Annotated in this window: 55 protein-coding genes (1 of these 55 running past the window's edge); 36 read left to right on the plus strand and 19 right to left on the minus strand. The window is 50.7% G+C overall.

All coding sequences use genetic code 11. The features are described from left to right. Positions 1-341 precede the first annotated feature (341 nt). Positions 342-1,256 carry a LysR family transcriptional regulator gene (locus AC4IE8_RS03875; protein WP_490790375.1) on the minus strand — a complete coding sequence of 305 codons (915 nt, stop codon included), beginning with the start codon at positions 1,254-1,256 and terminating at the stop codon, positions 342-344. A gap of 128 nt (positions 1,257-1,384) precedes the next feature. Between AC4IE8_RS03875 and AC4IE8_RS03880 the strand changes: the two genes are divergently transcribed. Continuing rightward, entirely contained in the window at positions 1,385-2,608 is a 1,224-nt protein-coding gene (locus AC4IE8_RS03880) for a ketose-bisphosphate aldolase (protein ID WP_490790376.1), read from the plus strand. A gap of 186 nt (positions 2,609-2,794) precedes the next feature. Continuing rightward, positions 2,795-3,667, plus strand: a complete 873-nt coding sequence (gene htpX, locus AC4IE8_RS03885) for a protease HtpX (RefSeq protein WP_068993545.1) — start codon at positions 2,795-2,797, stop codon at positions 3,665-3,667. Positions 3,668-3,718: 51 nt separating this feature from the next. Here htpX and AC4IE8_RS03890 read toward each other — a convergent pair whose 3' ends face one another. Next, positions 3,719-4,582 carry a hypothetical protein gene (locus AC4IE8_RS03890; RefSeq protein ID WP_490790377.1) on the minus strand — a complete coding sequence of 288 codons (864 nt, stop codon included), beginning with the start codon at positions 4,580-4,582 and terminating at the stop codon, positions 3,719-3,721. A 279-nt stretch (positions 4,583-4,861) separates the two neighbouring features. Further along, positions 4,862-5,143, minus strand: coding sequence for an RNA-binding regulator (gene rbp, locus AC4IE8_RS03895; RefSeq protein ID WP_068993539.1), 282 nt, complete (start codon positions 5,141-5,143; stop codon positions 4,862-4,864). A 525-nt stretch (positions 5,144-5,668) separates the two neighbouring features. On the opposite strand from rbp, the gene AC4IE8_RS03900 reads away from it, so the two are divergent. From AC4IE8_RS03900 to AC4IE8_RS03910, 3 genes are all read left to right on the plus strand, one after another. Beyond that, entirely contained in the window at positions 5,669-6,283 is a 615-nt protein-coding gene (locus tag AC4IE8_RS03900) for a tetratricopeptide repeat protein (RefSeq protein WP_490790378.1), read from the plus strand. A gap of 106 nt (positions 6,284-6,389) precedes the next feature. Continuing rightward, positions 6,390-7,061: a response regulator gene (locus tag AC4IE8_RS03905; protein ID WP_490790379.1), complete on the plus strand. Its 672-nt coding sequence runs from the start codon at positions 6,390-6,392 to the stop codon at positions 7,059-7,061. Positions 7,062-7,074: 13 nt separating this feature from the next. After that, positions 7,075-8,553, plus strand: coding sequence for an ATP-binding protein (locus AC4IE8_RS03910; protein ID WP_490790380.1), 1,479 nt, complete (start codon positions 7,075-7,077; stop codon positions 8,551-8,553). 17 nt (positions 8,554-8,570) lie between these two features. Here AC4IE8_RS03910 and AC4IE8_RS03915 read toward each other — a convergent pair whose 3' ends face one another. The 3 genes from AC4IE8_RS03915 to AC4IE8_RS03925 all read right to left on the minus strand — a co-directional run bounded on the left by AC4IE8_RS03915 (position 8,571) and on the right by AC4IE8_RS03925 (position 11,143). Then, on the minus strand, positions 8,571-9,275 hold the full coding sequence (locus AC4IE8_RS03915) for a hypothetical protein (protein WP_490790381.1): 705 nt from the start codon (positions 9,273-9,275) through the stop codon (positions 8,571-8,573). Positions 9,276-9,444: 169 nt separating this feature from the next. Then, positions 9,445-10,455, minus strand: coding sequence for a hydrolase (locus AC4IE8_RS03920; protein WP_490790382.1), 1,011 nt, complete (start codon positions 10,453-10,455; stop codon positions 9,445-9,447). 34 nt (positions 10,456-10,489) lie between these two features. Then, positions 10,490-11,143, minus strand: coding sequence for an LON peptidase substrate-binding domain-containing protein (locus tag AC4IE8_RS03925; protein ID WP_068993520.1), 654 nt, complete (start codon positions 11,141-11,143; stop codon positions 10,490-10,492). 356 nt (positions 11,144-11,499) lie between these two features. On the opposite strand from AC4IE8_RS03925, the gene AC4IE8_RS03930 reads away from it, so the two are divergent. From AC4IE8_RS03930 to AC4IE8_RS03945, 4 genes are all read left to right on the plus strand, one after another. Further along, positions 11,500-11,853, plus strand: coding sequence for a hypothetical protein (locus AC4IE8_RS03930; protein ID WP_490790383.1), 354 nt, complete (start codon positions 11,500-11,502; stop codon positions 11,851-11,853). A gap of 201 nt (positions 11,854-12,054) precedes the next feature. Further along, complete coding sequence (locus tag AC4IE8_RS03935) at positions 12,055-12,648, plus strand: DUF4332 domain-containing protein (RefSeq protein WP_490790384.1); 594 nt, start codon at positions 12,055-12,057, stop codon at positions 12,646-12,648. A gap of 335 nt (positions 12,649-12,983) precedes the next feature. Further along, the gene (locus AC4IE8_RS03940) at positions 12,984-13,667 is read left to right on the plus strand and encodes a zinc metallopeptidase (protein WP_068993515.1); all 684 of its coding nucleotides are present in this window, start codon (positions 12,984-12,986) and stop codon (positions 13,665-13,667) included. 71 nt (positions 13,668-13,738) lie between these two features. Then, on the plus strand, positions 13,739-14,269 hold the full coding sequence (locus AC4IE8_RS03945) for a DUF2914 domain-containing protein (RefSeq protein ID WP_490790385.1): 531 nt from the start codon (positions 13,739-13,741) through the stop codon (positions 14,267-14,269). 138 nt (positions 14,270-14,407) lie between these two features. On the opposite strand, the gene AC4IE8_RS03950 is transcribed toward AC4IE8_RS03945, so the two are convergent. Further along, positions 14,408-16,858, minus strand: a complete 2,451-nt coding sequence (locus AC4IE8_RS03950) for a GGDEF domain-containing response regulator (protein WP_490790386.1) — start codon at positions 16,856-16,858, stop codon at positions 14,408-14,410. Between the two features lie 785 nt (positions 16,859-17,643). On the opposite strand from AC4IE8_RS03950, the gene AC4IE8_RS03955 reads away from it, so the two are divergent. Continuing rightward, a complete protein-coding gene (locus AC4IE8_RS03955; RefSeq protein WP_083226145.1) occupies positions 17,644-18,555 on the plus strand; it encodes an HDOD domain-containing protein in 912 nt (303 codons plus the stop codon). Positions 18,556-18,658: 103 nt separating this feature from the next. Here the strand turns inward: AC4IE8_RS03955 and AC4IE8_RS03960 are convergent, their stop codons facing one another. Then, complete coding sequence (locus AC4IE8_RS03960) at positions 18,659-19,264, minus strand: Maf family protein (RefSeq protein ID WP_068993506.1); 606 nt, start codon at positions 19,262-19,264, stop codon at positions 18,659-18,661. 266 nt (positions 19,265-19,530) lie between these two features. Here AC4IE8_RS03960 and AC4IE8_RS03965 point away from each other — a divergent pair, with 266 nt between their 5' ends. The 20 genes from AC4IE8_RS03965 to AC4IE8_RS04060 all read left to right on the plus strand — a co-directional run bounded on the left by AC4IE8_RS03965 (position 19,531) and on the right by AC4IE8_RS04060 (position 38,742). Beyond that, the gene (locus tag AC4IE8_RS03965; RefSeq protein WP_068993503.1) at positions 19,531-19,791 is read left to right on the plus strand and encodes an OadG family protein; all 261 of its coding nucleotides are present in this window, start codon (positions 19,531-19,533) and stop codon (positions 19,789-19,791) included. Between the two features lie 65 nt (positions 19,792-19,856). Next, positions 19,857-21,656: a sodium-extruding oxaloacetate decarboxylase subunit alpha gene (gene oadA, locus AC4IE8_RS03970; protein ID WP_068993500.1), complete on the plus strand. Its 1,800-nt coding sequence runs from the start codon at positions 19,857-19,859 to the stop codon at positions 21,654-21,656. A gap of 1 nt (position 21,657) precedes the next feature. Next, positions 21,658-22,797, plus strand: coding sequence for a sodium ion-translocating decarboxylase subunit beta (locus tag AC4IE8_RS03975; RefSeq protein WP_068993497.1), 1,140 nt, complete (start codon positions 21,658-21,660; stop codon positions 22,795-22,797). Between the two features lie 75 nt (positions 22,798-22,872). Then, entirely contained in the window at positions 22,873-23,400 is a 528-nt protein-coding gene (locus AC4IE8_RS03980) for a YceD family protein (RefSeq protein ID WP_490790387.1), read from the plus strand. A 35-nt stretch (positions 23,401-23,435) separates the two neighbouring features. Then, positions 23,436-23,615 (plus strand): 50S ribosomal protein L32, encoded by a 180-nt coding sequence (gene rpmF / locus AC4IE8_RS03985; RefSeq protein WP_068993490.1) that lies wholly within the window; start codon positions 23,436-23,438, stop codon positions 23,613-23,615. Positions 23,616-23,706: 91 nt separating this feature from the next. Next, positions 23,707-24,729, plus strand: a complete 1,023-nt coding sequence (gene plsX / locus AC4IE8_RS03990) for a phosphate acyltransferase PlsX (protein WP_490790388.1) — start codon at positions 23,707-23,709, stop codon at positions 24,727-24,729. Next, positions 24,726-25,694 (plus strand): beta-ketoacyl-ACP synthase III, encoded by a 969-nt coding sequence (locus AC4IE8_RS03995; RefSeq protein ID WP_068993483.1) that lies wholly within the window; start codon positions 24,726-24,728, stop codon positions 25,692-25,694. Before plsX ends, AC4IE8_RS03995 begins: the two co-directional genes overlap by 4 nt. An 18-nt stretch (positions 25,695-25,712) precedes the next feature. Beyond that, the gene (gene fabD, locus AC4IE8_RS04000; RefSeq protein WP_068993480.1) at positions 25,713-26,654 is read left to right on the plus strand and encodes an ACP S-malonyltransferase; all 942 of its coding nucleotides are present in this window, start codon (positions 25,713-25,715) and stop codon (positions 26,652-26,654) included. Then, a complete protein-coding gene (gene fabG, locus AC4IE8_RS04005) occupies positions 26,651-27,397 on the plus strand; it encodes a 3-oxoacyl-ACP reductase FabG (RefSeq protein WP_490790389.1) in 747 nt (248 codons plus the stop codon). Before fabD ends, fabG begins: the two co-directional genes overlap by 4 nt. 194 nt (positions 27,398-27,591) lie before the next feature. Continuing rightward, positions 27,592-27,825: an acyl carrier protein gene (acpP, locus tag AC4IE8_RS04010; RefSeq protein WP_068993473.1), complete on the plus strand. Its 234-nt coding sequence runs from the start codon at positions 27,592-27,594 to the stop codon at positions 27,823-27,825. Positions 27,826-27,929: 104 nt separating this feature from the next. Beyond that, the gene (fabF, locus tag AC4IE8_RS04015) at positions 27,930-29,168 is read left to right on the plus strand and encodes a beta-ketoacyl-ACP synthase II (protein ID WP_068993470.1); all 1,239 of its coding nucleotides are present in this window, start codon (positions 27,930-27,932) and stop codon (positions 29,166-29,168) included. An 18-nt stretch (positions 29,169-29,186) separates the two neighbouring features. Further along, entirely contained in the window at positions 29,187-30,005 is an 819-nt protein-coding gene (pabC, locus tag AC4IE8_RS04020) for an aminodeoxychorismate lyase (protein ID WP_490790390.1), read from the plus strand. Between the two features lie 31 nt (positions 30,006-30,036). After that, positions 30,037-31,032 (plus strand): endolytic transglycosylase MltG, encoded by a 996-nt coding sequence (gene mltG, locus AC4IE8_RS04025; protein WP_068993465.1) that lies wholly within the window; start codon positions 30,037-30,039, stop codon positions 31,030-31,032. After that, positions 31,029-31,673, plus strand: coding sequence for a dTMP kinase (gene tmk / locus AC4IE8_RS04030; RefSeq protein WP_068993463.1), 645 nt, complete (start codon positions 31,029-31,031; stop codon positions 31,671-31,673). Before mltG ends, tmk begins: the two co-directional genes overlap by 4 nt. Continuing rightward, positions 31,666-32,670, plus strand: a complete 1,005-nt coding sequence (locus AC4IE8_RS04035; RefSeq protein WP_490790391.1) for a DNA polymerase III subunit delta' — start codon at positions 31,666-31,668, stop codon at positions 32,668-32,670. The genes tmk and AC4IE8_RS04035 overlap by 8 nt, the downstream gene beginning before the upstream one ends. A 17-nt stretch (positions 32,671-32,687) precedes the next feature. Next, a complete protein-coding gene (locus AC4IE8_RS04040) occupies positions 32,688-33,035 on the plus strand; it encodes a PilZ domain-containing protein (RefSeq protein WP_068993460.1) in 348 nt (115 codons plus the stop codon). Between the two features lie 102 nt (positions 33,036-33,137). Beyond that, positions 33,138-33,917, plus strand: coding sequence for a TatD family hydrolase (locus AC4IE8_RS04045; RefSeq protein ID WP_068993457.1), 780 nt, complete (start codon positions 33,138-33,140; stop codon positions 33,915-33,917). A 226-nt stretch (positions 33,918-34,143) separates the two neighbouring features. Then, positions 34,144-35,289 (plus strand): OprO/OprP family phosphate-selective porin, encoded by a 1,146-nt coding sequence (locus AC4IE8_RS04050; RefSeq protein WP_490790392.1) that lies wholly within the window; start codon positions 34,144-34,146, stop codon positions 35,287-35,289. A gap of 52 nt (positions 35,290-35,341) precedes the next feature. Further along, positions 35,342-36,253 carry a phosphate/phosphite/phosphonate ABC transporter substrate-binding protein gene (locus AC4IE8_RS04055; RefSeq protein WP_068993451.1) on the plus strand — a complete coding sequence of 304 codons (912 nt, stop codon included), beginning with the start codon at positions 35,342-35,344 and terminating at the stop codon, positions 36,251-36,253. Further along, the gene (locus tag AC4IE8_RS04060) at positions 36,247-38,742 is read left to right on the plus strand and encodes an EAL domain-containing protein (RefSeq protein WP_490790393.1); all 2,496 of its coding nucleotides are present in this window, start codon (positions 36,247-36,249) and stop codon (positions 38,740-38,742) included. Before AC4IE8_RS04055 ends, AC4IE8_RS04060 begins: the two co-directional genes overlap by 7 nt. On the opposite strand, the gene AC4IE8_RS04065 is transcribed toward AC4IE8_RS04060, so the two are convergent. From AC4IE8_RS04065 to AC4IE8_RS04115, 11 genes are all read right to left on the minus strand, one after another. Then, positions 38,735-39,100, minus strand: coding sequence for an EthD domain-containing protein (locus AC4IE8_RS04065; protein ID WP_068993446.1), 366 nt, complete (start codon positions 39,098-39,100; stop codon positions 38,735-38,737). The two genes, AC4IE8_RS04060 and AC4IE8_RS04065, sit on opposite strands and share 8 nt — an antisense overlap. 84 nt (positions 39,101-39,184) lie before the next feature. Beyond that, positions 39,185-41,041 carry an AMP-dependent synthetase/ligase gene (locus tag AC4IE8_RS04070; RefSeq protein ID WP_490790394.1) on the minus strand — a complete coding sequence of 619 codons (1,857 nt, stop codon included), beginning with the start codon at positions 41,039-41,041 and terminating at the stop codon, positions 39,185-39,187. Further along, on the minus strand, positions 41,041-43,068 hold the full coding sequence (locus AC4IE8_RS04075) for a 3-hydroxyacyl-CoA dehydrogenase NAD-binding domain-containing protein (protein WP_068993443.1): 2,028 nt from the start codon (positions 43,066-43,068) through the stop codon (positions 41,041-41,043). Before AC4IE8_RS04075 ends, AC4IE8_RS04070 begins: the two co-directional genes overlap by 1 nt. Further along, positions 43,065-44,360 carry an acetyl-CoA C-acetyltransferase gene (locus tag AC4IE8_RS04080; RefSeq protein ID WP_068994262.1) on the minus strand — a complete coding sequence of 432 codons (1,296 nt, stop codon included), beginning with the start codon at positions 44,358-44,360 and terminating at the stop codon, positions 43,065-43,067. Before AC4IE8_RS04080 ends, AC4IE8_RS04075 begins: the two co-directional genes overlap by 4 nt. Before the next feature lie 60 nt (positions 44,361-44,420). Continuing rightward, entirely contained in the window at positions 44,421-46,904 is a 2,484-nt protein-coding gene (locus AC4IE8_RS04085; protein ID WP_490790395.1) for an acyl-CoA dehydrogenase, read from the minus strand. Positions 46,905-46,907: 3 nt separating this feature from the next. Then, positions 46,908-47,858 (minus strand): YiiX/YebB-like N1pC/P60 family cysteine hydrolase, encoded by a 951-nt coding sequence (locus AC4IE8_RS04090; RefSeq protein WP_083226143.1) that lies wholly within the window; start codon positions 47,856-47,858, stop codon positions 46,908-46,910. Positions 47,859-48,082: 224 nt separating this feature from the next. Next, positions 48,083-50,104, minus strand: coding sequence for a TonB-dependent receptor plug domain-containing protein (locus tag AC4IE8_RS04095; RefSeq protein WP_490790396.1), 2,022 nt, complete (start codon positions 50,102-50,104; stop codon positions 48,083-48,085). Between the two features lie 309 nt (positions 50,105-50,413). Beyond that, entirely contained in the window at positions 50,414-51,505 is a 1,092-nt protein-coding gene (gene hypD / locus AC4IE8_RS04100; RefSeq protein ID WP_068993434.1) for a hydrogenase formation protein HypD, read from the minus strand. Positions 51,506-51,526: 21 nt separating this feature from the next. After that, positions 51,527-52,306 (minus strand): hydrogenase nickel incorporation protein HypB, encoded by a 780-nt coding sequence (gene hypB / locus AC4IE8_RS04105; RefSeq protein ID WP_068993432.1) that lies wholly within the window; start codon positions 52,304-52,306, stop codon positions 51,527-51,529. An 18-nt stretch (positions 52,307-52,324) separates the two neighbouring features. Beyond that, on the minus strand, positions 52,325-52,645 hold the full coding sequence (locus AC4IE8_RS04110; RefSeq protein WP_490790397.1) for a hydrogenase maturation nickel metallochaperone HypA/HybF: 321 nt from the start codon (positions 52,643-52,645) through the stop codon (positions 52,325-52,327). A gap of 19 nt (positions 52,646-52,664) precedes the next feature. Next, positions 52,665-52,907, minus strand: a complete 243-nt coding sequence (locus AC4IE8_RS04115; RefSeq protein ID WP_068993425.1) for a HypC/HybG/HupF family hydrogenase formation chaperone — start codon at positions 52,905-52,907, stop codon at positions 52,665-52,667. A gap of 251 nt (positions 52,908-53,158) precedes the next feature. Between AC4IE8_RS04115 and AC4IE8_RS04120 the strand changes: the two genes are divergently transcribed. The 6 genes from AC4IE8_RS04120 to AC4IE8_RS04145 all read left to right on the plus strand — a co-directional run. Further along, the gene (locus AC4IE8_RS04120) at positions 53,159-53,638 is read left to right on the plus strand and encodes a HyaD/HybD family hydrogenase maturation endopeptidase (RefSeq protein ID WP_068994259.1); all 480 of its coding nucleotides are present in this window, start codon (positions 53,159-53,161) and stop codon (positions 53,636-53,638) included. A 135-nt stretch (positions 53,639-53,773) separates the two neighbouring features. After that, positions 53,774-54,190: a hydrogenase expression/formation protein gene (locus tag AC4IE8_RS04125; protein ID WP_068993423.1), complete on the plus strand. Its 417-nt coding sequence runs from the start codon at positions 53,774-53,776 to the stop codon at positions 54,188-54,190. Between the two features lie 33 nt (positions 54,191-54,223). Further along, positions 54,224-55,330: a hydrogenase small subunit gene (locus tag AC4IE8_RS04130; protein ID WP_068993419.1), complete on the plus strand. Its 1,107-nt coding sequence runs from the start codon at positions 54,224-54,226 to the stop codon at positions 55,328-55,330. Continuing rightward, on the plus strand, positions 55,327-55,989 hold the full coding sequence (locus AC4IE8_RS04135) for a hypothetical protein (protein ID WP_490790398.1): 663 nt from the start codon (positions 55,327-55,329) through the stop codon (positions 55,987-55,989). The genes AC4IE8_RS04130 and AC4IE8_RS04135 overlap by 4 nt, the downstream gene beginning before the upstream one ends. Continuing rightward, positions 55,986-57,254, plus strand: coding sequence for a (Fe-S)-binding protein (locus AC4IE8_RS04140; RefSeq protein ID WP_068993414.1), 1,269 nt, complete (start codon positions 55,986-55,988; stop codon positions 57,252-57,254). The genes AC4IE8_RS04135 and AC4IE8_RS04140 overlap by 4 nt, the downstream gene beginning before the upstream one ends. A gap of 45 nt (positions 57,255-57,299) precedes the next feature. Continuing rightward, positions 57,300-57,671 carry the 5' end (the start) of a nickel-dependent hydrogenase large subunit gene (locus AC4IE8_RS04145; RefSeq protein WP_490790399.1) on the plus strand. It continues 1,350 nt past the right edge of the window, so 372 of the gene's 1,722 nt are visible here — the first part of the coding sequence; the start codon lies at positions 57,300-57,302; its stop codon lies beyond the right edge, outside the window.

The raw sequence follows: 57,671 nt of genomic DNA on the forward strand, positions 1-57,671 counted from the left end.
GTGGATCGACACCACTGAGTCAGCGTTGTGGCGGCATCTGGGGAAATAGAAAATGATTTGGCTAAGCGCATAACGAATTATACACTCAATCATCATTAGTTACATTACTTTCCGCATGACCCACTAGGTAGGGTATTTGAGCAGCGATAATGGAATGCACAAAAAACCGTGGTCAAAAGGGCTTGACCACTACATTCTTGACACTGGTTGGGCTGAGTTCGTGAATTGCCAAGTTTCTGTCCTCAGGTTTTGGTTCGAACCCTTCGTTTGAAAGGAACGCAGTGACGCCGACGCTGCAGCGACACCATCCCTGCTCATCAGAGGTTGATGACACTATGGCGTCAGGGAAGTGAACGAGTACTCTTCTCACCCTCAGAAATCAGATACTGAAGAAAGGCACTGGTAACTGCTGATATCCGCTTGCCCCGTGGATAGACCGCATACCACTGTCTGATCAATGGAAATCCCTTCACATCCAGAACCGCAAAGGCACCCGAGGCTCGATCAAGGGTTAATGTGTGTTGGGATAGCACCGCCAGCCCCAGGCCACCGGCAACGGCCTGCTTGACAGCTTCATTGCTGCCAAGGGTCATGCGGGTCTTCAGTTCTATCTTGTGAGATTCAAAGAAACTTTCGGCTGCAAGACGGGTACCGGAACCCTGTTCGCGCATCACAAAGGACTCATCAGCCAGCAGCTTGGGGGAGATGTTTTTTCGGTCGGCCAGGGGGTAGCCGCTCGGTGCGATCACCAGCAGCGGGTTTTCCATGAAGGGAACGGCTTCAACAGCGAGCGCTTCGGGGTATTTTCCCATGATATAGAGGTCGTCGAGATTTCGCTCCAGACGGTTCAGACACTGATCGCGATTCGCCACATCCAGGGAGACCTCGATAGCGGGATGCAGTTGGCAAAACGAACCCAGTAACTTGGGTACAAAGTATTTGGCGGTGGTGATAATGGAGAGTCTGAGCCTGCCTTGTTCCAAACCCTGCAGCTCCGCAATCTCCGAGCCCAGTGCCTCTAACCGATTCAGAATGTCACGGGCGGCCACTTCGACCCGTCTGCCCGCATCGGTCAGATAGAGCTTCCGGCCAATCTGCTCATGCAACGGCATGCCGATCGCATCGGACATCTGTTTGATCTGAATGGATAGGGCCGGGGTGCTCATATGCAGCGCTTTGGCAGTCCGGGTCATATTTCCGTGCTGGGCGAGCGCCGCGAATATTGTCAGTTGATGGAGTGTTAAGCGCCTGATCAAAGGTTTTACCTGAATATAACGAAATATTAGTATAATTTAAATTAACCTAACAGTTAAGCAGGCGTAAAGTTGCCGGGGAAAAGCCGTCATCCGCCATAACACCTCTATTGGGAATAAGGAGAAATTCTGTGCCGCTGGTAAATATGAAACAGATGCTCAATCACGCCCATGCCAATGGGTATGCTGTGGGTGCTTTCGATGTGGTCAGCCTGGATTTTGTGACCGGTGTGATGGCTGCTGCCGAACAGACCGCCTCGCCGGTAATCCTCTCCCTGGCCGAGTCCCATTTCCAGCACTACGATTTCGAGTTGTTGATGTCCTCCGTCGAGACAGCTGCGAAACGCGCTGCGGTTCCAGTGGCGATTCACCTGGACCACGGGAAGAGTGTTGAGTCTGCCATCGACTCGATTCGGCTGGGTTGTAATGGGGTCATGGTCGATGCCTCCCACACATCGTTCAAGGAGAATGTGGAGACTACTGCCCAGGTCGTCTCCATGGCACATGCTTGTGGCATTCCTGTGGAAGGGGAGCTTGGCTATGTACCCGGGGTGGAGGGCGAGGATGCGGAGCAGCATCCTGGTGAAATGAGCACTACCTCGGTCAATGAGGCCAGGCAGTTTGTTGAGCTGACCGGGGTGGATTTTCTGGCTGTCTCAATCGGCACGGTCCACGGCCGCATGAAAGGGGAGCCAAATCTTGATTTCGAGCGTCTGCAGCAGATCAATGAGTCCCTGGCTGTACCGCTGGTCCTGCATGGCGGTACCGGACTCTCTGCAGAGCAGTATAAAAGGCTGATCGAAAACGGTATCGCAAAGATCAACTACTATACCGCCTTGGCCGATGCGGCTGGCGCATGCGTGGCTAAGAATGCGGGCCAGCATCTGTTGGGTTATACCGGTCTGATGCAAGGGGTGAGCGATGCAATCCGCGAGGAGGCGGCACGCTGCATGTCACTCTGGGGGTCTGCTGGACGCGCCTCGGAGGTATTGGCCGAATCTGATCCCTGGCTGCCGGTTGAGCATCTGATTATCTACAATACCAGTATCGACGATGAGAAGCAGATCAATCATATGATGGAGGAGGGGAGGCGGGTCCTCGGCGCCATTCCCGGTGTGCGCCGGGTATTTACCGGTGATGCAGTACAAGAGAGTGCTGGATATCGCTACACCTGGCTGGTGAAATTCTGTCACCCTGCCGTGATAGACAGTTATCGCGAGCATGTGGATCATGTGGCATTCGCGGACGGTTTTTTTCGACCTATCGCCGGGGATCGCATCAGTATCGATTACCAGGCTGTCGAGGATGAGGAGAGTTCTGTTGCAACGGATAGCAAGGCCAAGATGTCAGCCTGAGACCACCCAGGTTGTGATGCAGAGAACCAATTCGAAATTGTGTCAACCGTCAGTAGGTGGCGTTTTTTGGCTTGGATAGGCGCCCATGCTGCGTCATTGGGAACTTCGCTTGAAAATCACTATCAATGATCCCATATTCAGATAGATTCTTTTTAGAGTTTAAAACGATCAGGACGTGAAACGGATATGATGAGGATTGCACTCTTTCTCGGCACCAACCTGGCGATTCTGGCCTTGATCAGTATCACCTTCAGACTCCTCGGAATTGAAGGGCTGCTGATGCAGAATGGGGTCGACCTGGATATCAATGCACTGTTGGTCTATTCAGCGGTCATCGGTTTTTCCGGATCTCTGATCTCTCTCTTTATCTCCAAATGGATGGCCAAGCGGAGCATGGGGGTTCAGCTCATCCAGACCCCCGGCAATGAGGTGGAGCGCTGGTTGGTCGCCACCGTTGAATCCCAGGCCCAGCGGGCAGGCATAGGTATGCCGGAGGTGGGAATATTCAATCACGCCTCCCCGAATGCTTTTGCCACCGGGTGGAACAAGAATGATGCCCTGGTTGCGGTCAGCACCGGCCTGATGCAGCAGATGAACCGGGACGAAGTCGAGGCGGTGCTGGCCCATGAAGTCAGCCATGTGGCCAATGGGGACATGGTAACCCTCTCTTTGATCCAGGGCGTGGTCAATACTTTTGTGGTCTTTCTCTCAAGAATCATTGGACATACTGTGGATCGGGTGGTGTTCAAGACGGAGCGGGGTTATGGGCCGGCCTTCTATATTGTCTCGATAATTGCGGAATTCGTGCTGGGTATCCTGGCGATGACGATCGTCATGTGGTTCTCCCGCTGGCGTGAATTCAGGGCAGACAAGGGTGGTGCGGATCTGGCCGGTAGAGGCAAAATGATTGCCGCCCTGAGGCGATTACAACAGGCCCATGAGCCGGAACCGATGCCGGAAGAGATGGCGGCATTCGCCATCAGTGCGGGAAAAGTCCAGAAGCTGTTCGCCAGTCACCCGCCGCTGGAGGATCGTATCGCAGCGCTGGAATCCGTGTAACCGGGCCTATCTACGGTTTTTAAGCTTCAGTACCGCAGGAGGTCGGGGGTATCAGGCGCTTCTCGGTTGTTTCGATTGCCTGATCCGCTCGATCTCTTCAACAACCTTGTGCAGATTCTCCATAGCTTCATGGATTGGTACCTCCATCACCTTCCTCGAATCAGAAAATCGGCTGTCAATCAGTTCGATTGCTTCGAAGCTGTTGAGCGGCGTCGTGAAGCTGTCCGCTTTAATGATATTCAGCCACTCTGCCTCAATGAATGAGAGATGTTCGTCTGATAGTCCCCGGTTGGCATGCAGATGAAAATGGAGTCGTTTCCCGGCATTTTTCAGCGTCTCAAGGAAATCCAGCCACTCTGAGAGAGGCTGGTTGGACCAGACTTTTGCGTGGCCGAAATCGAAACAGCCGTGCAGGTAGTCGAACCGGTTTTCGATGATCGAGTTGAAGACCTGCCTGTAGAAGTTCAGATCATGATAGGTGTTCTCAAGGTAGATCGGGAAACGATGTTTCCGGCAGATACTGTTTAGTAAGTGCAGTTGCCGAGTCAGTTTATCCATCAAGGCAGGCTGATAGCTTTCCCTTCGGCTGAGGGAGAATGCGGATATATGATTGATCCCGTAGTCGGCACCCCAATTCTGCGAGAGTTCGATCTGTCGCTGAAGAAGAGGCACGTTTTCATGTTCATCGAGGCTGAAAACGCTCAGCTTTCGATGATCGAGATGGGTATTCAGCATCAACTGATGTTCAGCCAGCCACATCTCTATGAACTCATGACAGGATGGATCGTTGAAGTAGAGACCAATCTCAATGGGTCTGTTCTGTTGCCGACAACTGGCGAGCAGTGGCTCGATCTCTTCACGTCTGCGATCAACAACTTTGTGTCCAATGGAGCTGATGGTTTTTTCACTCTTCATGAAGCGCAGTTTAAAGCTTATCTGTTACACAGGAGTGAAAGCGGGCTGAAATGGAGATCAGAAACACAGACACTCTTTCGGATGAAAAGGTGTTCCGGTTGGCATATTTTATGAAGCAGAGAGCCTTTGACCCGCCTACTTCAGTGACAGGGGGCTATGAGATTGAGCGCAATCAGTGAGTTGGGCTGATTGGTCAGGAGTCAATCGAAAACGGCAGGCGTATCAGCCTACCGTTCTCAAAAATCTTCGTTGTAAAGCGACAAATTCGGAATTTGGTGCTTACCAGCGACCGCCGCCGCCACCACCAGAGTTGCGACGAGGCTTTTCCTGGGCTTCATTAATTCTCAAACTACGGCCTTGAAAATCTTTTCCATTCAGCTCGGTAATGGCGCGCTCGGCATCAGCCTGGCCCATTTCAACAAAAGCAAAACCACGGGAACGACGGGTTTCCCGGTCAAGGATCAGATTAGCAGATTGCACCTCACCGATATCGGAAAACAGTTCCCGGATATCATCTTCTGTGGCAGACCAGGCCAGGTTGCCAACATACAATTTAGTCATCGATTTACATTCCTAAACAGATAAATTGATCTTGTTCAGGGTCTGACGGTCCCATGTGTAAACCTGCCAGACAGACCTTGAACGCTAAAGCACTGGCGTTTCGCCTCGCTTGTTAGCTTGGAAACGAAGGATGCCGATTCTCGACCTGAAGATAAATCAAATGAGGAGCGGATATGGGTCTGTTTCTTTGCCTATACGGAATGATACCCATGTAAATAATAATATGCCAATGCTTTCACTTAGAATATTGCCTGTAGACATCACAGCTTACAAAAGTTTGAGGTTGTTGATTTAACTTTACCGTCAAGAAAATGTAATAAAGTGTAAAAAAGTAAATTAAAACAGTATGTTATCAGTATTCTCGGGATATTCGCCAGTTTTACAATAAATGGAAATTAGAGTAAGAAATTTGTGGTTTTCCTATGCTGCAGCGCGTAAAGATTGAGTAAGATAATAGTCATGAAAAAAATATCCTTCTCTATTCTCATGCTTATGTTTTACCAAAGCGGTGTTTGGACGGCAGAAATGTCTACTGTACTGCTGGAGCTGAGTGAACGTTGGGCGATTCTGAAGTTTGATACGACACAGGATCAGCGTCGCGAACCGCTGCTGGCGCTTGCAGCAGAGATGGAGAAAGTAGTCAACGAGCAACCGGAAAATCCGGCAGCACTGATCTGGCATGCTGTGGTTCTGTCAACCCTGGCCAAAGACAGCAGCAACATGTCCGGTCTTGGACTCGCGAAACAGGCAAAAAGTCTGCTTGAACAGGCGGAATCAATAGATCCGACGGTTCTTGATGGTACTTTATATACTGTGCTGGGGAGCCTCTACCACCAGGTACCAGGATATCCCTTGGGGTTCGGTGACGCTGAGAAAGCCGAGCAGCATCTGCTCAAGGCTCTGGATGTGAATCCGGACAATATCGATGCGAACTTCTATTACGCTGAGTTCCTGCTTCATGAAAAGCGTTTTCAGCCTGCAATCACAGCATTTGAAAAGGTTTTGACTTTGCCCATCCGAGCGAATAATCGGGTCGCCGATGCCGGACTTAAAAGAGCGGCTGAAGCAGCGCTTTCAACAGCCAAAAAACAGCTACAGTTAAAGTATGACAATCAACCGGGGTTTCCACACTCGTTTTGAATCTTTTCGCTAGGGTCTGTTAACAGGCCCTAGCATTGCAGGCAGAGAACTCGAAAAATCAAGTGCGTACTTGATAAGTTAGAAAGATTGAATCAGGACTTGTTTGATGCGAATCGTATTGGCAGAAGATGATCGTCATCTGGGGGAGGGGCTGAGTATGGGGCTGAGAGAATTGGGCCACACAGTCGATTGGTTGGTTGATGGCTCAGCGACAGAACAAGCCTTGTTGAATGAGAATATCGATGCTCTGATTCTGGATCTTGGACTGCCTACTCAGGATGGCCTGGATATATTAAAAAATTTACGCAGCAGAGGCAGTAATGTACCGGTATTGGTACTAACCGCTCGTGACACGCTTGATGACCGGATCCAGGGATTGGACCTGGGGGCCGATGATTACGTTGTGAAACCGTTCGATTTGCTTGAGGTCGATGCCAGGTTACGCGCCATCTGCCGCCGGCGGGAAGGGCGTGCTGCACCAGTAATCAAGTATGCCGGAATTACCATGGATCCCGCATCCCGCAGTTTGCATAAGGATGGAGTAGAGGTCATATTGGGCGCGAATGAGTTCTCCATTTTGGAAACCCTGATATCCCATCCGGGACGAATCATGTCCAAACAGGCTCTGGAAGAATCGCTCTATGGGTGGGATGAGGGTGTGGAGAGTAATGCCATTGAAGTGTATATCCACCATCTTCGCAAAAAGCTGGGAAAGACGTTGATCAAGACCGTGCGCGGCGTTGGCTACATGATCCCTAAGCAGAGTCAATCCGATTAGGACATGTCAATTCATGACTATTCAATCAATTCGCCGACGCCTTTTAGCCAGTCTGATAACCACAATCATCTTCCTATGGCTGATCACCGCGCTGTTCGTCTACCAGGTCGCCTCTCATGAAGTCGAGGAGATCTACGACGCTACCCTGGCTCAGGAATCAAGAATCCTCGCCACTTTGATGATCCATGAGATTGAAGAGGATGAGGAGGTCAAGGAGACTCTGCAGAAACTGGTTGCTGAAGCTGGTGAAGATGTCGCGACTCGGTCTTCGAAGTTCATGGAGATCTTGCGCGAATTTCAATCACATGAGAGTGAAAGCGAAAAGGATTATTTGACTTTGGTGCCCAGAGATCTGGTGGAGGGGCACCGATATGAATCGAAAATCGCGTTTTTGATAAAAGGGGTTAATGGAAAAACCTATTTACGTTCAAATCTACCTGCATCATTCAACGATTTTAAGATTGGTTACAACAATTTTGTTGTTGAGGATAAAGCGTGGAGGATGTTTGGACTAAAGGAGTCGAGCGGCCAGTTCAATGTTCTCGTGGGCGAGTTACTCTCTGTCAGAGAGGAGATCGAATCGGAAATAGTCTTTAACAGCTTATGGCCAATTATTATTGCACTACCACTACTTGGCTTCATTATCTGGATGATGGTTGGCAACGGCCTGAAACCACTGAGTACGATTGCAGACAAAGTCGAGAACAGGGATCCTAATTCACTCGACCCGATATCCACTGAGGATGTACCGAGTGAAGTGGTACCCATGGTGGAGTCGTTGAATCATCTGTTTCTCAAAGTTCACTCTGCGTTGGAAAATGAGCGAAGATTTACCGCCGATGCGGCCCATGAACTGAGAACGCCCTTGGCCGCCTTGAAGACATTGGCTCAAGCCAAATCTCTCTCAACAGAACAGGCACACAAAGGGTTTCTTGATCAGGTGATTCGTGGGGTGGATCGGGCCACGCACCTGCTCGAACAGTTGTTGACTCTGGCCAGAATGGATAGTCAATCTTTCGATGAGTCCCATACTCATCAGGTGGATCTTCAGCAGGAGGCGATCAATGTCATCGCTGCCATAGCTGGTTTGGCATTGGAGAAGGATATTGAGATCTCTTACGATGGCCCGAATGATATGGTGGTCGTACCCGGGTTTTCACCCGCCATACAGATTTTACTGAGAAATATTATCGACAATGCGATCCGCTATACGCCCAATAACGGCGAAGTCACCGTTAAACTGGTAGAGCAGGACTCCGGTGCAAGGCTGGAAGTACATGATACAGGGCCTGGGATCCCCGAATCTCAACAACAGGGTCTGTATCAGCGTTTTCGGCGAGGTGAGGATACCAAAATCCAGGGTAGTGGTTTGGGGTTGGCAATTGTTAAAAGAATTATCGATCTTCATCATGCAACCATTGAGATGGAAAACAGAGAAAACCATGGTGGATTGACTGTCTCTGTGAATTTCCCTGGCGCCCTAACCCACTGAGCTGGATCCAGAAGCAACTACTTGTGACCGCAGGAAGCCTTGACCTGTTCCAGCAGCCTTTCAAGATAGTTCATTCTTTTGATTGAGAGATTAACCTTATCCGCCAGTTCGGTATCCTCCTCAGCGCCATCGAGCAAGTGGAAGGTGTCTTCAAAAAAGAACACAAAAAAACTGTCCAGAAAATGGATATCACGGTTGGTATCCATGACCAGATTGTCGATGCCGAACAGATCGATGACTTTAGGATTATCCGACTTGCGCCAGGCTTGCGCCGCTTTGACGAAACGGGAGAGTTGAATCCGCGATTTCGGATTGGCGCACAACAACTTAATTGCCTCTTCTTCATTCTGCTGATTGGCGATGTTAAACCAAACATTGATTGCCTGGGCCAGCACCAATACACTTGCGCGACCATTGATCTTTGTTACGACGAACAAGGCATCCGGGATAATCTCATCAAGGGTGTCTTTGAGTTGACGATAGTGTCGGGCCAGTAGTTTCGTCTCACTTTCCGAGTAGTCTGTATATGGCCATTTGATAACAAATTCGGTATAGGTTGTCTCGATTTCACCATCGATGAGTTTTTCGTGGCGTTTACTACTACGCCAAACTTCACAATGGCTGCCAATGGTTGAAATGAGGGTTGCCCGGAATCGACTGTGATCGAGACAAGCGATATCCACCACCATCTGATCTGTTTCTTTACCACTGGGATCAGGCATTCAAATAGACCTTGAAATACATAAAAAAACAGAGTTGTCCGCTGCAATCGCTTGAAATGTTGTGAGATTGGATTCGTAATTACAGGCGTTAGGTATCGTGCAGGCAGAGCTGGTGTTGATGTCTGACCTGATTATCCAAACAGGCATGCAAGCTAAGGTGTAGATTGTGTCAGTTGAATGATAATTGCAAGTCGTTGTTATCGTTGGGTTGATTTTTTGACTTGAGTAGAGCTTTCAGGTACCGGCTGATGCGTTTATCCAACCAATACTCTGCTTTGAATGGCAGATTCCCCTGGATAAATCCAACATGCCCACCATTCATGCAGAGTTCCAGGTCAACGCCCGGGCCCAACTGATCAATTGTCGGGACACTGGCTGGAAACATGAATGGATCATCCAGGGCATGGATGATCAGGGTTGGGGTGCTGATGTTTTTCAGTTTTGTGCCTGAACTGCACTTGCTGTAGTAGTCATCCGCATCGTTAAACCCATTCGCCTGAGAGGTAATGTTGTCATCGAACTGATAGATGGTTTGAATGGCGGATAGGTCGACGATGTTGTCGAAACCACGTATCTGGTACTTTTTAACATAGCTTTTTTTTAATTTATCAAGAAGATAGCGCCCATATATCCTGGAGAGCCCCAGCTCCAGGCGAGTCGCAGCCTGGCCAAGATTGAAGGGTACGGAGACAGCGACAGCTGCACCAATTGCACTCTCGTTTCCTGTTTCAGACAGATACTTCAAAAGCAGATTTCCTCCCAGGGAGAATCCGACCACGGCATCCGGAATCTGATTCCTGGAGCGGAGCAGTTCCAGGATCTCTTTGAGATCTTCAGATGCCCCGGAGTGATAACTTCGCCGCAGTCGGTTCGGTTCGTCACTGCAGCCCCGCAGGTGCATGAACAACGTGCTGAATCCAGCTTGATGTAATGCCTGAAGGGTTGGTGTGACATAGTGGGAACTGATGGAGCCTTCCAATCCATGGATCAGCATCACCAGAGGCCCACTGGAGCCTTGATGCCAGGAGAGGTCTATAAAATCTCCATCTCTGAGATCGATTCGTTCGACATGAAAATCGAGCTTCACCCTTGACCTGAAGAGACTTGGCCAAATGGTTTGAAGATGGGGTGACTTGAGCCACCAGGCAGGTTTGAAAGAGCTGTGGGTCACACTGGCCATGAAGCTAAACGCAATCTTTACAGGCAGTGGGGACTCAGTGCTTCAAATCACTGTTTAGCGGATAACTGCTCAAGTCCAGTTTTGTGACCAGCATATGAAGTCGCTCAGCGATGTCGACAGTTTCGACCATTGACTGCTTGTCCTCATGGGGCAAGGGGAGGGCTGTGGTCAGGACATTCACCAGCAGGTCAGTAGGAAGCTGTTTCAGCTGTTCGGTATCTGTCTGCAGGTCATTGGCCAGTAGATAGCGTTCGAGGGTGAGTTCGATCTGTTTTCGCTCTTTGAGCAATGCCGTGGAAGTGGGGTCGTAATCCGATTCAAACCTTGACCAGATAGGGGTTATGAGCCGATAACCACGGGTAGTCTTGAGTTCATCACCGATATCGAAACGACATACGCCGGTAAGAATGATCTCGATTCTGCCATCGGGTGTCTCATTGTAGTAGCTTATTCTGCCGGAGCAGCCGGTGTTGAATACCTTATTTTTACTATATTCCGGTTCTTCCTGAGGTTGTACCATGCCAATCAGGTGATGACTTGCCATCGCATCTTCTATCATGTTGATATATCGGGGCTCGAAGATATTTAGCGGCAGCTGCGCTCCAGGCATCACGATAGCGCCAGCAAGTGGAAAAATCGGGATGGTATCGGGTAACTGCTCGAATTGAGTGATAAATGGATTTGGCATTTCGCTTCCTACTGGCCGTTCAGTATTTATGAGTACAGCTAACTGGCAATTGTTCCTTGGCAATATTACCCCGAATAGACCAGAAACATGACTCATCGCTCTGAATAGACATTATAGTTTGAAGATGACCAATACAGTACTAAGCCGACACTTTGAAAAACCATGTTCAGGGGATTCTTTATGTCCCTAACCGGTTGAATTTCCAAGGCAGACTTGCTTTGACTGAGGATGGTTTTTCAAGGTGCCAAGTTAATAGTCTGCTATATTGATTTGCTAAAGACCATGATTTGAGAGGAATAATGTGGGTTTTTATTAATGGGATATCGGAAGAGTGTTCTGCACGTGAATTGACCAAAATGGTTAAACGTCTGGTAATGCCAGGTTGGTCTTTTTTTACTGAGAAAGCCAACGCGGTGGACATCACCAGGTCGAAGGTACTGAAGTTGAAGTTCAATAAGGCCCAAGAGTGGGAAATTCATGGGCTTGTCTTTGTTGATCCATCTGAATCTGCCCACGAAATGATCGGCAGACTTAATGCGGCCTCAAAGCTGGGCAGGAGGCTGCATGCTCATCCATACATCCACCGGGAATCCTCACGGGACCGGCGAAGGTTGGTGCTCGATTTGGCTAACCGATATCCCGGTGATCGAAGAAGGCAGGACCGGCGGCGGATCAGCCTCGCCAGTCAAGTCGTCGACGCGATCAATTAGTGTTAACAGGCCCTAGGGTAAGCAGACACTGGAATACCTTGATAAAACATTTAACACTTGTTTAGAATTCAGAGCTAAATCAAGATTTATCAAACTCTTATAGTGTGTATTATGGACATCTCACAGGGATGATAAAGGGGGCGATGGAAAAGCCAGCTTGATTTTTCTGCTGCATAATCGTTGTCAGAGGGTTCAGGGGAGATGCCACTGAATCAACAGGTCACCTGTATTGCCGCCCATTGTGGAAACCAGGCGGCCTATGCCGGTAGAGTGATTGTGCAGGATGATAAGCCTTTCAGAGGGTGCATAGGGATGGCAGATGTTGAGTATCGGAACACTCACTATGGAAGAAGAATAACCACCTATCCGACCAGAGAGAGACTTAAAATCATGACTAAGCTAGTCGAAATCGAGGGTATCGGTGCAACCTACGCATCAAAACTGGAAGCGGCTGATATCAAAAGCCTGGAAGCCTTGCTGGAGCAGGGGAGTACCAAGAAAGGGCGTAAGGCACTTGAAGATTCAACCGGAATCAGTGGCAAATTGATTCTCAGATGGGTCAATATGGCCGACCTTTTCAGGGTCAAGGGTATTGGTGAACAGTACTCCGATCTGTTGGAAGCTGCAGGTGTGGATACGGTGCCTGAACTGGCGCAAAGAAAGCCTGAGAATCTGCATTCTAAAATGGTTGAGGTCAATGAAGCAAAGAATCTGGTACGTGCTACTCCCAGTCTCTCCTCAGTTGAGAAATGGGTGGCTGAAGCTAAACAGCTTCCAAGAGTAGTGACCTACTAGTTGATATCAACGCCATAACCATCCATCTGGCATGGTTATGGTGTTGTTGCAGAGAGGACTAACAGGTTGAACGCTGCTGGTTGTCAACAAGCACCCTGTCCATACAGCAAGGCCCTACCTCCGCCTCCCTTCCAATACTAAGAATAATCAAGAGGGTTTCTCAAACTTTTCCTGCCACTGATCATCATAGTATAAACACGACATACTTAGTCGCAGGGTTAATAGTAGGCGAGCCGCCGGTTACGTTATAACCCTCAACGTGACGTATTGAATTACCAGGTTATAAACTGATCAATTCCAAACCATAATAGTTCTGCTCTCGGTTGAGACAAGGCATGCACTACGTATTGATTTTGACACTGCTGCTTCTGCTTCTGCTTGGGCCACAATGGTGGGTCAATCGGACAATGAAAAAGCACAGTCTACAGGATGAAGATAACTTTCCCGGCAATGCTGGTGAATTGGCTAGGCACCTGTTGGATCGGTTTTCCCTGAAGGATGTGCGTGTTGAAAGTACTGATTTGGGAGACCACTACGATCCAGGTGATAAAGCTGTCAGGCTATCTAAGGAGAGAATGAGCGGGAGATCACTGACTGCAATTACAACCGCAGCTCATGAAGTGGGCCATGCGCTGCAGGACGCGGCGAATGAACCGATGTTTCGCTGGCGGACCCGACTGGCTCGGTTCGCACAATTTGCTCAACGCCTGGGTTCATTTCTGCTGTTTCTGGCTCCTGTTGCCTCAGTGATCTCCAGGGCGCCGGCAATCGGGATGATCAGTGCCCTGGCGGCATTTCTGATCATGGGGACCAATGTACTGTTACAGTTACTCACCCTGCCGGTTGAATTGGACGCAAGTTTTAAAAAAGCCATGCCCCTGTTAAAAGATGGCTATCTAACAACGGAACAATACCCAGCGGCAGAAAAAATATTACGGGCGGCAGCCTTTACCTATCTGTCCGCCTCACTCGCTGGTTTATTGAATTTCTGGCAATGGATTCGTGTTCTGCGAAGATAGTCGAGGCAAAAACTGGCGCCTGTCAGGGATTTCTGTTTCAATTTTTCAATAACAGCATGTCGGAGGTGTTAATGATAAAAAAACTTCAAGGATATAAGCCTATAAAGCAGGCTTGGCTGGCTATCTTGCTGATCTCCATACAGTCCTCACTATGGTCACAGGAAGCGATTGATTCGCCACAAGGGAGTGTGATCTCGGAGGAGGTTGAAACGGAAGCACAAATGCTACTGGAATCACAAGGTATCGAAGAGTCTCCTGTGCCCGATGCCTATGTCGCCCGGGCAGTTTTTACCACCGCTGTGATCAACAGAGAGCCTGTGGATCAGGTAGTCAGCCTGGATGAGAGCGCCACGGAAGTCTCTTTTTTTACGGATCTTAGAAATCTCCAGGGTCGTACAATCATTCACAGATGGGAATTTGAAGGGGAAGTGATCAGTGAGGTCAATATTCATGTCGGCGGCCCCCGCTGGCGGGCCTATTCAATCAAGAGTCTCAACCCTGGGGAAGAGGGAAAATGGACAGTTTTCGTAATTGATGAGTCTGGTTGGCCTCTGCATGCCAGTATCTTTCAGCAGCAAGCCACTGACCAGACTGAGAATTAAATCCTGTTATGTTTTGCGGGATACTCAGTTATCAAGGCAACAGAAGATGAGCGATGCAAGATGGTAATTGCTGCGGTGAGTGAGAAAAGAGAGGTATTATCAGATGGATCTGGACAATCCGGGATGGATGCCTATGCCTTAATTGTGGCCATCAGCAGCCGCATCGAGATCCACTGTTTCGGCTTCTGCTTCAAATGCAGGTGATAGGGGAAGCACTTCGTTGGCTGGCTCCGGCTGAACTTCAAATTCTGTAGAAAATGTTTCTGTCGGATCAGAATACTCTGGTTCGGCCGTCGTAGTGCTGACCAGACTACGAGTGAACTCTTCCTCAGCCATCTGACGTAATGTCAGCTCTTTTTCAAGCCTCAGCTCCTCAGAAATGCTCAGCACTCTGGCAACGGGAGCCACTTCCTGAAATCCAGCGCTGTTGATTGATGGGGCTGCCGTACTACTGCTGCTATCTGCGGTTTGCTCTACTACGACCTCCTTGCTCGCCGGGGCTGCAGCGCCATCATTGGGAGAAGTGCTCTGCAGCGCTACCTGACTTGTGTCAGAAGCAAGATCATTCGGGGGTGGAGCAATCATTACTGTGTAAAGGTAGATGCCGCCGATTACGACTACGGCCAACATGATCAAGCTGGCAATAGTGAATGAGGAGGGATTGAAGCCATTTTTGAAGAACATCGGTTCAGCTTCTACCCGAAACGGTGGAATCCTGCTCTCTTTCACCTGCTTCTGTTTCAGGTCGACCTGCTCTTTATCCGGAAACAGGTGCACAGAATCGGTTTTATTCTCTTTGACCGGTTTGTTTTGCTGCGGCGGCTCCGGAGTGGCTGACAGAGCCAATTCAGGCTTGTACAGCTCTTCCAGTAGATCAGTGTCTGTTTTTAATTCCGAATTTGATTCAGTGCTTGGGGTGCTGTTCTGTTTCTCGTCAGTTGTTGGTTGCTGATACTGTTTTTCCCGCAGTTCGTTGACTTCCTGTTGTAGCTGATCAACCTGCATCTTCAGCAGATTGCTGTTATCCCTCAGACTGGTTACCAGCTGATTCGATTTCAGGCTTTCAAGCTCTGCTTTCTCTGCTCGGCTTTTTAAATCGCTGATCTGACTCTCAAGACGCTTATTTTCACCTTCAATCAGTTGGTGAGACTGTCTCAAAGAAGCTGTTCTCTCTTCCTCTTCATCAATCAGTCGCCGATTCTCTCTTTCGGTGGTGTCGGTGCGGTGTGCCAGATCATCATTGGCCTTTTGCACTTCGCTAAACTTGACTTTCAGCTGTTGGAACTGGCTTTCAACCTCAAACAGTTGCCGGCGCAGATGTTCAGCTTCGGCGGACTCATTTTTCCAATGCTTGACATCTTCGATCAGTGATCTGTTTTCAGCGGTCAAATCCTCCAGAGCTCTCTTGTATTCAGAAATCTGTCCTGCCTGAGCTTCGAAATCCTTCGCTTGATTCGTGTACTTGGCTTTGATTTCCGCAACCTGTTCAGCCGCCAACCGGTTGATCTCGGAGGAGCTTTTACTCACTACATGGGGAGAGCTGGGCTGTGTGTTGGATATGACGTTGGATATCTCCATGCTGTCCTGCATGGAGACCGGAGTCAGATTTTCATTACCTTTATCGACAACTTTGTCGCCACCATTCTCAAACGCGGCTTTGAGGCGTCCTTCTGCAAGTTTTACCAGATCCTGTAGGCGAATTCCCGGTTTTATATCCGGTGCTGATATACCAATACTCGCCGTGACGCTTTCATCCGCTTCCCCAAGATAAAACTGTTTTGAGGTGAGATCTTCGAGAATTCTGCGACTCAGGTATTTTGTGCCTATGGCATTCGAGGCGGGACGTAGAATCGAAAAGCACCCCTCTCCGAAATAGCCTAGGGTGTCGTCAGGATGGATATGTTTCTCAATGATCTCTCTCAGCGCCAGCAGGATATGTTCGATTGCCGCTTCGCTATAGTGGTCCAGAATGCTGCTGAATTGATCAACTTTGATCAACGCCAAAGCAAGCTCATTCTTGTTGCGGATCGCAAATGAGAGTTCCCGACTGGCAATCTCCAGAAATTGTGTTTTGTTGGTGGTGTTGTCGAGAAAATCACTCTGTTCTTTGACGTTTTGTTCTTCTATGGAGAGCTCTTGATTAGTCTCTTCGGCTAACTCTTCAACGAATTGCCGGATCAATGTTGGATCAAACGGCTTACTTACCATTCCTGATGCGCCAAGCTTCTCAAGCTCTTCTGCGATACCGTCAGTCGCCTCATTACCGGTAACAACGATGAACGGTAGGTTGGATATTCGTCCAGTTGTAGAATTTCTGATATTGGTTAATAGGTTGCGACCATCTATTTTTGGCATGGAGAGGTCGCTGAAAACCAAATCGATCGATGGCGTTTGGCAGATGACCTGCCACGCCTGCTCCCCATCCTCAACTTCAATGAGTTGACAGGTGTCGTTAAGAATATTCCTCAGCGATACTCGGACAACCCGAGAATCATCTGCAATAAGGACTACCGGCTTATCACCAGTATGTTGAGTAAAGTGGTTGAGTGCCTGTTCTGCCATACCGTCAAAGTCTTGATCGTTAGACATGTTTATTGTTTAGCCTACCCATAAAGTCGTCTCATCGTGCTAAAACTTGAATGAGCAATTGTTAAATATAATTCTGATTAGCACAGTTAACTCCATGAAATAACAGCATTAATACTTTAGTTATGGGTCAGATGGGAAGCGAAAAATGAGAGACAAATCACTAATATTCAAATTAAGTGCGTTTCCAGGTCGGCTAGGATTAGCGCTGCTGCAGCGAAATTGAGTGATTTCGGGTTGGTTGTGGGCCGCAACTCATCAGTGCGTACTATTATCGGCAACAACAACTTTAATTTTTGTGAAAGATTTAAAAAAAATGGCCCGTTTAATTATGCGGTATTCAGACTTGAGAGCCCCATCATGTATCCAGCATGCGGGCTCACTGCGGCTGAAAGTGAACGAATTGGTCGTCGGGTTGATAAATTGTTGATTGTGTGATGCTTGACGCATAGCAACCACTCAACTAGCTTGAAATGATTCGGAAACTGGAGAAATCGGGTTGTCTTGCCGCTATCTTCTGCAGGTGTTTTATAGTTTGGTTTTAGGCTAATCCTAATGGATAGCAGATACACTACTTCGTCTTAAATTTTAATGACTGATCCTGCAATTAAAGTCAACTTTATAATAGTGTTATTAGTATTTGATTTATATAATGATTAGCGATCTGGGTTTTCGCCTGGATATGTGTGCCATGTTGACCTGAGAGAATGGCATAGGGGCTGTAAACACAGGTTTGGTCACTGAATGAGTAGATCTCCAACTAGACAAAATAGGCTGGCAGCAATCGGATGACAAAATCGGTTTTTACACTTGCAGATGGTGAGCGGGTAGATACTGAGACAGAACAGGAGCGTGAGCAGAAGCGGTTTGAATCTGCGACAACCAAGGGTTTTGTCGACTCGGTAAAAGAGGATCTGCTTGCCAACAATATCTATCTGCCAACCTTGCCGGCTTTGGCGCTGGAAGCGCTTATTATTATTAATGATGTGGATAGCTCTGCATCTGATCTGCAAAAAGTCATTTCGCGGGATGCTTCTCTGACCGCCCGGCTGATCCGCTATGCCAACAGTCCTCTCTACCGGGGCATGAACAAGATCGCCACCATCAAGCCTGCAATTACCCGGATCGGTTTTCAGCGTGTGAAAAATGCGGTCTATGCCGTCTCCATGAAAGAGGTATTCCGAACCTCGGTCAAAGAGATTGAGCGACGAATGGATAAGCTCTGGAATCACTCTGTAAAAGTGGGGGCGCATGCCGCGATGTTAGCCAAAGCCCAACCAGGACTGGACCCGGATGTTGCGCTGGTGGCAGGGTTAGTACATGATATCGGGCATATACCTCTATTAATAAAAGCATGTAAATATAAAGAGTTAATAGACAAACCTGAGTTTCTTGATAAGGTCCTGCGTAAGCTGCACCCCCATATAGGTGGGAGTATCTTAAAGTTATGGAAATTCGATGAGAGCATCATCGAGGTGGCAGCCCATCATGAGGATTTTAGCCGGGATCCGGGTGATGATGCGCCAGTCGATTATGTGGATATTGTTCAGGTAGCAAATATTCTGGCCCATGAGGGTACGGATCACTATCTGGCATCGGTGGATCGATCCACCATCAAAGCATTTGCCAGGCTGGAGCACGGTGAAAACAGTGATAACCTGGACGTCGACACCAAAAAAGTCGAGGATGCGATCTTTTAGGGCTTGTTCACACGAATCCAACCCTTGAATCGGTTCACTCCGCTGGTGACTAAGAGCAGGTGATCGCAGCTGGTTAGTCCGCTTCCGTGGATGAATCCTCAGACTATGCCAGGATGTTCACACCTTCCTGACGCAGCATGGTGATGAGACGTATCAGCGGCAGGCCTATCAAGGCATTCGGATCCGTACCTTCCATAGACTCAAACAGGGTGATCCCAAGGCCCTCTGATTTAAAGGAACCGGCACAGTTGTAAGGCTGTTCTTTGAGCAGATAATTTTCGATTTCGGATGGAGTCAATGTTCTGAAATGAACATGAAAGGGCTCACAACAGGTATGCTCCTGCCCGGTTTTACTGTTGTAAAGAGTGAGGCCGGTGTAAAAAGTAACCCGCTTGCCGGAGGCGTTGAGTAACTGTTCAATCGCCTTTTCATGCTTACCGGGTTTACCCAAAATCGCTTCATCCACCGTAGCGACCTGATCCGAGCCGATTATCAGAGCCTCAGGGTGGCTCTCTGCAACCGCCATGGCTTTCAGTTTGGACAGCCTCAGCACGAGCGCTTCTGCTGATTCATTGTTCAGCCTGGTCTCATCCACGTTGGGTGAAGAGGTACTGAATTCCAAACCAAGTCGGCTGAGCAGTTCTCTTCTGAATGGGGAACTGGAGGCTAATACAAGTGGCAAAGGATCAGACTGGGTTACCTGGGTCATACTGGTCCATGGTTTTCGGCAACAAAATTCTACCTATTTTACCAGACAGGGTGGCAATAGAATGAAAAATTCTCGCCATGCAGTCTCGTGAAAGTATAGAATTGATTGATGGGCTTAATACTGAATATATATATTCTAAATAAATGGAGTATTATCTACTTAAAAACAAAGGGTTAGTAGGTATTGTCAGTACACATGTTGCTTGACAACATGTCTTCACCCAACGTAGAAAGACAAAAATAATCACCAAAGAGTAAAAATATCCAATGCCAATTGAAGACTTGTTGCTATCAGGCGTCAACCTGATGCTGCTTGGAATGGGGATAGTTTTCACTTTCCTTCTTGTTCTGGTTTTTACCATGAAGGGGATGTCAAAACTTGCTATGGCCGTGATGGAAAGACAAAGGATCGTTGATACACATGCCAATGCGCCAGTATTGGCCGGCCAGGAACAGGCTGCTATGCGTGGCGACCTGGTTGCCGTAATATCGGCGGCAATTAACCAATATCGTTCGATTCGTCATTGAGTCAGAATTTTTCATATTTTTAACACCTGATACCAGGCTGTTTTATTAACAACGGCGGCTAGCTTATGAGCGAAAAGAAACCACTAGGAATAACAGAAGTTGTGTTGAGAGATGCGCATCAGTCTCTGTTTGCGACCAGAATGCGTATTGACGATATGCTTCCGATTGCAGAAAAGCTGGATAAAGTTGGCTTCTGGTCATTGGAAACCTGGGGCGGGGCAACTTTTGACGCCTGTATCAGGTTCCTTGGTGAAGATCCCTGGGAGCGTATCCGTATCCTGAAATCGGCCATGCCGAATACACCGATGCAGATGCTGTTTCGCGGACAGAACATCCTGGGCTATCGGCATTATGCGGATGATGTTGTTGATAAATTTGTCGAAAGGGCGGCGACTAACGGCGTTGATGTGTTCCGAATTTTCGACGCGATGAATGATCTGCGTAATCTGGAGACAGCGGTTAAAGCGACCTTGAAAGTCGATAAGCATGCACAGGGCACCATGTCCTATACCGTAAGCCCGGTTCACAATATGGATTACTGGCTCGATATGTGTAAAAGCATGGAAGATATGGGCTGCCACTCAATCTGCATCAAGGACATGGCAGGGCTGTTGAATCCCTACACCGGTTATGAGCTGGTCACCCGCCTGAAAGAGAACATTTCGATACCGATTGCAATGCATAGCCATGCAACCACCGGGATGAGTATGGCGACCGCTCTTAAATGCGCCGAAGCGGGTGTTGATATGATGGATGCCTCAATCTCCTCTATGAGTATGACCTATGGCCACTCTGCTACAGAGTCCGTGGTGGCGATTCTTCAGGAGAGCGATCGGGATACCGGATTGGATCTCAACCTGCTGGAGGAGATTGCAGCCTATTTCCGTGAAGTGCGTAAAAAATATGCAAAATTCGAAGGTTCCCTGAAAGGTGTGGACTCGCGGATTCTAGTCGCTCAGGTACCAGGTGGTATGTTGACCAACATGGAGAATCAGCTCAGAGAGCAGGGCGCTACCGACAAGCTTGATGAAGTACTGGAGGAGATTCCCAAAGTACGCAAGGATCTGGGTTATATTCCACTGGTCACCCCAACTTCCCAGATTGTCGGTACCCAAGCGGTTATCAACGTGCTGATGGGTGAACGCTACAAGAGCATTGCCAAAGAGACGGAAGGTGTATTGAAAGGTGAGTATGGTGCAACACCGGCCCCGGTCAATGCAGAGCTGCAGTCCCGGGTCCTGAAAGATGGCGAAGAGGCCATTACCTGCCGTCCAGCCGATCTGATCGATGCCGAGATGGACAAGTTGACCGCGGAATTCCGTGGTCTGGTCGATGAACACGGCATCAAAGTGGCGAAAGATGAAGTCGATGATGTACTCATCTATGCGCTTTTTCCCCAGGTTGGCCTGAAATTTCTCAAAAACAGAGACAATCCGGATGCCTTTGAGCCGGCGCCGGGAACGGAACCACCGGCTGCGAGCGCAGCGCCTGCCGCCGCACCTGCCGCGGCATCGGCTGGCGTGCCCGAAGCCTATCAGGTTGAGGTCAATGGGGTGACCTACAACGTCAAGGTATCCCCCGCGGGTGCGGTTACCGATGTGGCCCCGGCCGCACCGGCGCCTGCCGCAGCCCCAGCGCCAGCGCCAGCTGGTGGTACGGAGATTGCCGCACCATTATCTGGAAATATCCACGCCATCAAGGTGTCCGCTGGCCAGCAGGTAGCTGCTGGTGACGTTGTCATGGTGTTGGAAGCGATGAAGATGGAGACGGAAGTACGTGCCAATTCAGCCGGTACGGTGTCTCAGGTCCTGGTTAAAGAGGGTGATGCCGTACAGGTTGGAACCCCACTGTTGAGTCTTTCCTGATATGGTTGAAATAGGCTTAGAACCGCTATGGCAGTCGACTGGTCTGGCGAATCTGGAGTGGGGCCAGGTCCTGATGATGGGCGTTGGCTGTGCATTGATCTACCTGGCAGTGGTGAAAAAGTTCGAACCGCTACTGCTGTTGCCGATCGGATTCGGTGCCATTCTGAGTAATATCCCGCTGGCTGGAATCGGCGGTAGTGATGGCCTGCTGGGCCTTATCTACAGTGTGGGCATAGAGACCGGCGTGTTTCCGCTGCTGATCTTCATGGGGGTCGGGGCGCTTACCGATTTCGGGGCGTTGATTGCCATGCCATGGACCCTGTTACTGGGAGCCGCCGCTCAGTTCGGTATTTTCGTCACTCTGCTGGGTGCATTGGCGCTGAATTTTGTTCCCGGTTTCGATTTTACCCTGGCGGAAGCTTCAGCGATCGCGATCATCGGTGGTGCGGATGGGCCGACAGCGATTTTTCTCGCGTCCAGGTTGGCACCTGACCTGTTGGGAGCGATCGCGGTGGCGGCCTACTCCTATATGGCACTGGTGCCGATTATCCAGCCGCCAATCATGCGCTTGCTGACAACCGAGGCGGAGCGCAATGTCGAAATGCAGCAGCTGAGGCATGTGAACAAGCTGGAGAAGGTGCTGTTTCCCTTTGCGGTGCTGCTGTTATGTATTATTTTTCTACCCTCCGCAGCCCCACTGATCGGTATGCTGACCTTCGGCAATCTGCTTCGAGAAAGTGGTGTGGTGGAGCGGCTCAGTCATGCGGCGCAGAACGAGATCATCAATATCGTGACGATCTTCCTGGGGCTGGCGGTTGGCTCCAAGCTCTCTGCAGACAAGTTCCTGACCATTGATACCCTGGGTATCCTCACGCTGGGCGCTTTTGCTTTCTGTATCGGTACGGCGGCTGGTGTGATCATGGGTAAAATCATGCATCGGGTGACAGGGGGCAAGGTCAATCCGCTGATCGGTGCAGCCGGGGTTTCCGCCGTGCCCATGGCGGCCCGTGTGGTCAACAAGGTGGGTCTGGAGACCAATCACCACAATTTTCTGCTGATGCACGCGATGGGGCCGAATGTGGCGGGCGTGATCGGTTCGGCGGTCGCTGCCGGTATTCTGCTGGCGATGGTAGGTGGCTAATCCTGTGGTGGGCAGATCCCCACCTCTCACGTCATTTTGACATGAGAGGTGCTCTCATAATATTATCTCGCGCTTATGTCGAAGTGCTTTCCCGATCGATTGGATCCCTGGCGCTTCGCTGATCTCGGAAAAGAGGTCAGCGGAGAGTTGCCTGTTGAGGCTTTTGTGAGGCTCCGAGATTGCCTGATGCAGGCAGATGGCGAGGTCTTGTTCAATTTGAGCTTCAGTCGTGACGAGCGGCGGCATGCAAGGCTTGACGGGAGTGTCCGGACCGAGTTGACACTTGAGTGCCAACGCTGTCTTGGGGCATTGAGATTTCCTGTAGAGAGAAGGTTCTCGGTGGTCTTTGTTCAAGGACTGAATGAAGCTGAGAGGCTGCCTGAAGATCTGGACCCATGTCTGGTAGAAGAGGGTGTGGTGGATTTCAGGGAGCTGATCGAAGATGAGCTTCTTTTGGCACTGCCTCAAGTGCCGATGCACGACACAGATGTTTGTCAGGTGCCTCATGAGTTCGTCTCAGATGAGGAGCTGCAGGTGTCAGAACCTGAGCAACAGGAAAATCCGTTTGCCGTGCTGTCCGCGCTACAAAAGGACAGGCATTAGTTTTAGTTTGTATAAATTTTTTCAGGAGATCAGCCATGGCTGTTCAACAAAACAAAAAGACCCCATCAAAGCGCGGTATGCGCCGTGCACATGATGGTCTGAAGAGTGAGACTCTCTCTATTGATTCAACTTCCGGTGAAACCCACCTGCGTCATCATGTGACTGCGGATGGTTTCTATAAAGGCCGTAAAGTAGTCGATACCAAAGGCGAGTGATTCTCAACTCGTCGGTTCAATGACCTGTTTGGAACCCGTATGGGGCGATGGCCTCTGACGGGTTCTTCTTATTTGGGTGAATCTATCTTCTATGAATAGACCAGTCACAATCTCTCTGGATGCAATGGGCGGAGACATCGGTGCAGATGTCGTGGTGCCAGCTGCTTTAGGATATCTGAGCAAGGATAAGGAGACTGCGCTGATTCTGGTCGGTGACGGAGATACGCTTCAGGAAATGCTTGGAAATCATGGGTTTGGTGACAGACTGCGTATCAAGCACGCATCTGAACTGGTTGCTATGGATGAGCTGCCGTCCAAAGCACTGCGAAACAAAAAAGATTCATCCATGAGAGTGGCTATAGATCTGGTCAAATCCGGGGATGCGGACGCCTGCGTCAGTGCTGGTAATACCGGTGCCTTGATGGCTACCTCCCGATTTGTGCTGAAGATGCTACCGAATATCGATCGTCCTGCAATCATTACGGCATTACCATCCATGACGGGGCAGACATTCATGCTCGATCTGGGTGCGAATGTGGATTGCAGTGCCGGACACCTGTTTCAGTTTGCGGTTATGGGCAGTGAAACTGTCTCTGCGGTAACCGATATCAGCAACCCGAAAATCGGTTTGCTGAATATCGGCCAGGAAGAGATCAAGGGTAATGAGCAGGTGAAAGAGGCTCATGAGCTGTTACACGCCAGTTCACTCAACTATGTAGGCTATGTTGAGGGGGACGATATTTTTCAGGGTGGCACGGATGTCGTCGTTTCCGATGGTTTTGTTGGGAATATCGCCCTGAAGAGCAGTGAAGGGGTTGCCAAGATGATCCAGCATTTCTTGCGGTTGGAATTCAAAAAGAATCTCCTGACCCAATTGGCTGGATTGATCGCATTGCCGGTATTGCGCAGTTTGGCGAAACGCATTGATCATAGACACTACAATGGCGCCAGTCTGTTGGGGCTGCGTGGGATTGTAATCAAAAGCCATGGCGGGGCAGATGAACTTGCTTTTATGAATGCAATCAGCATTGCCCGCAAAGAGGTTTCAAGCGATGTGCCCAGCCGCATTGCGGAACAAGTCAAGGCTCATCTGGATAAAAGGGAAACCGCGTGATCTATTCGCGTATAACCGGTACAGGTGGTTATCTGCCTGAGAAAGTCGTGACCAATCACGACCTTGAAAAGATTGTTGATACGACTGATCAGTGGATCGTAGAGCGTACCGGCATCCGTAAACGTCATATTGCGGAAGAGGGTGAATTTACCTGCGATCTGGCTGAAAAGGCGGCGCGGAATGCCCTCGATATGGCTGGCCTGAAGCCAGAGGAGATCGATCTGATCGTGGTGGCGACAACCACAGCGGATCAAGTCTTTCCAAGCACCGCCTGTCTGCTGCAGGCGCGCCTGGGGATCCGGGGACCTGCGGCGTTTGATGTTCAGGCCGTATGTACCGGCTTTGTCTATGCTCTCGGTGTCGCTGACAAATTCATTCAAACCGGATCGGCTAAAAAAGCGCTGGTTGTCGGTGCTGAGACCATATCGCGGATTCTCGATTGGAACGACCGCAATACCTGTGTGCTGTTTGGTGACGGCGCAGGCGCTGTGGTGATCGAGGCCAGTAATGAGCCGGGCATCATCTCGACCCACCTGCATGCGGATGGCGCCTATGAAAGCCTGCTGCGTGTGCCATCGGGTATCTCACGTGGCTATGACAAGCTTCGCGAGAGTGAGGCTTATATGCAGATGCGAGGCAACGAGGTGTTTAAGGTGGCGGTAACCACACTCGGTCGCATCGTGGATGAGACGTTGGCTGCGAACGGGATGCAAAAATCGGATATCGATTGGTTGATACCACATCAAGCCAATATCCGTATCATTAACGCCACGGCAAGGAAGCTACAGACCCCGATGGAACGGGTAGTGGTTACTGTGGAAGATCACGGTAATACTTCGGCGGCTTCAGTGCCGCTGGCACTGGATGTGGCAGTCAGGGATGGAAGAATAAAACGAGGTGAGACCATTCTCATGGAAGCCTTTGGCGGCGGCTTCACATGGGGTTCGGTACTGGCAAAATTCTAATTCCTGCGAAAGTCGATTATGAGTGATACACAATTCAGCATGGTATTTCCCGGTCAGGGTTCCCAATCTGTTGGTATGTTGAAACAACTGGCGGAAGATTTTGCCGTTGTAACTGAGACCTTCAAAGAAGCATCCGAGGTTCTGGGTTTTGATCTTTGGGATTTGACTCAGAACGGCCCGGCTGAATCGCTGAATCAGACAGAGAATACCCAACCCGCGATGTTGACTGCCGGTGTTGCGGTTTGGCGTGTTTGGCAGCAGCAAGGTGGGCCATCCCCGGATTTGATGGCAGGCCACAGCCTGGGAGAGTATACCGCTCTGATTTGTGGCGGTGCGCTCGGCTTTGAGGACGGGGTGAAACTGGTTGCCCAGCGTGGCAAATTCATGCAGAACGCCGTGCCTGAAGGAAGTGGCAGTATGGCCGCCATTCTTGGTCTCGACGATGAGGTTGTGCGCCAGGTGTGTCAATCCGCAGCGTCGGGCGATGTGGTTGAGGCGGTCAACTTCAATTCCCCTGGTCAGGTGGTTATCGCCGGTAGTAAAAGTGCCGTTGAACGGGCTTGTGAGTTGGCTAAGGAGGCCGGTGCCAAGCGGGCATTGCCCCTGCCAGTGAGTGTGCCGTCCCATTGTGCGCTGATGAAACCTGCAGCAGAGCAGTTGAGTGAACAATTGGCTACAATAAGCCTTTCTGCAGCCGAAATTCCCGTACTTCACAATGTCAATGTGGCAACTGCAGCAGATGGTGACGAGATCCGATCGCTGCTCGCGGCACAGTTGTACAGTCCGGTACGCTGGGTTGAGGCGGTGCAAAAGATGGCTGCTGCCGACAGCTCCAGAATCATCGAAGCCGGGCCAGGCAAAGTGCTGGCAGGGCTGACAAAAAGAATAGACCGGAAACTAACCGGTATGGCGGTATATGACACAAATAGCCTGAATCAGGCTCTGGAGGCTTTGAAATGAGTCTGGAGAATGAAATTGCCCTGGTCACTGGCGCCAGTCGCGGCATCGGTGCAGCGATCGCTGACTGCCTGGCCGCTGCCGGTGCCACGGTGGTGGGTACCGCAACCTCTGAGGGCGGCGCCGAGGCGATCACTGCGCGTCTGAATGAGGCTTCTGCTGTTACGGGATGCGGCATGGTGCTGGATGTGGCAGACCAGGCCTCCATTGATGCACTGATGAGTGGCATTGCTGAAAAATACAGTGCACCGACCATTCTGGTGAACAATGCAGGAATCACCAACGATAATCTGCTGATGCGAATGAAGGATGATGAGTGGGAGCGGGTGATCAACACCAATCTCTCCTCGGTCTACCGTCTCAGCAAGGGTGTGTTGAGAGGTATGATGAAGGCGCGCAAAGGGCGGATCATCAATATCTCCTCAGTCGTTGGCTCGATGGGGAATGCAGGCCAGTCCAATTATGCGGCTGCCAAGGCCGGCATCGATGGGTTTACCCGCTCACTGGCTCGTGAGGTGGGTTCCCGAGGAATTACCGTAAATTCTGTAGCGCCGGGCTTCATCGAAACCGACATGACCAATGAATTGCCAGAGGCTCAAAGGAAGAGTCTGATTGAGAATATTCCGTTGCAGCAGCTGGGATTACCAGATGATATTGCGAACGCCGTTCTGTTTCTTGCCGGTGCATCTGGACGCTATATCACAGGTGAGACCCTGCATGTAAACGGCGGAATGTACATGTCCTAAAGACATTTTCAGATTAAAAACATTATAAGTTAAATAAAGTTTAGCTTATAATTATTTGTTTAGAAAAAGATAATCAATAAATTAGTGACATTAAGCTGAACTAATGATTACGCTTTTCTCAGAACTTTTTTGTTACTACAATACCGCATCGGCCCTATTGGAGGTCGTCGGTTAATTCAGAGGAAATTAATAAAATGAGCGATGTCGTAGAACGAGTTCGAAAAATCGTGGTAGAACAACTGGGCGTTAAAGATGAAGAGGTGACACTTGAAGCTTCTTTTGTCGATGATCTTGGCGCTGACTCTCTCGACACAGTAGAGCTGGTAATGGCCCTTGAAGAGGAATTTGAAACCGAGATTCCAGATGAAGAGGCTGAAAAGATTACAACTGTGCAATTGGCTGTTGATTACATCAACGCACATAGTTGAGCTGTACAGCAGATCTAATTTTTGCAGGCCGTCATGCTCCATCCATTACGGGGCGCGGCCTTTTGTTTTTCAGCAATACCGATGAGATTTGGGGGTAGTCATATATGACTGCAAGAAGGGTTGTCGTAACTGGGCTGGGCATGATAGCTCCAGTTGGACTGGATGTGGCTTCCTCATGGGAGAACATACAGGCTGGTAAGAGTGGGATCCAACCGATCACCCACTTTGATGTCGAATCGTTTTCGACTCAGTTTGGTGGTCCCATCTACGGCTTTGAAGTGACAGACTACATCCCGAAGAAAGAAGCCAAGAAAATGGATAAGTTTATCCATTATGGTGTTGCTGCCGGTATTCAGGCCATTAAAGATTCCGGACTGGAAGTAACCGAAGAGAATGCTGACCGTATCGGTGTGCTGATCGGTTCCGGCATTGGCGGTATCACCGGAATTGAGAATAGCTATCAGTCCTACCTCGATGGTGGACCGCGCAAGATCTCTCCATTCTTCGTACCTTCCAGTATCATCAACATGGTATCGGGCAACCTCTCCATCATGTATGGCTTGAAGGGGCCTAACTACTCGATCGTTTCTGCCTGCAGCAGTGGTGCTCACAGTATTGCCGAGGCTGCCATGATGATTCGCTTCGGTCGTACCGATGTGATGATTGCCGGTGGTGCGGAAATGGCCACTTCTCCGGTTGGTCTGGGTGGATTTGCTGCCGCGCGCGCCCTATCACGGAGAAACGATGATCCTCAGGCGGCGAGCCGCCCCTGGGACAAGGATCGCGATGGTTTTGTACTCAGTGACGGTGCCGGTGTGGTGGTGCTGGAAGAGTACGAGCAGGCCAAGGCCCGTGGTGCAAAAATCTACGCCGAGCTGGTGGGTGTGGGAATGAACTCTGACGCCTTTCATATGACCGCACCTTCGAAAGATGGCTCAGGCGCGGCCCAGTGTATGGAGATGGCGCTCAAGGATGCGGGCATCAACCTGCAAGAGGTTGACTATATCAATGCCCATGGCACCTCCACTCCAGCCGGTGACGTGGCTGAAACCCTGGCGGTCAAACGGGCCTTTGGTGATCATGCCCACAAACTCTGTGTCAGCTCGACCAAGTCGATGACCGGTCACATGCTGGGTGCCGCTGGTGGCGCAGAAGCCGTATTCACCATTCTGGCGCTGCACAACCAGGTGGTGCCTCCGACCATCAACCTGGAGAATCAGGATCCGGAATGTGATCTGGACTACGTACCCAATACAGCCCGGGAGATGAAGCTGGATGTGGTGATCTCCAACTCCTTCGGATTTGGTGGCACCAACGGCACATTGGCCTTCCGCCGAGTCTGATAGCTTCGAAGATCTCTGTTGCTGATTGACGGATTACCAGCAGACCGGATACCCATCACGGATCGTGGTCTGCAATACGGGGATGGTCTGTTTGAGACCATCGCTGTAAAGGATGGTCTTCCCTGTCTCTGGCAACGCCACATGGCGCGGCTGGAAACAGGTGAACAGGCACTGGGCTTCACTCCCACAGATAAGCAGCAGCTCTGGCAGGAAGCTCTCCAGGTCGCTGCCGGACAGGCCTCCGCAGTTCTGAAGATAGTCGTGACCCGGGGCAGTGGTGGTCGAGGCTATCGTCCACCTTCTCCCTCTCATCCGCGGCGTATTCTCTCAATCCACCCCTGGCCCGACTATCCGCCAGAGTGGTATGAAAAGGGAATCGAAATTCGGATCTGCGAGACTCGTTTGTCAAACCAATCCAAACTGGCCGGCATCAAGCATCTCAATCGTCTGGAACAAGTGTTGGCCAGAGCCGAGTGGGATAAGTCTGAGATCGCTGAAGGTCTGATGCTGGATCAGCAGGATCGGGTGATTTGCGGAACCCAGTCCAATCTGTTTTTGCTCAAAGGGGATCAGCTACTGACTCCAAATCTTGCAACGGCTGGTGTTGCCGGTGTTGTGCGAGAACTGGTACTCGAATCGGCGCAACAATTCTCTCTGAAGCCCAGCCTTACTGAGCTCTCCATAGACGATCTGAAACAGGGTGATGCTCTGTTCATGACCAATGCCATCATGGGGCTTTGTCCTGTGGTACGCTTTGAGCAGACGGTCTATGAATTGAAAAAAATCCCGACAGAACTGATGAGGTTCATCGAACGTAGCTCTCTTGCTGCAGGATGAAAAGTTTAACCGGCCCTGAAATGAGTGGAGCATGAACAGACTGCTAGGCATCACAATCTTTGTTTTGAGTCTCCTCATGGCTTGGGGGTGGTTAGAATACGATGATTTTGTCCACAAACCTCTGAATCTGCCACCTTCAGGTATTAACTATCATCTGCAAGCCGGTACCAGCCTGAGAGCGCTGGCTGATGATCTGCAACAAAAAGAGATCATCCAAAAACCGATACTGCTCGAGATATTGGCCCGCTGGAGTGGTCAGGCCGGTCAGCTCAAAGCAGGGGAGTACTATCTGCCTGCCGACACCACACCAACAAAACTGCTGCAAATATTCAGTTCGGCGAGAGTGATCCAGCATTCACTGACCATCATCGAAGGGTGGACGTTCCGGCAATTGATGAGTGCCGTTCGGGCAAATCCGGTTCTGGTCAAAACCCTGGACGAAATGGATGATCAACAGATCATGGCGCGTCTGGGCTATGAAAATGAACACCCAGAAGGGCGTTTCTATCCCGATACCTACCATTTTCCGAGGGGCGCCACGGATGTGGCGTTCCTGCAACGGGCTTACCGGCGAATGCAGAAGACATTGCAGGAGGCCTGGGCAAAGCGGGCCCCAGATCTACCATTGAAAACGTCCTATGAAGCACTGATTCTCGCGTCAATTATCGAGCGGGAGACCGGTTTACCGAATGAGCGGGAGGAGATTGCCGGGGTGTTTGTCAGGCGACTCAAGCGTGGAATGCTGTTACAGACCGATCCGACTGTGATCTACGGCATGGGGGAACGCTACGATGGCAACATTCGCAAGCGGGATTTGACCACCGACACACCTTATAACACCTATACCCGTAAGGGCTTGACGCCCACCCCCATCGCCATGCCAAGCGGTGCAGCAATCGAGGCGGCACTCAATCCAAAGGCGGGTAAGTCACTCTATTTTGTGGCGACTGGTGAGGGTGGCCACTATTTTTCAGAAACGCTGAAAGAGCACAACAATGCAGTCCGAAAGTATCAGTTAAAGCGATGAGCAACAGGTTGAAAGGAAGATTCATTACCGTTGAAGGCGGTGAGGGTGCTGGCAAGAGCAGTAATCTGGATTATATCCGTAATCTGCTCAACTCTGCGGGCAAACAGGTCGTGTTTACCCGTGAACCCGGTGGAACCCCGTTGGGTGAAGCGATCAGGGATCTGCTGCTGGGCCATCAGCATACCGGGATGGCAGACGATACGGAGTTGTTGCTGATGTTCGCGGCGAGGGCTGAGCACCTGCAGCAAAAGATCATACCCGCGCTGCAACAGGGGCAGTGGGTCTTATGCGACCGGTTTACCGATGCCAGCTATGCCTATCAGGGTGCCGGGCGTGGACTTGCCAGTGATCGTATCGCATCTCTTGAGCAATTTGTGCAGGGCGAGCTTCGACCCGATTTAACGCTGTTGTTGGATCTGCCTGTGGAACAGGGGCTGGCCCGGGCCGGAAAAAGATCCGAACCGGATCGTTTCGAGAAACAGGCGATGAGTTTTTTCGAGAAGGTCAGGGCTGGCTATCTGGAGATTGCTGCCAGGGAGCCGCATCGGGTCAAAATTGTTGATGCTTCCAAATCGCTGGAAACCGTACAGCAGCAGATCAATGGTGTCGTGACAGCTTTTCTGGAGCAGAGCGGTGGCTGAGTTGGGCTGCAGCCCCATGCCCTGGCATCAACCACAGTGGCAGCAATTACAACAGTCTCTCAAGCAGGGGCGGTTGTCCCATGCATTACTGCTCTGTGGACCCCCAGGACTCGGTAAACAGCAGTTTGCCCTAAGCTTTGCCCAATCCCTGCTCTGCACGAATCCCAGTGAATCCGGTCAAGCCTGTGGGACCTGTCAGCACTGCCACTTGATCCGGGCCGGAAACCACCCGGATCTACAGTGGATCGGACCGGAGGAGGGGAGTAAGAGTGGCGAGATAAAAATCGATTCAATCCGGGCCCTTACCAGTTCCGCTGCGCTGACTTCCCACTCTGCAAAATATAAGGTCATTGGCATTCAACCGGCCCATCGGATGACAAATGGGGCGGCAAACAGTCTGCTGAAAACCCTGGAAGAGCCCACATCCGGGACGGTCATTCTGTTGTTGACAGATCAACCCGCCAGATTATTACCGACCATTCGAAGTCGTTGTCAATCGGTGCTGTTTCATCCGCCGCAGCGGACTCAGGCCCTGGAGTGGCTCTCCGGTAAAGTAGAGCACGGTGATCCCGCTCTGTTACTGGGGTTGGCAAACGGTGCGCCACTCAAGGCGCTGGCGTTGAGTGACAAATCCCTGCTTGAGAGCCGCAGTGAGATGCTGAATCAGTTTTTGGCCTTGAGCGATCAGCGCCTCGATCCGGTCAAACTGGCCGGTATCTGGCAAAAATTTGACTATAAGCTATTGATTGAGTGGCTTATTGGTTGGGTTATCGACATCCAGAGGCTCAAAGTGTCATCCACTGGGGCAGCGTTGTCTAATCCGGATCGGACTCAAGCTTTGCAGAAGACAGCCGACAAGTTAAACTCAAGGGCGATACAAAGCTATCTGAAGAAACTCTATGCAGTTAGGGCTCTGACTGATAGCAATATCAATCTGCAATTGACATTGGAAAAACTACTTATCGAATGGCAGGCCTGTTCAAGACAGGGTGCCTGAATCAGGTCAGGAAACATATGGCTGGTGGACCAAAACAAGGAATACTCTCGCTAACCATCAAGGATAAAAACGCCTTGTATGCAGCCTATATGCAGTTTGTGGAATTTGGCGGCCTTTTTATACCCACCACCAAACAGTACCGTCTCGGTGATGAAGTCTTTATGCTGCTGACCCTGATGGATGAGGCCGAGCGCCTTCCAGTGGCTGGAAAAATCATCTGGATTACACCGGTCGGCGCCGAGGGTAACCGGGCAGCCGGGATCGGCGTCCAGTTTAGTGACCAGGACGGTGGCGCGGCGCGTAACAAGATTGAGACCTATCTGGCCGGTGCGCTCAAGTCAGATCGGCCTACCCATACCCTCTGAATCCGGCTGATTGCCGCCTCTTTATCGGATCCCCGCAGTAATGACCTTTCATGGATGATGGAGTAGCTATAGAATAGCTGCCCCACAGCCAGAGACTCTACTATGCTTGTTGACTCACATTGCCATCTTGACCGGGTTGCGCTCGATCACTATGCGAATGACTTCAGTCAGTTCGTCACATCAACCCTGGATGGTGGAATCAGCCATATGCTCTGTGTCTCCATCGATTTGGAGTCCTGGCCCTCGATGGTCTCATTGGTCGAATCCTATCCCCAGATCTCCGTGTCGGTTGGTGTCCATCCCAATGACCGTGAGCGGCACGACCCAACTCCGGATGAACTGGTTGAGTTAGCCCAACACCCCAAAGTGGTTGCGATTGGTGAAACCGGTCTCGACTACTTCCATGGCAAAGGCGACTTGGATTGGCAGCGTAATCGTTTTCGACAACATATCGAGGCGGCCAAACAGGCCGAACTGCCACTAATCATTCATACCCGGGATGCCAGAGAGGATACGCTTAGCATCATGCAGTCACAGGGCGCTGATCGGGCTGGTGGCGTTATGCACTGTTTCACTGAAAACTGGTCAATGGCTGAGCAGGCGTTAGAGATGGGTTTCTTTATCTCCTTTTCAGGCATCATCACCTTTAAGAATGCCGCAGATTTGCGTGAAGTGGTGAAGCAGGTGCCCATGCAGCAGCTGCTGATTGAAACAGACTCACCTTATCTTGCGCCTGTACCCTATCGCGGCAAACCAAATCAGCCGATCTATGTTCATCAAGTGGCAGAATGCGTGGCTGAGATCAAAGGTGTGAGCGTAGAGCATGTAGCCGCGCAGACATCAGAAAACTACCACCGTTGCTTTCCTCTGGCAGGTCATTGATCAACATCTCAATTATAATAAATAGGATCATGGAGGATCACAATTTCAGGTACAAATACCCCAAGTCGAGTGTGCCATGTCCAAGCTAAACTTGTTTTTACTTCTGTTTCTGTTGCCATTCAGTCTCTTGGCTGCTCAATCATCAGATGGAGACCCGACCAAAAGGCAGCATAGGCTTGAAAGTCAAACTGATCATCACAGTTTACTATTAGCCCAATCGAAACCGGTGAGCAACAGATCAGTTGAGCGTGACTACGATACTTTCACCTCAACCCGGGGTGGAGTAGAGATTGTATCTTCAGATGGTGAGTTCTCCGCGACCATGGGGGGTAGATTGCTTTTGGATGCCGCTTACTACGATGAAGACAAAAACAGTCTTGGTAATGGTACAGAAATCAGAAGCGCCAGGCTTGATATGGAAGGAAGGATATTTGCTGACATCATCTATGAGTTGAGTGTTGATTTTGCCGATGGGGATGCTGATATGAAAGATGCCTGGTTGGCCTATGATGCCTACCATCCCTGGCGGTTTATCCTGGGGCACTTCAAGGAACCATTCAGCCTGGAAGAGCTAACCAGCCGGAAACACCTCACCTTTATGGAGCGTGCATTACCAAATGCGTTAGTACCAGGCCGGAATATGGGGCTTGGTCTGCAATGGCATGGTGAACAGGTCAGTGTGGCAGCCGGGCTTTTCGGTGATGATTTCAATGACGATTCGGATGACGAGGGTGACGAAGGTTGGGGTGTTTCAACAAGAGCGACCTATGCACCAATCGCCTCTGAACGCTCTGTATTACATTTTGGAGCCTCTGCCGCATATCGAAAACTCGATGATGAAGAGGAGTATCGCGTTGACATTCGGCCTGAATCCCATTTAACCGATGTTCGCTATCTGGATACCGGTAAAATCAAACAGAGCAGAACCTTGACTTTAGTCGGGCTGGAGACCGCCTGGATTTATGGTGAAACTTCATTACAGGCTGAATGGTTGGCATCGAACCTTGAAAGGGATGATGATACGGATATCGAATTCAGTGGTTGGTATGTCCAGGCAAGCTGGTTCCCGACTGGAGAGAGCAGACACTATAAACATCAGCAAGCTCGTTTTGGTCGTGTTAAGCCACTCAGTGAACTGGGTGCACTGGAGCTGGCCTTGAGGTACAGCACACTTGATCTGACTGATCAGGATGTGGAAGGGGGGAGCAGTGATCAGATAACTGTTGGTGTGAACTGGTATTACAAACCTCAGATGCGGTTCATGATGAACTACAGCTTGGTAAAGAATGATCGATATGCGGATGCTGACGGTGATTTGGAAAATGAGGATGAACCTAAAATACTACAACTTCGCGCTCAGGTTGATTTTTAAATCATTTTAACATTCAGCTAATGAGTTTGATATTAGAGTAAGTAGATAACTTATGAAGATCTCACTGTTCTGCCTGTTAATTCTGTTCGTGGTTGCACCAAGCCATGCAGCCACAGATCAAAAGGATACTCTGGTTTTAGGAAAAATCAGCCACAATCCGAAAAAGCACTATCAATATCTCAAACCAATGGCCAAATATGTGATAGATAGAATGGCTGATCTTGGTATTGACAAAATCAAGATTCGTTTGGCAAAAAGTAAGGAGCATCTGGCTGATCTGCTAAAACAAGGGGAGGTGGACTGGGTTACCGAAACACCGATTGCTGCAGCCTATCTGCATGAAGTCGCGGGTGCTGAAATACTCTTGAGAAAGTGGAAAAAGGGTGTGGCGGAATACCATACGGTATTTTTTAGCCTGTCCGGAAATGGAATTGATCACCTGCAGGACTTAAAGGGGAAAGTGATTGCTTTGGAAGATCCGGCATCGACCTCAGCTTTTTATGCACCTGCCAGTGAATTGATTACACAGGGGATGAAACTGGTCAGGCTCAACAGTGCCAGGGATAAACCACCAGCAGACAGTGTGGGATTTGTGTTTTCAAGAGAGGAGATCAATATAGCCACATTGGTGCACAAAGGTGTTGTCGACGCAGGTGCTTTCAGTAGTGATGACTGGATCAAGGAGGATCATCTACCAGTAAAATACCGGAAGGATTTTAAGATATTTCATCGTACACCCGATTTGGTTAGGGCGTTGGAGATCGTCCGGCAGGACCTGGAACCTGAGATCCGCCAACGCTTGACAGAGATACTTCTTGATAGCAACGATAATCCTGCAGCCGCGCATGTTCTGCGGGCCTATCAGAGAACCATGAAATTTGACCGGCTCTCAGAAGATCAAAAAAAGAGTGTGTACAATTTGCGCATCATGATCAAGAGAGTTGATCAAGCGGTCGCATGGTAAAAAAACTTCTACATCGCTACACGATTGCTTTTGGTATGGTGATCATTATTGTGGTGATCGTGCTGGCATTTGTCTTTTTTCTTCAATCGAGCTCTGTATTCTCGCGAATCAACACTTCCAGTGCTGCGACTATGGGTAGTGCACTTCACGCGGAAGCCAACAAGCGGATTCATATGTTGGGTATGATATTGAGTGAGGATCTGGCAAATCCACTTTACGAATACGATATGCTTGGGATGTTTCAGCTTCTGCAAAGCGTATCCAAACTCGATGATATTGAGTATGTCATAGTACTCGATGCCAAAGGTACCATCGTCCATGATGGTACAGAATTGCTGAGTCGCTATGGGGAAACGATAGAGGACACTACCATTCTGCAATGGGTTGAGCGTGAAAACCAAGCCTTGCTTCAACAAAAGATGAAAACTCTGGAATTGGTTTCACCGATTCAGATCGCAGATGAAGTGACGGGCTGGGTTCTCATTGGGCTCTCTCTATCCTCCCAGCTTGACACGATCAAGACCATGTCTAATGACCTTAGCCGGGTTATTGTTCAGTTCGAAAGAGATACTGGCAAGATCGTAATTGTTGTTGCATTGTTTCTGTTACTCATCGGTCTGCTCCTCGCGTTACTGATTGCCAAACGTTTCGTTCAACCCATAAGACAGTTGGCAGATTCAGTCTACCAAGTGGGGCAAGGTGATCATGGTCTACAGATGGCTCATCAAAGAGAGGATGAGTTGGGTCATTTGATCGATGCGTTCAATCGAATGAGTCTGGACCTCTCCAAAACCACTGTCTCACGTCAGTATCTTGAAGACATACTCAACAATATGCATGATGCTTTGACAGTTATATCCCTGCAAGGAAAAGTACTGCTGGTCAATAAGTCTGCAGTTGATATGCTGCAAGATGTGGATGAGGAACTGATAGGCAAGCCTTATTTGGAGCTCATTGCCAGAAAAGAGATTGATCGAGTGGAATCCTGGCTTCATCAGGTAGTCGCGCAGGGATCAGAGCCAATTGATACCGCCTATCGTCTACCAAATGGAGAGCAACTGCCAGTGACACTCTCGGCAGCTTTTTTGCAAAAGAAGGATGGTGATAATCAGATTATCTGTGCTGCGCAGGATATCAGTGAGCGTAAGCGAAGTGAGGCGCGTATTCGTTATCTTGCTCAGTATGACAGTCTGACCAATCTGCCAAATCGACAGTTGTTGAGGGACCGCTTGAAACATGCGATGGAGCAGGCGATCCGCAGTGATTATTTAATCGCGGTGATGTTTATCGATCTGGATAGATTCAAGAAAATCAATGACAGTATCGGGCATCAGGTGGGTGACCGTCTGCTTAAAGAAGCGGCAACCCGATTAAAAAAGCTTCTGAGACTTGGTGATACGGTTGCGCGGGTCGGTGGCGACGAGTTTGTTGTGGTTACTGAGCAGATCAACACGGTGGTCAGTGCATATCATGTGGCAGAATTGATCATTGAAACGCTCAAATCGCCTTTTGAAATTGAGGGAAGAAAACTCTACATCGGTTGCAGTATTGGCATTACATACTATCCTTTCGCCGACGATACTTTGGAAAACCTCATTCAACAATCCGATATGGCCATGTATCATGCGAAGCAGAGTGGCCGGGGACATTACGAGATCTATCATCATAAATTAGGTCTGCAACAGGATAGCTACATACGCTTGGAACACGAGGTTGTTCAGGCAATCAGAAACAACGGATTTCATTTGAACTATCAGCCTCTGGTTACTGTTGAAAATGACCGGTTTACAGGTTTTGAAGCGTTACTGCGCTGGTACCATCCCAGGCAAGGGCTGATAGGTCCACTCGAATTTCTACCCATTTTAGAAAGCACGGGTATGATAAATGAGATGGGTGACTGGGTGCTTGAAACAGCCTGTCGTGAAATCCTGACTTGCCAAAGGTTGACAGATCAATTGATCTCTCTGAATGTGAATGTTTCTATGCACCAATTCAATCAGATCGATTTTCCGGTCAGAGTATCCTCCATCCTTTCGAAGACCGGTTTTAATCCACAATTGTTAAAATTGGAAATTACTGAAAGTTGTCTGGTGGATGATATCGAGTTAAGCCGGAGTACCATTAAAAAGCTTAAAAAACTAGGTATTAAAATCGCAGTAGACGACTTCGGGACCGGTTATTCTGCATTTACCTATCTTAGAGACTTTGAACTTGATTGTTTGAAACTGGATCATAGTTTTATCAAGGATATTCCGAATGATCGCTATGCTGAAGGTATCTGTCGAGCATTGATTACCATGGCGAAAGAGATGGACCTGAGTGTGGTCGCTGAAGGGGTTGAGAATGAAATGCAACTCGAATGGTTGAAGCAGGAGGGTGTGGATGATTATCAAGGCGAACTCTTCAGTGCACCATTGAGTCTCGAGCAGACAGAATCGTTTATAAATATGGGTTGCCAGACTGCGGATCAGTCATCAGGGTCTAGTTGAATTCAAACTCTTCAACAATGAATGCTGACGATTTGGTATGGTCTACGAAGTTTTTTTCGTCTTCCAGTAGTGTCGCGCCAAGTTGTTGACCTTCTGGAGAGCTCATGCCTTCCATCAGAGCTTCTGTTGATTCAAACCAGACTTCGGCAATCCCATCGTATTCAGGTTGCATGTTTCTGGACTCCCTCAGCACTTGATTCAAAGGAGACTCCAGGGTATGGGATTGCACATATTTTTTCGCCCCCATTACAGCAGCGTTGCGCATAAAAAATGGTCCATGTTTGTTCAACCAGTAATCCCTGAACTCTGCTCTACTGGTGTTCGGGTGTCTGGTTAAGCACATTACGAATTTTATCATTGTTCTTCTCTACCTTAACAGTTAAACGGCCAGCGGCTCGCATCGTTTGTTAAAACGATCCGGTTGATGATACCGATACAAAAATCAGTGCCCTTTGTAGAGTTGATCAAGATCCTCTGCATGTTCACTGTAAATCTTGTTTCTACGCAGTTTCAGGGTTGGGGTCATGAAACCATTTTCCACACTCCAAGCTTCATCGATCAATGCCAGCCTGATAATCTTGGCATATCCGGGAAAATTATCCAGGTAACTGTTTACTCGCTCAAGCAGGGCTTTCTCATCAGTCTCAGTCAGGGTTGCAGGGTTGTAGCGGGTCGCATCCTCATGCTCGCTGTTAAGATGAATCAGTGCACTGAGATACGGCTTTCCTTCACCCATTATCAGCACTTGATCAAACAGGCTGTCCATGGAGATGCACATTTCCATATCTGCAGGCGGCACTTTCTCTCCATTCGCGAGCACGATGATCTCTTTCAGTCTTCCTGTAATGAAAATGTGGTCGGATTCAATCTTCGCTTTATCACCGGTGTGGAACCACCCTTGATCATCGATGCACTCATTTGTGGCTGTTCGATTGTTCCAGTAGCCCAGCATTACGTTTGGTGCACGGCATAAAAGTTCATCCCGGTCACTGATCCGGATCTCGATGCCCGGAAACGGGATGCCAACACTCGATGGAATGTTGTCTTCATGGATATTGGCAGAAATGATCGGACTGGTTTCGGTTAGACCGTAGCCTTGCAAAATAGGTACGCCAAGCCCGATGAATACTTTTGCAATTTCGGATGAGAGTGGTGCGCCGCCAGAGACCGCGATGCGCAACCTGCCACCGAGCTTCTGCTGTATCTTTCCTGCAACCAATTTGTTAAGTAACGGCCAAAGTAACATTTTGGCATTCCAGGGTTGTCGACCCTGCTTGTTTTCAAAAACCTGCCAACCGGTCTCTACCGCTAATTTGAAGAGTTTTTGTTTGATGGCTGAATCGGCGGCGAGCTTATCCTGGATCTTGGCGTAGACGCGCTCGAAAATACGCGGCACAGAGACCAGGATGGTTGGCTTGATTATCTGTAAATCCTCACCCAACTCTGCAATGGATCGGGAATAGGCGGTTGTCGCACCAGCGACCATTGCCAGGTAGTAGCCAACCGTCCGTTCAAGGGTGTGAGAGAGTGGCAGAAAAGAGAGAAAGGTATCTGTGGGAAAGATATCGATGATTTTAACGCCACTCTCGATATCCCAAAGAATGTTTCTGTGGCTCAGCATGACCCCTTTGGATCGCCCTGTGGTACCAGAGGTGTAGACGATGGTTGCCAGGTCTTCACTGGCTTGAGCGACTAACTCTAGCTCTGCATCGGTTTCTTCGGGTAGCCACTCATCGATATGCATTAAGCGTGGCTGAAGACCCAGTGGGTCTACCTTCTCCATGGTGAGAATACGATTCAGGCCGGCAAGCTGATTACGGATCTGTTGCAGATCCTGCCATTGTTGATCATTTTCGAGCAGTAGCAGCCTCACCCCGGCATCCTGCAGGATATAACCGATATTTTCCGCCCGGTCATTGGTGTAGAGGGGGACGGTGACCAGACCCAACCCTGAGGCGGCCTGATCGAAGATCACCCACTCCTTGCAGTTTTTCATCATCAGGGCAACCCGGTCACCCGGTTTCAGGGCCTCTTTTTTCAGAGCTGCCTGCCAGAGCGCGACCTGCTGTGCCATCTCATGCCAGGTGCTTTTTTGCCACTGATCACGGTTTGGTTCGTATTGGATGAAGGCAATATCCTCAGGTGTCCGCCTGACCCGTTCCTGAAAAACGCCTGCCAGGGTATCCGCCACATCGAGACCAATGTAATCTGTATTCGGTTTGTTCATATTCAGATTATCGTTGTTATAGGAGTGTTGTCTTTTTGCTTCCGGTTGATGTAAGTTTTCAAACAATAACATTACACACCTCTTAAGTTAGCCCATCCGTCATCAGGATGGAACTGATTACCGTGACGTTTTTCAAGTAACTCGAGTTGATGGCGCTGAGTATCGAGCCCACCGCTGTGAATGGTATGCATCGGACCGCCCCGGAAAGGGGCAAATCCGGTGCCGAAAATCACGCCGGCATCCAAAAGATCCTCATCTTCTATCACCCCTTCACGCAGGCAGGCTACCGACTCATTGAGCAGGCGGAATATCATCCGATCGGTCAGATCTTCCGGTGGTGTATAGCTGCTATTAACCTTATCTCTCCGGATCCGTCCCTTTTCGTAGGCATAGAAACCCTGGCCACTTTTCTTGCCCAGGTGTTGTGCTTCCACCTGTTGCTTGAGTTGATTCGGAATCTCCAGATCGAACAGCGGGGCAAGTTTTTCAGCGACCGCCAAACAGATATCCAGGCCAACCGCGTCGGCCAGCTCAACCGGTCCCATCGGCATCCCGAATTCCACTGCGGCCTGGTCGATTACCGGTGCGGGCACCCCTTCGTCGATCAACTTCATCGCTTCAAGCAGATAGGGCATTAGAATGCGGTTGACCAGAAAACCAGGGCTGCTCTTTACCGGCAGCGGCAGACGATCGATGCAGCGGACAAATGCGGCGCCTTTGTGAATCAGCTCAGCATTCGTCTGCTCGCCATGGACAACCTCAACCAGCTGCATCTTGGCCACCGGATTGAAGAAATGCAGGCCGATCAGGCGGCCAGGATTATCAAGCACCTCACTGATGGTTTCCAGAGGAATACTGGAGGTATTGGTGGCCAGCAGGGCATCCGGCTGCATCTGTGACTCAAGTTGCTTGAACAGTTGCTGCTTTGCTTCGATATCCTCAAAGATCGCCTCGATTGCCACATCAGCTTTGGCGATACCGTAACCTTTTGGGTCCGGCATCAAGCGGTCCATAGCGGCGTTTACCAGACGGGGTTTACGCAATTTTCGACTGAACAGGCTATGGGCTCTAGAGATGGCGCGGGTGAGAAACTTGGCTTCCCGGTCCTGCAGGGTTACCTGCATGCCTTTCAGGGCACACCAGGCAGCGATATCGCCACCCATGATGCCACCACCCACCACATGCACATGGCGAGGATGGAAGTCCTGTTTACCTCCCAGGGATTTCAAGCGCTCCTGCAGAAAGAAGACCCGGATCAGGTTTTGTGCCGTACTGCCGACCACAAGACGGCTCACTTCACTCGCCTCACTGCGATACATGGCACCAGGGTCACCGCCATGCTTTTGCCAATGATCGATCAGTGCAAACGGGGCGGGATAGTGTTTGCTGTTGGCATGCTTGGCGGTTTCACGCCTTAGTAGAGGTGCGGCAATCATCCGTCCGGGCAGTGTATTGGCCAGACGGTTGAGGATTTTTTGCGGACGAGGTTTTGGTGCTTTACGGATCAGTTGTAATGCCAGGGCTTTGATCTGCCTCTGCGGGGCAATCTGATCAACCAATCCCATTTTTTTCGCCTGTTGGGCACTGACACTACGTCCACTCAACATCATCTGCATTGCCGGTAGGGCACCGATACGACGGATCGATCGGACACTGCCGCCATATCCGGGGAAAATCCCCAAGCGGACTTCCGGGAAGGCTAGCCGGGTGGATGGATCATCCTGTGCAACACGGATGTTGCAACTGAGCGCCAACTCCAATCCACCCCCCAGGCAGAAGCCATGAATCAGCGCCAGGGTTGGAAAGTCGAGACTCTCGATTCGGGCAAACAGCTCATGTACGCCGTGGATGTGCTCTTCCGCCTCACGCTGACGCATACCGCTGCGAAAACTGTTGACGTCAGCACCGGCAATGAAGCCGGAGGATTTGTCAGAGATGAAGATCAGACCTTTGGGTTGCAGCACTTCCAGTTCGTCCAAACATTCCGCCAACTCGGCGAAGGCCTCTTGAGATAGAATGTTGACCGGGCTGCCGGCATGATCGAAGTGTAACCAGCAGATGCCATGTTCATCGGTTTGCGGATGCCAGTGCTTACTCATTTCGCCACCTCCAGCAACATGGCGCCACCCTGGCCGCCACCAATGCATAGACTTGCCATACCCCGGGTTGCACCTCTTTGTTCAAGGGTCTTGAGCAGATGGAGTACCAGTCGGGCGCCACTCGCGCCAACCGGATGGCCGATACTGATCGCACCACCATCCACGTTCAACCGCTCCTCTGGAATCGCTGACAGGGGTTGCTCCACCCCCACTTCCTGTTGCATGTAGCCGTGATCCTGCCAGGCTGCCTGACAGGCCAAAACCTGGGCGGCGAAGGCTTCATTGATCTCCCAGTAATCGATCGCCTCCCCATCCATCTGCTGACGCTGTAGCAGACTGCCCATGGCATGTACCGGACCCAACCCCATCTGGGTTGGATCGAGAGCGGACCATTGGGAGTCGACCACCCGACCGAGGATCGGCAGATTGTGTTTTTCCACAGCCTCTTCCGATGCCAGCAGTAACATGGCCGCACCATCGGTGATCTGGGCACTGTTGCCGGCAGTCACCTGTCCCACCGGTCGATCAAACGCCGGTTTGAGGGTGGCCAGTTTTTCAACTGTGCTGTCCCGTCGCAGGCCGTCATCCGTTTCAAAAAGATCACCATTGTTGCTGTAGATGGGTTCGATCTCATCGAGACGCCCTGCATCGTTCGCCTCGGCAACTCTTTGATGGCTGCGTACGGCAAAATTGTCCATAGCCGCACGGTCGATTTGAAATCGCCAGGCCAGTTTCTCCGCTGTCTGACCCATGGTGAGTCCAGCCAGCGGGTCGGTCAGGCCGCGTAGCAGGGCAATCACCAGTTGCAAATGTTGAGGGCGCAATGCAGCGAGCTGTCTGCTTTTGGCACCAAAGCTTTTCGCTCTGTTCCAATCTGCCAGCCAGGCGACCATGGTCTGATTGAGCAGTATCGGATGGTGGCTCATCGATTCGGTACCGCCGGCGAGCACCAGGTCGGCCCGGCCTGTGGCGATATCCAGAGCGGCACTGTCGATCGCCTGCATACCGGATGCACAATTACGTTGAACGGTCCAGGCTGGCACCTTGTCCCCGCAGCCAAGCCGGAGTGCGATGATTCGCGCAATATTGGCCTCATCAGGGCCCGGTGCGATACACCCGACAATCACCTCATCCAGCTGCGTCGCCGCGAAGGACTGTCTGGTGAGCAGGGGGCGAGCGGCTGAAACAGCCAAATCCGAGGCACGGAAGGGGCCCGGTTTACCTCGAGCTTTGAGAAACGGCGTTCGACTACCATCTACCACGAAGACGTTTCTTGGTACATATGTGTCCATGACCATGGTGGTTCCTCACTGCAACTGTTATCAGGGTATATGCAGCTCCAGAACAACCGTTCAGGCTGCACCCAATTTATTGATTGTTGATACCTTCGACTGCTGTTTCCCGGAGCTTACGCCGCTCGGCATTAACCGTTCAAAGGCATTCACTTCGATAACTTGGCTACGCAAGCGTTCAGCTTCTGCCAGCAGACTCTTATCAGATTCACTCAGGATTCCCAGTTTGATTGCTTCCTTGATCATTTCAGGCAGCTCACGTGTGTGCAGTTGTCCCGCCCGTTTGGCCCGCTTCAGGGTCTTTTCCAGGGGGATTGCTTTTGCAACTACATGCATCGCCTGTTCAAGCTGACCAATACGTTGCTGGGGATCGTCATCGGTGAAAACCCCATGGGTCAGGCGGTCACGTACTTCACCGGGGGAGAGCAGGGCACGGGCTACCTGGTGGTCCAAACGGTCTGTGGGTTTATGGAATGGTAGACCGGTTGGGAATATCAAGACCCGCATTACCCAGGCCAAAGGCCTCACAGGCATGTTGCGTAACAGTCCTCTCAAGGCATGCTGTATACGATAGAGTGAATCATCCAGCGCCCACTGCATCAGCGGCACATCCTCTGGTTTTTCGCCCTCTTCAACAAAACGCTTCAGGCAGGCGCTGGCAATGTAGAGGTTACTCAGAATATCGCCCAGCCGAGCCGACAAGCGTTCTTTGCGCTTCAAAGAGCCACCCAGGGTCATCAGTGCCAGGTCCGTGGTCAGCGCAAATGATGCGGACATCCAGTTGAGTCGTTGGAAGTAACGGCGCATCGGGCCGCCTTTCGGACTCTCGGACAGACGTCCGTGGGTAAGGCCGAGCCAGAGGGTCCTGGCAAAATTGGTGACAACAAAACCGATGTGACCGAACAGTGCGCTGTCGAACTGTATCAGTCCGGCCTGCTGATCAGGATTCTCCGCCGCCTCAAACTCCTTGAGTACAAATGGATGGGCGCGGATTGCACCCTGTCCAAAAATGATCATACTGCGGGTGAGAATATTGGCGCCTTCCACGGTGATGCCGATGGGGATCGCCTGATAGGCACGCCCAAACAGATTGTCGGGTCCAAGACAGATACCACTGCCACCCTGGATATCCATGGCGTCATTGATCACCTGACGATAGCGCTCGGTCAGGTGGTATTTTACGATCGCTGAGATCACGGATGGGGTCTCTCCGCTATCCAGGGCACTCAGTGTCAGTTTGCGTGCGGCATCCATTTGGTAGGTGAGTCCGCCGATTCTGGCCAGTGCCTCCTCGACCCCTTCGAAATGACCGATTGGCTGGTTGAACTGGCTCCGAACTGCCGCATAGGCTCCGGTATAACGGCTGGCTGTCTTTCCTGCACCGGTAGAGAGTGCGGGCAGGGAGATACCCCGGCCTTCAGAGAGTGAATCCATCAACATCCGCCAGCCCTGTCCAGCTCCGTCAGCACCACCCATCACCCAATCGATGGGTATGAAAACATCCCGACCATAGATCGGACCGTTCTGGAAAGGGATATCCAAAGGCATATGCCGTTTACCGATCTTGATCCCGGCTGTCTCTCTCGGTACCAGGGCAACGGTAATGCCGGGTAATGGATCATCACTCAGCAGGCGTTCCGGGTCTTCCAGTTTGAACGCCAGGCCGATCAGCGTCGCAATGGGCGCTAGCGTGATGTAACGCTTTTCAAAATTGAGGCGAATACCCAGTACCTCTTTGCCCTGAAAGTTTCCATAGGTGACTACGCCGCTATCAGGAATGGCCCCCGCATCGCTGCCTGCTTTAGGGCTGGTGAGTGCGAAGCAGGGTATCTCTTCCCCAGTCGCAAGTTTATGCAGATAGCGATCCTTCTGCTCCTGGGTGCCATACTGCAACAGCAGCTTGGCAGGCCCCAGGGAGTTAGGCACCATGATGGTGACAGCCGCGGTGATACTGCGGCTGGCAACCTTCATCACGACTTGAGAATGGGCATAGGCAGAGAAACCCAATCCCCCATAACTCTCTGGAATGATCATGCCGAACATTCCGGATGTCTTGATGAACTCCCAGATGCGTGGTGACAGATCTTTTTCTTCATGGGTAATCTGCCAGTCATCGAGCATCTTGCAGAGCTCATCAACCGGCCCGTCAAGAAAGGCCTGTTCCCGCTCACTCAGTTGGCAGGCTGGTTGATGAATGAGCTCCTGCCAGTTGGGTTGACCGGAAAAGAGCGCACCGTCCCACCAAACATTACCGGCATTCAGGGCCTCTTTTTCTGTTTGTGATATGGCTGGCATGACACTGCGAAAGGCACTGAGCAGGGGGTTGCTGATCCACTGCCTGCGCTGTTCAGGCATCAGATAGAAAATCAGAGCAACCGTATAAGGCAGGCCAACCAGCAGGGATCCGATCGGTGTGACCAGCCCGGCCAAATTCAGGGCAATCAGAAGCACCGGTGGGGTGATGATCCAGACAATGGCCCGCGCCGAACCATAGGCCAGCCCCCAGAAAGTCATTAATAAGAGTATGAGTCCTAGAAGTGTCATCGGTCAGCCTCCCTTAATGGTGGTGTTAGGAACGGAGGGCGTGTTGTCATCAATGGGTTCAGCTTTTTCTTTATTCTTTTTGGCGAATGAGAATACAGTGCGCTCATCGATACGGCTCACTGTTTCACCTCGGGTTGCGGCCACAAAGGCCCGTTCGTCGTCGTTGTAGAGAATGTCATCGTCACACCAGGGTAAGCGGCGGTAGACACCCAGATCATCAAGCCCCAGAAATGGATATTTAATAATGTCGAAATAGGGGGAGTAGTCGAAATCTTTCGGTGTGAAGAGTCTGGGATTGCGCTTGAAGAAGCGCAGACTGCCGTCATCGTCACGATCAATGAATGGCAGGATCGGAAAATTTACCCGATTGAAGGCCGATGCGAGCATGGAGGAGCAGACAGTTCGGGTCGGCATACCTGCATTGTGTTCGAACAGACTGGAGCGCCAACGTCTCGGCAAAAAACCCCAGGGAAAGAAAAAACGCGCCAGGTCCAGCAGATGACGGACATCGTAATCCGTGCCAATGTGCTTAATGGAATGAGCCACCACCTTGTGGGCATCTTCCGGCTCCAGCCCGGATGGACGACAGATCCGTAGGTGGTCGCGGCGATATTTGGAGACAGGTGCAATGATGGTGCCCTCACCGAGCAGGGCCTCGACCATCAGCTGTTCACTCAGATCACCCTTGTAGGCCATCCTGACCCGCTGCTGCAGATCGGGATCCCGGATATCGTAGATTCTACCGATGTAGAGGGCAGAGTGGGTCCAGGTGCTCTGGGTGATGGTCTTGATGACATTGCTGACACGACTGCGGCCCTCGACCAGCAACACATCGCTGGGCCGAAGTTCATAAGTGAGCCGGTTAAAATCACACAAAGGGGAAGAGGAGGGCGGACCCTCTTTGGTCAGCCACTCAGCGATCCATTGCATCATCCTCTGCCCGATTCTGCGCATACTAAAACCCAGTAAAACAGTATGTATTAGTTTTAGTATAGACCTTTATCGGAGGGGGCGAGTTTCATTGAGTTTTGCAAGAGCACTCAATATGAGCACTAACTAGTTTACGATCAGATGCTTGTGGCTGTTTTGTAATAAGTGACTGAGGTCGATTGTTAAAGATTTTTTACCAATTCTCATCAAGTAGTAAGTTAGACCGTCCATCGATACCGAGCGTTACATTAAAAACTGGAACGAACACCAAACGAGATCAGCATCGGTAATTGGTAGATTGGATCGCGATCACTGTAATCAGCATTATATTCGTAACCGCTGACATTCTTCTTGCCATAGGCATTGATCAGTTCGACATAGGCCGCGGTGTTATCACTGAAACGGCGGCTCAAGCGTAGATCCAGGCGGTGGTAGTTCGGCATACGCTCAGAATTGATATCACCATAGACCGGTCTGTAACGATCATCTCTCATAGTGTCTTCTGTTGAGCCGATGATGGGTGTATAGGGTGCGCCGGAGTGGTACCACCACTTGGCACCTAGTTCCCATTTACTGTTGATATGGTAATTACCAACCAGGGTGACTGCGACAGGCTGATCGTATTCAAATGGAAAACTCTCTCCTGTCGCCGTATCGGTACGTTCTGCTTTGGAGAGCGCCAGCGAGAGCCAGCCCGACCAGCGATCAGTGCGTGTTTTACGTAGAAACAGCTCCACACCGGCGGCCTTGCCTTCTCCGGAGTTGTTGTAGCGCGTCACTGGATCACTACTGACCAGATTGTCGATATCCTTGTAGTAGAGCTCTGACTTCCACTCCCATCCATCGGCACCGAGATATTCTATACCCGTCACATAGTGAGTAGCATCGAAATGACTCAATTGGGGATTTCCGAATACCTTCTCTACTTGAATCAGGCTCGGCATTTGATGATATCGACCGAAGCCGGCACTGTATGTCCATCCATCGTGTTGGGAAATCTCAATGCGCAGGCGTGGTTCGACAAAAGTCTCATCCAGGTAGTCTTCATGCTTCCCGGAGAGGCCTGCTGTGATGGCAAGCTTTTGATTGGGATACCAGTTCTCTTCGATGTAGAGTTGCTCGGAGGTTACTTCAACCTGGGCATCGCTGTTGCGCTGATCAGCATCGGTGTAGCTGCAATCCACATCGAATTCAGTGCAGCCGGTGTCGCGAAAACTGAGTTCGTAATCAACTTTAAAACGGGAAACCTCTCCGCCAACGGCGATAAGGTGTTCACTGCCCAAGGCCTGAGTCCATCGCCCTTTTGCAAACCAGGTATTCGTCTCCACTTGCCAGTCACCCGCCGCGGCCGCTTGAGCGCGGGTTTTGCTACTCATATGCCCGGTAGCGAGCGTGGTTTCCCGAATCCCTGGAGAGGACTCCCAGACAATACCTTGGCTATGGTATGCCGTATCATTGCTGTGGGTGCCGACCAGGACCGGCTCCTTTTGGGCTGTATCACTGTCGGAATCGAGGGTTATTTCCATCTCATCGCTGGCACCGGTCGCTTGCACTCTGAGGCGACTGCCGTTGTGCATTCGCCAGAGGTATTTCCCCTGATAGTCTGTGTAGCGTGGAAATTGAACGAATTCGATATCATCGTCATTGTCTTCCACAATATCCTCTATAATCAGATCCATATAACTCATTCGGCCGGCCAGATAAAATGAGTGTCCAGCACTCAGCGGTCCTTCGAACAACACACCGCCCTGAAGCACACTGACATCTATGGTAGTGGTGAACTCGTCATTACGGGGGTCACGTAACCGGGTATCGATCACCGCACCTGTGCCACCATTATATTCAGCGCCATAGGCTGCCGGGTAGTAATCGAAGCTCTCTACCACTTGAGCGTTGAATACGCTAACGGTACCCCCTGCATGGAACAGGTAACCAGCAGGAAGGAAATCGACAAAGTAACTGTTATCTTCCGGGCGGGAACCGCGAATCGCCGGGTCGGCACTGGTATCATCATTGACTGTCACCCCTGGCAGAGCTTGTATGGCGCGCAATGGGTCACTGCCGCTACCGGGTATTCCATCCATGGTTTTTCTGTCGATGTGGTAACCGAGAGGGGGTGCAGTCTCTAGACTGGAAGGCTCCTGATCTGGCGTAACGGTAATCTGTTCCAACTGTTCACGCTCCTCAGCGATTGCACCTCCGACGCTGATTGTGAGGGCGTGCAGTAAGCATCCCCTGGCGATAAATTCCTTGATGACGGTGTGATTCATGGCTGTTCCTTCGCTGACATATCGCGGTTGCATCTTTTGCAGATGAAGCTATCTCCAATGCTCAATGGGAACTGCTGCGGATATGCAGATGGTGATACTTTCATCCCTCGGCTTGTCGTAGCCATCTATGCCCAGATCTACCTGCCATCATAGATGCGTCAGTGTGTAACACTCCATAGGTGCTGTGTAACGGATTGTACGCGCAGGGAGAATCCAGTGACTTACAGAACCTCCAATGAGGTTAACTCAATGTCAGGTGCCGCGAGGCCACTAGCCGTGGATTTTGTTGTTGAGCCGAGTCTTGACGATTTAATCTGGTCTTACGCCGCCACTCCACCATATCCGGCAAGCCCCTTCATCCGAAACCATACAGGGTCCAACAGGATTTCGTGGTACACAGGCAGTACCGTAGAGTTTGCACTGATTGGGATACTTTTTGCCCAATACCACCTGAGCACAATCGCAACCGGCCGGCATCTCTCCAGCCCGTTTGCGGTCGGCTTTGTCATACTCGGGATAGCGGAGTCTGGCATCCCATTGGGCGTAGTCGGCGTGCAGTGCAAAACCTGATCGGGGTATGGTGCCGATGCCCCGCCAATTGGCATCGACAACCTCCAGGGCTGTACTCAAATGTGCTCTGGCGCTGAGGTTTCCCTCGGGTTTCACAAGTTGCGCATAGCAGTTGTCGAGAAAACGCCGATCTTCCAGAGCTTGGCGGCAGACCGAGTAGGTTGCCGCCAGCAGGCTATCACTGGTGAATCCTGCGATAGCGGCCGGTAGCTGATGCTTGTCGACGACAAATTGCCACTCTTCAGGTCCCATCACTGTGGCGACATGTCCTGGAGCGACCAGTGCATCGAAGCCGGGGGTATCGGAATCCAGCAGCATGGAGACCGCTGGCCAGGTCAGGCGACCGGAGAGCAGGATCGAGAGATTGTCCGGAATACCCTCTACCAGGAGGGAGGCAACTGGTGCGGTGGTCGTCTCAAATCCTGCTGCAAAGAAGACGAATGCCCGATTCGGTTCAGATTTGGCCAGTTTCAGCGCCTCGATTGGTGAAGCGATTGGGCGGATATCGGCGCCGGCTGCGTGGGCCTGATCGAGAGAGCGGGGCTCCTGTTTACTGACATTCACAGGGACCCGCAACATATCGCCAAACGCAAGCAGAGTGATCTCTTCATTCAGGGCCAGTTGTATCGCCTGATAGATATCCTCTTCCGGGCAGACACAAACCGGACAACCCGGGCCCGGGATAAGTTCGATCTGCGGGGGCAGGGCGCCGCGCAGCCCCGCCTGTGTGATGGAACGTTCGTGTCCCCCACAGACATTCATGATTCTGAATCGATCAGATAAAGGAAGCTGGTGAAGCTGTGTCAGCCACTCTTTTGCGGTCAGAGACATATTTGGATCGACCCTGCGACTTCAGAGTGATGCGGTTGCCGGTTCTGTTGTGTTTTCCTTTGCCTGGCTTAGCTGCGCTTCCAGCCAGCTGAGCCACTCATCCATGCCCTGATCTGATTTTGCTGAAACCAGCGTGATCGGGTTTTTATAAGCGAGTTGCTGCAGTGCCTGGCCGGCGTTGTCCGGATCGAAATCATCCAACAGGGGGAGCAGGTCCGATTTGGTAATCAGCACATGGTCCGCTGCACGGAAGATCACCGGGTACTTGGCCGGTTTGTCATCCCCTTCGGTTACCGATAGCAGGGTGACATTGAGATGTTGTCCCAGATCGAAACTTGCCGGACAGACCAGATTTCCCACGTTTTCAATAAACAGCAGGTCCAGCTGATCCAGAGGGGTCTGATGCAAGGCCTGGTGGATCATGTGAGCGTCCAGATGGCAGGCGGTACCGGTGGTTATCTGTATCGCGGGTACGCCTTTGTTTCTGATCCTTTGGGCATCGTTTTCTGTCTCCAGGTCCCCCTCGATGACACCGATTTTGTAGCGGCCGCTGAGGTGGTCGATGGTGCGCTCCAGAAGACGGGTCTTGCCACTGCCCGGGGATGACATCAGATTGATCGCCAGCACACCATGTCTTTCGAAGTGCTCCCTGTTGTGTGCCGCCTGATGGTCGTTTTCGCTCAGCAGATTCTCCAAGACCTCGATAGCTACATGGTCATCGGAGGTATGGGCATGCTTGCCACCTTCTTCGATCAGATGACGGTTGCCATGGGTAACATTACATCCACAGGTGTCACACATTTTACAGCTACTCCCAAATTAGTTTTTAGTGAGTTCAACACTGGCCAACAACAGTTCGTCACCACTGATCAGGCGGGTGCGATAGTCTCCACACTTGGCACAAAGCAGGCGATTGGCCTGGGCGTCGGAATCATAACCACATTGTAGACAATGAACTCTGACCGGCTGGGTCTCTGTCACCAGTTCCGCCGACTCGGCTTTGGTTCCGCATCTGGCTATGGTGAAGGCCTGTTGCAACAATTCAGGAACCACCCCGGAGAGTGGTCCGATCTGAATGATGATCCGTTCTACCAAGATTGCTTGTTCGCGCTGGGCGATCTCTTCCACTTGTCTTAGCATGGATTGACAAACCGACAGCTCATGCATCAGCTTGTGGGTCCATTTTGGTTAACATCTCATCATAGATTTCCCAGGCGGATTGTGCCTCCTGAGGGGAGACCTTCTGGATTGCATAGCCGACATGCACCACCACGAAATCATCCGCAGCCAGCTCCTCATGCTGCAACATGAACAGGCTGACCTCCCTTTCAACCCCTTTGGCTTCACAGCGTGCCGTGAAGCCATCAATCTCTTTTATCTGCATGGGTATGCCAAGACACATGATGTAACCTGCCTGGTGAGGTGATTTAAGTCGCCTGTCTGGGCCTGTTCAGAGGTCCAAAGGGAACTGAATGATTTATCTTGGCTCAACCTGGCATCTTGATCATCCGGGGGGCAGCCAAGATAACAGTGAAACGGGCGTGACATATCACTCCAAGTTCCCTTAAAGTTATTCTCGCAGGGAGTCAGGTGTCGCTTCAAGGTAGAATGTTGATCAAGCACAATAACTCGGTGGATTTCAGGGCTGAGAGTATGAAGATAGAAAGTGTTTTAATCCTGGGCATTGGAAATACCCTGCTCAGTGATGAGGGTATTGGTATCCATCTGGTGACCGCCATGCAACAGAAAACCGGGGATATTCCCGGAGTTACCTTTATGGATGGGGGTACTCTGAGTTTCACTCTGGCCGAACCCATTGCCAATGCGGATGGGTTGATCGTGGTGGACGCGGCACGTATGAAACAGCCCCCCGGCACGCTTCAGGTGTTTCACAACGAAGAGATGGATCGCTACCTGAGTGGCAACCGCTCAAGTGTTCATGAAGTCAGTCTGGGCGATTTACTGGACATTGCTCGTTTGTCGGAAACCCTGCCTGCCCAGCGCTACCTGGTGGGCATTGAACCGAAGGAGCTGGATTGGGGGGAGTCCCTGAGTGATGTGGTTGCACCTTCCGTTGAGCAGGGCATCGAAGCGATAATTTCCATACTGACTGAATGGGGAATAAACTCATAACAGGATTTTATTTAATCTATTCATAATTAACTAATGCTAAATAGTTCTTTAATGGTGCATTGATGATCCAGATCAGCACCTGTATCAGAAATTAGTGATATTCTTTCTGATAAGCATATAGTTAGGGCTTTCCTGATGCCGCGACTCCAGGACATCGCTGTAAAAGTAGAGTCTCCCGATGGCACTCAGAACAGCCATGGGAACGCACTCCCCATCCTGCATGAAATCCACCACGCCCTGCAGCGCTTCTCCAGCGAAGGTGAATACTGTTGCATCGATTTACGTTCACTGCCGTTTGGCCCTGGTGATGAAGAGCAACTGTTGCAACTGCTGGGCCGGGGTGAGATTCACGTGACAATGGATGCCCTGGGTGAAAGCACCATCTGGGAGACGGCATTTTCCGGAGTCTGGATCGTCGATCACCGAAATGCAGAAGGCGAACGTGTCGCTTTACAGATAGAGATCGGTTCTGTCCCAAAAATTGTATTCTCACAGCAGGAAGATATTGTTGATGCCATAGATCGGCTAGAGGCAAAGTTAAAAGAGCATTAAGTCCGCATCTTGATCGAAGCGGTAGGAGTTGTGATGGCTGATGATCTAAAAAAACTCTCTATGACACTGGGCGAAAGCCTACGTCAACAAGGGGTCTCAAGGCGGGGTTTTCTGAAGTATTGTGCCGCCACCGCATCGATGATGGCGCTGCCGCCCACCATGGTTCCTGCGATTGCGCAGGCCCTGGAGAAGGCAAAGCGCCCATCGGTTATCTGGCTTTCCTTTCAGGAGTGTACCGGGTGTACCGAGTCACTGACCCGCAGTCACTCCCCAAGTGTGGAAAACCTGATTTTCGATCATATCTCATTGGATTATCACCATACCTTGCAGGTTGCTTCAGGTGATGCCGCGGAAGCGGCCAGAGAAGCGGCCATGCATGAGAATGAAGGTAAATACATCGTGGTTGTCGATGGCTCAATACCATTGGCCAACCCGGGCTATTCGGCGATTGCCGGCATCAGTAATCTGCAGATGCTTGAAGAGACCGTGGCCGGCGCAGCGGCCGTAGTTGCGGTAGGTAGTTGTGCGGCATTCGGCGGTCTGCCTCATGCCAATCCCAATCCCACTGGTGCGGTCTCTGTTGGTGAGATCGTCAAGGACAAACCGGTTGTCAATGTATCCGGTTGTCCACCTATCCCTACGGTAATTACCGGTGTACTGGCCCACTTCCTGACCTTTGGTTCACTACCTGAACTGGATGCTCTGGGACGCCCGATGGTCTTCTTCGGACAGAGCATTCATGATCGATGTTATCGACGGCCATTCTATGACAAAGGGCTGTTCGCTGAGACATTCGACGATGAAGGGGCGCGTAAGGGTTGGTGTCTGTTCAGACTGGGTTGCAAAGGTCCAATGACCTATAACGCCTGTGCCACAGCAAAATGGAATCAGGGTACAAGCTGGCCGGTTGAATCCGGTCATGGCTGTCTGGGATGTTCTGAGCCCGACTTTTGGGATGCCGGTGGTTTTTATAACGCACTCTCCATTCCCGATAGCGATCTCACCAGAAAGACTGGCTATGTTGTGGGTGCCGGTGTCGCACTGGGCGCCGCTGCTGGAGCGCTCAATCGCAGTACCCGGGCGAAAGCGGCGGCACAACATGAAACCGTTACCATTGACGACTTGGATAAGAAATCATGAGCACATCAATTGATTTTCTTTTATGGGTAAGAGGACCAGGGTTCGATATTGCTTTGTTCATCTTTGTTGTTGGGGTTTTGATACGTCTGCTTGAGGTTTTGATCCTCGGGCGCAAAGCCGATTATTCAGAGCCTCGTGGCGCTGAGCTGGGAGCCGGGCTGTTGACCCTGGTAACCCGTACCGCACCGGAAGGGGGCAGCTTCAAACGCTCGCCGTTTACCGTAGTGGGAGGGTATATCTGGCACAGTGGATTTCTGATCAGTCTGTTTCTGTTCGTACCGCACATCGAATTGATCGATTCGGTACTTGGTATCCGCTGGCCCGGTATTGCCAGTAACCTGGTTGATGCAATCGCTGCTGTGACCATTGTGACCCTGGTAGCGATGTTGTTCAGTCGTCTGACCCATCCGGTGAAACGTTTTCTCAGCGGCCCGGAAGATTATCTGACCTGGGTGGTCACATTTCTACCGATGCTTACCGGATATCTTGCCTACCATCGCATGATTGACCCCTATCCATTGGTACTGGGTCTGCACATACTCAGCGTTGAGTTATTGATGGTGCTGTTTCCCTTTACCAAGCTTATGCATGCCTTCACCTTTATTATCGCCCGTTGGTACAACGGGGCTATGGCAGGTCGCAGAGGAGTTCAGTCATGAGTGAGGCAACCTTAGAAAGAGGCATGAACGCCTTTCGCGAACAGATGAATGCACCCGTGGCGTCGTTCTTCTCCAGCTGTGTGAATTGCGGTATGTGTGCCGAAGCCTGTCTCTTCTATACCGAGACCGATGATCCCAAATATACGCCGATTCATAAGCTGGAACCTTTACGCCGGGTATGGGAGCAGGAGTACACCCTGTGGGGTCGCCTGAAATCGATGCTGGGTCTGAGCAAGCCTGTAACCAACGAACTGTTGGAGGAGTGGGAGACCCTCATCTATGACGGTTGCACCCTGTGTGGCCGTTGCTCCATGGTCTGTCCGGTGGGTAATGATATCAGCTATATGATCCGCCGTGCCCGGGAAGGTTTTGTGGCGGCGGGTTATGCTCCGGAAGGTATCAAAGGGGCGAGCCGACGGGCGGTGACCATCGGTAGCCCAATGGGGGTCAAGTTTCCAGCCTTGGCGGCACAGATCAAACATGTGGAGGCGGACAGCGGTCTGACCATCCCAGTGGATGTGGAAGGCGCTGATTACATGGCGTTGTTGTCCTCCATGGAGATCATGAACTTTCCTGAGTATCTGGAGGCCCTTGCGCGGATCTTCAAACAGGCCGGGGTTACCTGGACGATCAGCTCGGAGGCATTTGAGGCAACCAACTCAGGTATTCAGATCGGATCTTCCGATATCGCCCGTGAGTTGGTGAATCGTGTCGTGGTGGCGGCAGAGAAGCTGAAGGTCAAATATGTGATCAGTCCGGAATGCGGACACGCCTACACGGCGATCCGTTGGGAGGGACCCAACCTGATCGGGCGGCCCTATGATTTCAAAGTTGTGCATATCCTGGAACTGCTCGATGAATTACGTTCCACAGGGCGTTTGAAGACAGAGGGTACTGAAGATGACCGTCTGACCTTCCACGATCCCTGCCAGATTGTACGTAAAGGTGGTGTACTGGAACCGCCGCGCAACCTGCTGAAACTGGTTGCAACGAACTTTGTTGATATGAACGACAGCCGTGAAATGAACTGGTGTTGCGGCGGTGGCGGCGGAGTCAGTGCCAATGAACGGGCCGAAGAGTTGCGGATAAAAGCATTCAAACGCAAGAAGACCCAACTCGATGAACTCAATGTGGAGACTTTGGTGACCGCCTGTGCCAACTGTCGCCTGATCATCGAAGAGGGTTTGGAAGAGTATCGCATGGAGATGCCGGTCGTCGGTTTAACCGAGATGATTGCAGAGCATCTGGTTGAAGATGAAAAGTAACTCTGAAACCTTAGCGCCATTCCTAATGATAGGAGACGAGACAAAATGAGTGACAGAATCGTCGTTGATCCCATCACCAGAATCGAAGGCCATCTGCGGATTGAAGCACAGATGGATGGCGATCAGATCAGCAGTGCTTATTCATCAGGCACCATGGTTCGCGGCATAGAGATCATCCTCAAGGGACGGGATCCCCGTGATGCCTGGGCCTTTGCACAGCGGATATGCGGTGTCTGCACCCTGGTGCATGGTATCGCCTCGGTCCGATCGGTTGAGGATGCCTTGAATTATCAGATTCCGCAGAATGCCCAGCTGATCCGCAATCTAATGATCGGCGCTCAGTATATTCATGACCATGTGATGCACTTTTATCATCTGCATGCCTTGGATTGGGTGGACGTGGTTTCCGCCCTGTCG

The organism is Candidatus Thiodiazotropha sp. AKAK2 (assembly GCF_058244685.1).

What these genes read in the sequence shown, in the direction of transcription:
- htpX (WP_068993545.1), top strand. Translation starts at nt 2,795, where the DNA reads ATGATGAGGATTGCACTCTTTCTCGGCACCAACCTGGCGATTCTGGCC.
- AC4IE8_RS03890 (WP_490790377.1), bottom strand. Translation starts at nt 4,582, where the DNA reads ATGAAGAGTGAAAAAACCATCAGCTCCATTGGACACAAAGTTGTTGAT.
- rbp (WP_068993539.1), bottom strand. Translation starts at nt 5,143, where the DNA reads ATGACTAAATTGTATGTTGGCAACCTGGCCTGGTCTGCCACAGAAGAT.
- AC4IE8_RS03900 (WP_490790378.1), top strand. Translation starts at nt 5,669, where the DNA reads ATGTCTACTGTACTGCTGGAGCTGAGTGAACGTTGGGCGATTCTGAAG.
- AC4IE8_RS03905 (WP_490790379.1), top strand. Translation starts at nt 6,390, where the DNA reads ATGCGAATCGTATTGGCAGAAGATGATCGTCATCTGGGGGAGGGGCTG.
- AC4IE8_RS03910 (WP_490790380.1), top strand. Translation starts at nt 7,075, where the DNA reads ATGACTATTCAATCAATTCGCCGACGCCTTTTAGCCAGTCTGATAACC.
- AC4IE8_RS03915 (WP_490790381.1), bottom strand. Translation starts at nt 9,275, where the DNA reads ATGCCTGATCCCAGTGGTAAAGAAACAGATCAGATGGTGGTGGATATC.
- AC4IE8_RS03920 (WP_490790382.1), bottom strand. Translation starts at nt 10,455, where the DNA reads ATGGCCAGTGTGACCCACAGCTCTTTCAAACCTGCCTGGTGGCTCAAG.
- AC4IE8_RS03925 (WP_068993520.1), bottom strand. Translation starts at nt 11,143, where the DNA reads ATGCCAAATCCATTTATCACTCAATTCGAGCAGTTACCCGATACCATC.
- AC4IE8_RS03930 (WP_490790383.1), top strand. Translation starts at nt 11,500, where the DNA reads ATGGTTAAACGTCTGGTAATGCCAGGTTGGTCTTTTTTTACTGAGAAA.
- AC4IE8_RS03935 (WP_490790384.1), top strand. Translation starts at nt 12,055, where the DNA reads ATGCCACTGAATCAACAGGTCACCTGTATTGCCGCCCATTGTGGAAAC.
- AC4IE8_RS03940 (WP_068993515.1), top strand. Translation starts at nt 12,984, where the DNA reads ATGCACTACGTATTGATTTTGACACTGCTGCTTCTGCTTCTGCTTGGG.
- AC4IE8_RS03945 (WP_490790385.1), top strand. Translation starts at nt 13,739, where the DNA reads ATGATAAAAAAACTTCAAGGATATAAGCCTATAAAGCAGGCTTGGCTG.
- AC4IE8_RS03950 (WP_490790386.1), bottom strand. Translation starts at nt 16,858, where the DNA reads ATGTCTAACGATCAAGACTTTGACGGTATGGCAGAACAGGCACTCAAC.
- AC4IE8_RS03955 (WP_083226145.1), top strand. Translation starts at nt 17,644, where the DNA reads ATGACAAAATCGGTTTTTACACTTGCAGATGGTGAGCGGGTAGATACT.
- AC4IE8_RS03960 (WP_068993506.1), bottom strand. Translation starts at nt 19,264, where the DNA reads ATGACCCAGGTAACCCAGTCTGATCCTTTGCCACTTGTATTAGCCTCC.
- AC4IE8_RS03965 (WP_068993503.1), top strand. Translation starts at nt 19,531, where the DNA reads ATGCCAATTGAAGACTTGTTGCTATCAGGCGTCAACCTGATGCTGCTT.
- oadA (WP_068993500.1), top strand. Translation starts at nt 19,857, where the DNA reads ATGAGCGAAAAGAAACCACTAGGAATAACAGAAGTTGTGTTGAGAGAT.
- AC4IE8_RS03975 (WP_068993497.1), top strand. Translation starts at nt 21,658, where the DNA reads ATGGTTGAAATAGGCTTAGAACCGCTATGGCAGTCGACTGGTCTGGCG.
- AC4IE8_RS03980 (WP_490790387.1), top strand. Translation starts at nt 22,873, where the DNA reads ATGTCGAAGTGCTTTCCCGATCGATTGGATCCCTGGCGCTTCGCTGAT.
- rpmF (WP_068993490.1), top strand. Translation starts at nt 23,436, where the DNA reads ATGGCTGTTCAACAAAACAAAAAGACCCCATCAAAGCGCGGTATGCGC.
- plsX (WP_490790388.1), top strand. Translation starts at nt 23,707, where the DNA reads ATGAATAGACCAGTCACAATCTCTCTGGATGCAATGGGCGGAGACATC.
- fabD (WP_068993480.1), top strand. Translation starts at nt 25,713, where the DNA reads ATGAGTGATACACAATTCAGCATGGTATTTCCCGGTCAGGGTTCCCAA.
- fabG (WP_490790389.1), top strand. Translation starts at nt 26,651, where the DNA reads ATGAGTCTGGAGAATGAAATTGCCCTGGTCACTGGCGCCAGTCGCGGC.
- acpP (WP_068993473.1), top strand. Translation starts at nt 27,592, where the DNA reads ATGAGCGATGTCGTAGAACGAGTTCGAAAAATCGTGGTAGAACAACTG.
- fabF (WP_068993470.1), top strand. Translation starts at nt 27,930, where the DNA reads ATGACTGCAAGAAGGGTTGTCGTAACTGGGCTGGGCATGATAGCTCCA.
- mltG (WP_068993465.1), top strand. Translation starts at nt 30,037, where the DNA reads ATGAACAGACTGCTAGGCATCACAATCTTTGTTTTGAGTCTCCTCATG.
- tmk (WP_068993463.1), top strand. Translation starts at nt 31,029, where the DNA reads ATGAGCAACAGGTTGAAAGGAAGATTCATTACCGTTGAAGGCGGTGAG.
- AC4IE8_RS04040 (WP_068993460.1), top strand. Translation starts at nt 32,688, where the DNA reads ATGGCTGGTGGACCAAAACAAGGAATACTCTCGCTAACCATCAAGGAT.
- AC4IE8_RS04045 (WP_068993457.1), top strand. Translation starts at nt 33,138, where the DNA reads ATGCTTGTTGACTCACATTGCCATCTTGACCGGGTTGCGCTCGATCAC.
- AC4IE8_RS04055 (WP_068993451.1), top strand. Translation starts at nt 35,342, where the DNA reads ATGAAGATCTCACTGTTCTGCCTGTTAATTCTGTTCGTGGTTGCACCA.
- AC4IE8_RS04060 (WP_490790393.1), top strand. Translation starts at nt 36,247, where the DNA reads ATGGTAAAAAAACTTCTACATCGCTACACGATTGCTTTTGGTATGGTG.
- AC4IE8_RS04065 (WP_068993446.1), bottom strand. Translation starts at nt 39,100, where the DNA reads ATGATAAAATTCGTAATGTGCTTAACCAGACACCCGAACACCAGTAGA.
- AC4IE8_RS04070 (WP_490790394.1), bottom strand. Translation starts at nt 41,041, where the DNA reads ATGTTATTGTTTGAAAACTTACATCAACCGGAAGCAAAAAGACAACAC.
- AC4IE8_RS04075 (WP_068993443.1), bottom strand. Translation starts at nt 43,068, where the DNA reads ATGAGTAAGCACTGGCATCCGCAAACCGATGAACATGGCATCTGCTGG.
- AC4IE8_RS04080 (WP_068994262.1), bottom strand. Translation starts at nt 44,360, where the DNA reads ATGGACACATATGTACCAAGAAACGTCTTCGTGGTAGATGGTAGTCGA.
- AC4IE8_RS04085 (WP_490790395.1), bottom strand. Translation starts at nt 46,904, where the DNA reads ATGACACTTCTAGGACTCATACTCTTATTAATGACTTTCTGGGGGCTG.
- AC4IE8_RS04090 (WP_083226143.1), bottom strand. Translation starts at nt 47,858, where the DNA reads ATGCGCAGAATCGGGCAGAGGATGATGCAATGGATCGCTGAGTGGCTG.
- AC4IE8_RS04095 (WP_490790396.1), bottom strand. Translation starts at nt 50,104, where the DNA reads ATGAATCACACCGTCATCAAGGAATTTATCGCCAGGGGATGCTTACTG.
- hypD (WP_068993434.1), bottom strand. Translation starts at nt 51,505, where the DNA reads ATGTCTCTGACCGCAAAAGAGTGGCTGACACAGCTTCACCAGCTTCCT.
- hypB (WP_068993432.1), bottom strand. Translation starts at nt 52,306, where the DNA reads ATGTGTGACACCTGTGGATGTAATGTTACCCATGGCAACCGTCATCTG.
- AC4IE8_RS04110 (WP_490790397.1), bottom strand. Translation starts at nt 52,645, where the DNA reads ATGCTAAGACAAGTGGAAGAGATCGCCCAGCGCGAACAAGCAATCTTG.
- AC4IE8_RS04115 (WP_068993425.1), bottom strand. Translation starts at nt 52,907, where the DNA reads ATGTGTCTTGGCATACCCATGCAGATAAAAGAGATTGATGGCTTCACG.
- AC4IE8_RS04120 (WP_068994259.1), top strand. Translation starts at nt 53,159, where the DNA reads ATGAAGATAGAAAGTGTTTTAATCCTGGGCATTGGAAATACCCTGCTC.
- AC4IE8_RS04125 (WP_068993423.1), top strand. Translation starts at nt 53,774, where the DNA reads ATGCCGCGACTCCAGGACATCGCTGTAAAAGTAGAGTCTCCCGATGGC.
- AC4IE8_RS04130 (WP_068993419.1), top strand. Translation starts at nt 54,224, where the DNA reads ATGGCTGATGATCTAAAAAAACTCTCTATGACACTGGGCGAAAGCCTA.
- AC4IE8_RS04135 (WP_490790398.1), top strand. Translation starts at nt 55,327, where the DNA reads ATGAGCACATCAATTGATTTTCTTTTATGGGTAAGAGGACCAGGGTTC.
- AC4IE8_RS04140 (WP_068993414.1), top strand. Translation starts at nt 55,986, where the DNA reads ATGAGTGAGGCAACCTTAGAAAGAGGCATGAACGCCTTTCGCGAACAG.